Genomic DNA, 53976 nt, shown 5'->3' on the forward strand with positions numbered 1-53976 from the left:
CCCCTGGCGGCTGGGCTTCGCCTCTGTGGGTCCGGGTGCACTTGGGTTTGGGCCGCGCGCTGCGCAGATTTTTCCAGCTCATCCTGTGCCTTAGCCATGGCTTTCTCAAACTCCAGTAGCCGTGCTGCTGTGCGCTCGCGGAATCCGCGCGCGAACTCATCAAAATCATTGTGCGGCATTACCACTGCCCTGCCTTTCGTGCGTGTACAGACGATGTCTCTGAGCTTTCTTGCGGCGCTATGTCTGGTGCGGCCTCAGTTGCGGGAGCTGGCCCTGGCGCTGGCTCGGGTGCGGGTGCTGGCGCAGGGTCCGGTGCTGGCACCGGTGCTTCCGCTGCTTGCATGTGTGCAAGCTTCTCCGGCGGTGCTTCTGGCTCCGGGACATTGTTCAGCTCCGGCGGTGGCGGCGTAACACCATTGTCAGGAGCAGGTTCCGGCGCAGGCAGCGGACAGGGCTCTGGTTCTGGCTGGGGTTCGGGCTCTGGCTCAGGCACCGGCTCCGGTACAGGTTCTGGCTCCGGCAGGTTTTCGATGAAGTCCACAGCCGCCTCGGCCAAGAGGCCCAGCCCCAGGATGGCAACCCCTACGCCGAGGATTCCCAAGCTTCCGCAGCAGGATTCTTCAGGCTTGCACTCACCCGGCTCCGCAACTGGTGGCTGCTCTGGCGCCTCACAGTCTTCACCTTCTACCGGTTCCTCAGGGCACTCCTTCTCCTCAGCCACCGGTTCCATATCCTCCGGGCAGTCAATCACCTCCTGTTGCACGGGTTCGGTGGGAATCTCCACCCCTGCATCAGCTGGCTTCGTTGTTTCTATTTCACGTTGCTGCTCACTGCAACTGCAGGACTGCGCTTCTTTCTCTGCATGGTAGCCGCACGGTGTGTGCTGCGCTTCTGGCGCAGTGGATTCCGGCTTAGGCTGCGCTACCGCCTCAGTTGGTGCGCTTGGAGGCTGGCTCGGTTTCGCAGGCTGTGGCTTCTCTTCATCCGGTGGGCACTCTTTTTCCGGTGCCGCAGCGGGACGAGTCGGCGCCGGCTCCTCCTGTGGCACTACCGGCTGTTCAACCCCCTGCTCAACCGGTTGCTGCGGCGGGGCAGGTGTGGAAGGAGCCGGTGCGGGAGAAGGCTGCGCTGGCGCAACAGGTTCAGTGGACTGGGCTGGCTTCGTCGGTGCACAAGGCACAGGCGCAGGTTGTGGGCACTGCTTCGGTTTGTCCTCGCAGCCACATTCGGGTTCCGGCGGGGTCTCCGGAAGCTCGCGCTCACACACCTCAGAACAGCGCCTCTCAAACTCGCCATAGCAATTCTCGATGGCAGTATCGCGGTCCCGGCAGGTCTGCGTAATAGTGTCATTCGTCTGATCGATCAGGTCCCCACCAATGCTCGAAATCACCGGGACGATGGCCTTCCCCAGAGGGTGCCGCTGCAATAGCATCGTCAGGATATTGAGCAGAGGAATGACCGCGGAGATGAGCTCTGCCACCGCAGAATCGGAAACATCGACCACATCCTCAATGGCCTCCGAGCACTGCTGCGCGGATTCCACTAGGTCATCGGCTTCATCCCTCTCCTTCTCAAAGTCATCCTGCACGCCGCGCAGGTGATCCATGAGCGCTCCCCCGGCCAGCGATAGGACAGTTCCTAAAAGGAAATCCCGTAAACCATTGCCGCCGCGCCGCGGGCGTCGAGCGCCCATCGCCGATGCGGTACTGCTAACCAGGTCATCCGGTTTTATCCCATCGACCGAGCCCACCATGTCTCCCAACAAACCAATAGGTGTGCTGGGTCCGGAGTAGCCCCCTAAGCTAGCGGCCTGGAACTGGGACACCGCCTGTGAATAATCACCCAAAAGTGACTTGACCATCGTGGACATCAGTTCATCCCCGCTTCCTGCTCACCAAGCTGGCCAGAAAGACCACGGTCGATCTCCCCGAAGGCACGCAGCTGTGCGCGTGCAGCATCCGCTGTGGCCGATATGTTGTCCAACCGCCACGCTCCACGCTCATGCAGCTGGCTCAGCAACGCCTGAATCTGCGCCCCATGCCCGCCGAAGTCCCTGCCCGCGGATGACGCGGGAAAGTTCGGTCTGTTCCCACGATGCGCGTCACTTTGGGCGCGGGTTTGGTCCACGACGGCGTCGAGAAGCCGCGTGGCTTCGTCCTCATCAAAAAATACGTCGGGCATGAGCGCCCTCCTTCTCGTCCACAACAAACAGTGATTCCTGCCCTTATTGGACTGAGAAACCTCCCCTCCGGTTCCCCATCACCCACAAAACACGAAACCCCAGGCCACATGGCCCGGGGTTTAGCGTGGGTGCGTAGAACTAGACTGCAGCAACAACCGCAGCGAGCTTGCCCGCCACCTTGCGCGCCTGCTCCTCTTCAGCAGCCTCCACCATGACGCGGAAGAGCTCCTCCGTGCCGGACGGGCGCAACAGAACGCGGCCTGTGTTTCCAAGCTCCGACTCGGCGGCAGCGATAGCTTCCTTGACCTCAGGAGCCTTAAGAATGACAGCCTTATCGGATACCGGCACGTTAATAAGCACCTGCGGCAATACCGTCATCACGGAAGCCAGCTCCTTGATGGACTTCCCGGACTTCGCCATGCGCGCCATGATGGACAGGCCGGTCAGCGTGCCATCACCAGTGGTGCAGTCATCCGGCAACACCACGTGGCCGGACTGCTCGCCGCCCAGGGAATAATCGCCGCGGTTGAGCTCCTCCAGCACGTAGCGGTCACCCACGGCGGTTTCCTTGACCTCGATGCCCTGTTCCTGCATGGCCAGCTTTAGGCCCAGGTTCGACATGACGGTAGCCACCAAGGTGTTGAAGCGGAGATCGTTGTCTTCCTTCATGCCCACGGCGAGGATCGCCATGATCTGGTCGCCGTCAACAACGTTGCCCTCGGCATCCACGGCCAAGCAACGGTCAGCGTCGCCGTCGTGAGCCAAGCCCAGATCGGCGCCGTGCTCGACGACGGCCTCCTGGGTCTTCTCGATGTGCGTCGAACCGCAGTCCTCGTTGATGTTAAAAGCATTGGGCTTGTTGTGAATGGCAATGACCTCAGCACCCGCAGCCTCGTAGGCCTGCGGTGCCACCTTGGAGGCAGCACCATTAGCGGTGTCGACGACCACCTTGATGCCGCTCAGATCCGTGGTGACAACCTCGGCCAAGTGCTTGAGGTAGCGCTCGCGGCCATCGGGAGCCTCCGAAATGATGCGACCAATCTTGGTCGCAGTAGGTCCGTCTTCGGTGAGGCTTCCCATGGCAGCCTGGATACGATCCTCCACCTCATCAGGCAGCTTCTTACCGCCCGCGGAGAAGAACTTGATGCCATTGTCCGGCATCGGGTTATGGGAGGCGGAGATCATCACGCCGAGATCTGCCCCAAAGTCATCGGTGAGGAACGCGATAGCCGGGGTAGGCAGCACGCCAACGCGTACGACGTCGACGCCACGCGATGCTAAGCCCGATGCAATCGCCGCATCCAGCATCTCACCCGACACGCGCGGATCGCGCCCGATAATCGCGAGCGGTCGACGCTCATAGGACTCGCGGTCCGAGGTCAATACCTCCGCCGCCGCCTGTCCCAAGCGCAAGGCCAGGATCGGAGTGAGCTTCTTGTTCGCTAGGCCGCGAACTCCATCGGTTCCAAAAAGTCGAGTCATAGTTGTTCATTATGCCTGCTACCCCATAGCTTCCGCAGATCGGGCCTCCAACGATGTCTGTCTATGACTCGCGGCTTCACGTTGTGCAGGCCCTACACATAGAGAAAGCCGCCGCCTCCGTACAAGGGAAGCAGCGGCTTTCGAAAAATGCAGTGCGCGGAGATTAACGCTTGGAGTACTGCGGGGCACGACGTGCCTTGTGCAGACCAGCCTTCTTGCGCTCCACGGCACGAGCGTCACGGGTGAGCAGGCCGGCCTTCTTGAGGGCCGGGCGGTCAGCCGGGTTGTAGACGTTCAGTGCGCGGGCGATAGCCAGACGCAGAGCGCCGGCCTGGCCGGTCGGGCCACCACCGTTGACGGTGACCTTAATGTCGAACTGGCCATCGCGCTCAAGGATGGTCAGCGGCTGCAGGATGTCCTGCTGGTGCAGCTTGTTCGGGAAGTACTCGTCAAAGGCACGGCCGTTGACGGAGATGTTTCCGGAACCAGCAACGAGGCGAACACGAGCGATGGCGCGCTTACGGCGACCAACGGTCTGGATCGGGCCCTCGTGGATAGCCGGGGCAGCGGTCTCAACCTCAGCCTCGGTATCGGTTGCCAGGGAATCACCGATGGTGTTGGTGAACTCCTCGGTAGCGGCGGTTGCTGCAGCGATGTCGGCAGCGTCGGCTACATTGTTGTCGATGTTCTGCTCGGTCATTACTGTGCCACCTGCTTAAACTCAAAGGTTTCCGGCTTCTGGCCGGCGTACGGGTGCTCCTCGCCCACGAAAACGTGCAGCTTCTTGATGGAGGCGTTGGAAAGCTTGTTGTGCGGCATCATGCCCTTCACAGCTTCCTCGATAACGCGGACCGGGTTGGCGTCCAGGGACTGACCAAGGGTCATGGACTTCAGGCCGCCCGGGTAACCGGAGTGGCGGTAGCGCATCTCGCGCTCGCGCTTGTTGGAAGAAATGTGGATCTTGTCCGCATTCAGGATGATGATGTGGTCGCCGCAATCAACGTTCGGTGCGTACTGGGGCTTGTGCTTGCCGCGCAGCATGTCAGCCACGGTGGAAGCGAGCTTGCCCAGAACCACGTCGGTAGCGTCGATGACGTACCACTTGCGGGTGATGTCACCGCTCTTCGGGTGGAAAGTAGACAAAATGACTCCTTGAAAGTCTGTCTCGGAACTGCCGGCCATCGCTATGTAAGCCTTGACGCGGTACATACAGCGGCCGGTGGAGACCTGCAGCCCGCGCGCACCCACTAACGACGGGGTGCGGACACATAGGTGTTTCACTTTAGTACGCAGCAGTTTGAAAACCCAAAACGCCGATATCGCCCCTCACCAACGCCTCCACCTCAATTCATTCGGGGTGGGGGTAGAGACAGAAACGTTGATGAGAAGCGATACCGGCGCCTTCACTGGGCGGGCGGTGGAAGCTGAGTCAAGGCGGCGCGTCCAGCCCTTCCATTCCCTGCGCCTTCCTTTCCTAGCCTCCGCGCCTTCCTACCTACCGCTCATCACTCATGGTGGTGAATGGTGTTAAAGAAAAAGCTCACCCACCCAGTTCAAGACTCACAGCCGGGTCGGTTTATCCCCAGCTGGCGGCAGCGCGACGGTTGACGTCACTCATGTTGTCGTTGCCCTGGGAGACCGTGGTGGAGATGGTCGCCAGCACCGTGTTGAGCTCGGCGGCCGCCTTATCCCACTTAGCTTGCGCCGCGTTATATGCCGCAGCGGAATCTCCCTCCCAGGTCGATACCATCGGCTGCAGGGTGGCCTTCAGGTCACCGAGGAGTCCATTGATGCGACCGGAGGTGGAGTTGATGTCGGCTGCGGCGCCGGCGATGGCGCCGAACTGATACTTGATTCCAGACATTGCGTGTTCCTTATCTTCTGTGTGCTCGTGTGTAATTCAACGTGTGCTGTAGTCAGTGAAAGCAGCTAGCGCTACAAGGCCAGTCCCGCGCCGCCGACGTTCTCGAAGGACTGGGCGTTATCCGCCTCAACCGTGTCGAAGTTGCGGGCATTATCCCTGATGTTTTCGCTGATGGCGGTCAGCGCTTCACGCAGCTGCTGCGCGGAGGAGTTGTAGCGCTGCATCAGGTTGTCAAAGGAAACCTGCGCGCGGCCTGCCCAGCTGCCGCGAACGGAATCCACAACACCCTGCAGACGGGTGAGCTCACCCTGTACCTCGTCATTGGTGGAGTCGACGCGGCCGGCGGTGGCCACCATTACGTCGGCTTCTGTGCGGAACGTTTGAGTCATGTTCTTCTCTTTCTGTCTTGTTCCCTACCTGGGGTATATCCCTTTTCCAAGGGCTTGGTGTGTGTTTCTTTCCCCCCGAGAAGCACCCTGTGTCCTTCTCACCCTTATTGGACTGAGCTAGTGGCTCATCGGTTCCCGCCGCGTTCAAAAATCTTTTAGCTTCGCGGCGTGCTCCCTCCTACTCCTTTTTGACCAGAGATTCCGCAGCCATCCGGCAGGCGGCTTTCTGCACCACGTTGGGTTCAAACTTGGTGTGGCACCCCACGGACATCTGATGGCCCTTGTCTTCCCACATCATCCACGTCACCTGCGAACCGTCTCCAGGGTCCTCGGTATACGTCAGCCGCCCAGATTCCTCGACCGGATCACGGAGGGCGGGATCGGAGTCGATCTGTCCTTTAATCTCGGCGAAGAGGACGTCGACGGGAACGTTGAAGAGCGGATCGGCTGCCAAAAGGATGCGCAAATTGGGGTCTTCGCCGGCCGCAGTGACAAGCCCGTCCTCCACGCTGGTGCGGAATCCCTGCGGGAGTACCAGGGACATCCCTTCCACCTCGATGGCCTGCTGGCCAGGGCGCAGCTGCGTGCTGCCGGATCCCTCGGACTCCGCCTCCGTTGCGGCACCCCTAGGACGCTCATCCCCACCGGGTGCTGCAGCCGTACCCGGCGCGCCGGCAGCCACAGACGTATTCTCATCCACCTGTTCGGAAGTCGACGCCGCCACGGCCGCATCCTTGCGCCCCACCGCCCACCAGGACACCCCGGCGACGACAACCACCATGACCGCTATCGCGATGTAGAAGGGATCGATGCCTCCCAAAAGCGCCGTCCAACGGGATTGCGCTGCGCGATGGGAGCGCAAACGGCGAGTTGCCCGAGGCCGCTCAGCAGTTATCTCCTTCGCACCGTCATATTCGTACTGTTGCTCCCCCACCGCCGAGTGGGAAGCAGCCTGTGATGCGCTGGCCGCAACCGGTGCCGGCGGCGGCGATGGTTCTGGCTCTAGGACCGTCGCACCGGCACCAGCGAGTTGCCGGCGCAGGATACTCACAGCTTCGACACTGACATCCGTTCCTGATGGATCCGCCACCACCTCAACGGTGACGTCCGGCCATTCCGCCCCGCAGACTTTTTCTGCCTGGTCAAGGACGGCCTCCAGCGCCCACCCCTCGGCGATTCCTGTGCCGGGCAGGTCATAGCGATAAATCGTTTCCGGGCCTTCATAAATCGTGGCGGCATCGAGCACCGTGATAACTAGCGTGGTCTCTGGCGCGGTTGTCGGGGTTCGCAGTGCGTGCGTCGCGGTCATTGGTTGTCTCCTTTGTTGCCTGTGGTCTGTGGTGAGTTGTGTGAACTATCGGCGCTCGGCACATACACCTGCGCCAAGCCCTGAGATATGCCGCGCAGGACCCATTGGCCGCGGCCGGGTGGCAGCGCTGTTGGCTTGATGCCAAAGATGGCGCCTTCGTCGCGGTCGGCGTCGAGAAGCAGCAGTGCCGGCTGCAGGTCCCGCACCGCAGAGAGGAACTGTCCAAACATCGCGCGCCCGATGCCGCCGGCTTTGCGCGCAAGCACCAGGTGCAGCCCCACATCGCGGGCGTGTGGGAGGAGCTCGAGCAGTGGTGCCAGGGCAATGTCGCTGACCAGGTCGAGGTCGTCGATAACCAGGTAGATGTCCGGCCCCTCCCACCAGCTGCGCGCTGCGAGCTGGGCGGGAGTGACCTCGGGGCCGGGAAGGCGCTGTTCCAAGGTGCGCACGGTATCGAGGATGGCTTGGGTGGCCGCGCTTGCCGACGCCCCATACGCCGCCACCATCTCCTCATCCAACGTCCCCAAATGTGCACGGCGCTCATCGATGACCACCAGGCGGGCGGCTTCCCTGCCCAGGTGGCTAATTCCGGCCAGGATTACGCTGAGGAAGTTCGACTTTCCGGAGCCTTGGGAACCAATGCACACCAGGTGCGGCTGCGCGACCGGATCCCAACTAAGGACTTCGAGGTCCGGCCCACCGATTCCCCAGGCCACCCCGTCCGGTGGCGAGCCGTCTTCTGGCTCGGGCAACTCGGTGAGAAGGGCGGGCAGCATCTTCAGCGGTGGAACCGGTTCGACACCAGCATGCACACCGCAGATGTGGGCGATGTCTTGCGGGGACGTTGCGGCAAAAAGCAGGTTCTCCCCTGCCAGTGTGATTCCCCGTCCGGGCGTTGCCGGGAGCTTCTGCTGCGACTTGCGGTCGATGAGGGAATCCATGGCTTCGCCCAGCCGCAGCTCGATACGGGCCGCGATGAGATCCCGAATAGACGGCCGCAGGCTCGTCCACCGCGCTGCAGCAATCAAGACGTGGACGCGGGCGGAGGCGCCGTCGGCAACCAGCTGGGTAATCGGCTCAGCCAAGTCCTCAAAATCCGCGCCGGAGGTGCCGATGTGGTGCCAGCCGTCCACGATTAAGAAGGTGTGGCGGGGCTCCGGGCGGCGCACAAGGCCGGCGACTTCATCAACGATGCGACGGATTTTCTCCGGCTCCTCACGGCCGGCCACCCCGGCCACGTGGGGCAGCCGGTCCAGGACCCGCAGCTGCCCGCCGCCCAGGTCAATGACATAGAAACGCACCTGCTCCGGCGAATGCCGCAGCGCCAGACCGGAGGCAATGCTGCGCAGCGCCATCGATTTGCCTGACTGCGGACCGCCGCACAGCGCGAGGTGCCCGCCTCCCGCTTTAAAGTCCACGGTGAGCGGGTCTTGACGCTGGTGGTAGGGGCGGTCAATAAGCCCCACCTCGGCACGCAAACCGCCGCCCGCGCCGGGAGAATCTTCCTGCAAGGAGGTAACGCTGGACAGCTCCACCACGGGCGGCAGGGGCGGTAGCCAGATTCTTCGCGCCGACTGGCCACGCCGAGCAGCCTCATCCCGGGCGGCGGCCACAACGGTGTCCAGGAGCGTGCTCGAGGAATCTACGAGCTCTGCAAAGCCGAGCTCTTCTTCCACCGCGCGCTGCCCTGTGAAAAGCTCCACGCGCGCGGCGTGCCGCGCATTCATTTCAGAATCATCAGGCGCTACCCGGCGCGTGACCGGGCCAGACACATAGGAGGCGTGGAAGCGAGTGGGGGCATCGGCATCCGTCTTGAGGTAGCCGGCTCCCGGCTGGGCGGGGAGGTGATAGGCATCGACCACTCCGAGAACTTGGCGGGACTCCCCCGCGGAGAAGGTCTTCAACCCGATGCGATAAGACAGGTGCGAATCCAATCCCCGCAAGCGCCCTTCCTCCAAGCGCTGGGAGGCCAGCAGCAGGTGCACATGGAGCGAGCGGCCAAGCCTTCCCACCGCGACGAAGAGCTCGGCGAAGTCCGGGTGCTGGCCTAAGAGCTCCGAGAACTCATCCACCACGATGACCAACGCCGGCAGCGGTCCGTGCTCGGCCACCGCAGCAGCCGAGGCGTTGAATTCGCCCACGTTCGCAAAATTGCCTGCCTTGCGCAGCAGCTCCTGGCGGCGGTTCATCTCGCCGGAGATGGCATCATACATGCGCTCCACCAGGGTCGATTCTTCCTCCAGGTTGGTAATCACGGCGGAGGTATGCGGCAGCTCCTCACACCCTAGGAAGGTTGCGCCACCCTTGAAATCAACGAGCACGAGGTTGAGCTCCTCCGGGCTATGGGTGGCGGCCAGCGCTACGACAAGCGTTCGAAGTAATTCCGACTTTCCGCTGCCAGTAGCACCAATGCACAAACCGTGCGGCCCCATCCCGCCCTGCGCGGACTCCTTCACATCAAGCATCAGCGCGTGCCCGGACTCGTCCACGCCGATGGGCACACGTAGCCGCTCAGCCGGGCTACGTCCCTGCCACATGCCGGAGGCCTCGAGCGCATCCACGTCCCGGAAGCCCAGCAAGGTCGGCAGGTCCGCATCGCGACCGTGCCGGGGCGCTGCCGCAGCATCACTGCCAAAGGGGCGGTGATAGGGCGCAAGCGTACGGGCGCGCAGGAGGGCCGTGGAATCGTCGACAAGCGCACAGCGTCCCAGCTCCTCCTCCCCCGCGGCAGTAACCACGGAGAGCGCGCCCTCCGCCCGCAGATAGATGCCTTCTTCCTCAGCGCGGCGCCCGAGCGGCGAATGAGGCGTAACGCCCACGGCGATGGTGGTTGTGGGGGTATCCTCCAGCGCGTCACTGCGCGGCACGGCAACGCCGCTTGCCTGGTCCTCCTCAACAACGCGGATGCGGAACTGGGCTTGGCCCGGATCCCTAACGTGTGGCAGCCACTTCAGCCAGTTCCACTCCTCACCGTGGTACTCAATGCCCACTGTTTCCGGACCGTGCAGCACGGCCAGGTGTAGCAGCAGCGCGCGGGCAACCCCGGCCGCATCCTCGCCGGCCAGGCCAACGATGGGAAAGGCTTGCAGTTGGATGACCACCGGCATGTCCGCCAGCGTTCCCACCGCGCGCACGGTCTGGCGCAAGCTCACCGCGCACACCGGATCGAGGTCCTCCGCCGCGCCCGAATCCGGCACGTTAATGGGCGTGCACAGGGCCATCGGCCCCGTCCCCACCCGCACCTCCAAGGCGTCCGGGGCATCCGCATCCCGTTCCCACAGGCGCGTTGTCGGAATCAACGCGCCAAGCTGCTCAGGGTCAGGGTTGCGGTGTTCTTCATGCGCGCGTTGCGCCGCCCCGCGCTCCAGCGCTTCCTCCCGCAGCGCCTTGAGGTGGCGCAGGTAAGTCCGGCGGGTCTCATCCGGATCCTGCCCGCCTCCCTGCGGGTTAAACATCATGGCCATACTGGCCAGCATCATGAGCGGAAACATGAGGCTCATGGGGCTCATCCGGCGGGCGTCCCCCGCCCCGAGAACCATGAGCGCCACCATGCCCAGCATGGCCGCGATCATGACCAGCGGCATAAGTAGGCGAACCAGTGGCACGGGTTGAGCGCGAGCCGCCTCCGGCACGGCCTCGGCGTTAATGCTGCCCTGCGGCAACGGCGGTGCCGGCTCCCGATAGGCCGGCTGCCCAGTGTCCACGACGCGTGTGGGTACGCGCATGTCAAAGTCCTTCCCCCCGAAGTACTCCACCGCCTCCTGAAGCGGTGGACAGCGTGCCACCAGTAAGCCACAATGTGAGGCAATGGGCAAGGGGTTGCCCAGAAATTTTTCTCGGGGGAGGTACATTCCATGACTCGCGCACTCGCGCATTCTGTCCACGTCACCGTCCGTATCCACGCAGGTCATACCCGCAAAGAGGCGGACATATCCTTGCCGCTTTCTTCCAGCCTCGGGGAGGTGCTGGGGGAACTGCTCGTGCTTGTCGACGTCCCACCGGCCCCCATCCTGTGGCGCGCTACTACCGCGGCGGGCAAGACCATATCGATGACCACGCCGCTGGATCGCACCAGCGTGGAAGACGGTTCCGTCCTCGTGCTCAGCCCCGATGAGCCATCGCCGGCGCCGATTGTGCGCGATGCCGCGGAGGCGCTCGCTGCCGATGTCTCTGCAGCGCAGTTTTCCGGCCTGGCCGGGTTCTGGGGCGCAGCGGGGCTCATCGCCGTCGGCGCGTTGCTCGCCGCCGCGCTGTCTCCCGCGGTTGGCTGCACCGCCGCTGCGATAATCGGCCTCGTGCTCGCGGCGTGGACCCGGCGCGGCTCCCTGCTCGCGGCCTCCCACGTGGCTGCCGGGCTGGCGGGGGCGCTGGCCACTGGGGTGCCCTTCTTTGCTGGCCCATCCGGAACCGCGATTCCGGCCGCGCCACTCGTGGCTGCGGCGGCGGCCGTGGGTACCGTGGCGGTGCTCTCCCATCTGGTGCGCATCGGCGGAATACGTGCTCGGGCAAGTGCCGCGACGTGGTGCCTGCTCGTGCTCATCGGCCTGCTTGGCCCCGCCCCGCTGCTTGCCGCCACCGTGGCCCTACTCGCAGGCGCTCCCCTGTTCACCACGCGGCTCGCTGGCCTCCGGGTGCCACAACTTCCCACCGCCGGACAAGACCTGAGCATCTCCGATGAGGACCCTACGGATAACTCGCTCAAAGCCCGGCGCGCCGGGCAGGCCTACGAGGGAATCGCAGTGGGCTGCGCGCTGGCGGGCGTTCCTTCCCTTCTCCTCGTCGCGCTCAACGCTCACGAGGGCGCAACCGTCATTGTTTCCCAAGCCCTGTGCCTGAGTGTCGCGGGCGGTGTCATCGTGCATGCGGCACGCCACGCCCGGCCCGTCGCTGCGTGGGCGCTGGGAATCTATGGCCTTGCTGCTGCGTGTGCCGCGGTGGCCGTACCTCTACGCGAGTGGCAGCTGCTTTCCGCCCCAACGACGGGAACGTGGGTTCTTAGCATCGTTGCGGGTCTGGTCATCGCGGCCATGCTGTCCGTGCCGGTGTGGGCAGGCAAGCTACGGCAGATTGAGCCGACCACTATCGTGTGGTTCGAGCGCGCCGAGGCTCTCGCCCTGGCCGCGTGCCTGCCGCTGGCCGCGCACGTGGCGGGGCTCTTCGAGCTCATTCGGGGGTTGGGATCATGAAAAGGCTGACCCGAATAGGCGCTGTCGGCGCTGCGCTTGGTGTTTTCCTGGCTTGGGGTACCAGTGCTCTGTGTGCGCCGGTAGCCGTCGCCCGCGAACCGGATACTGCCTGCGCGAAGGCCACGCTCGCCACGGCAGGGCCACAGCCTTCCGCGCAGTACTCGGAGTACCGGGCGCGGCTGCATTCTTTTGCCACGGGTGCTGGGGTGAAAGTCGCGGTCATCGATACCGGGGTGGCCGCCCACCCACAGCTGCGGGTGACGCCTGGAGCAGACTTCGTGACCCCGGAGGAGCCCGACCCGCTGCGGGACTGCGACCTGCACGGGACGGTGGTGGCCGGCGTCATCGCTGGCAAGGAACTCGGCGTGGCCCCGGATGCGGAAATCTATTCCATCCGGCAAACCAGCTCGCACTACCGGACCCCAGCGCCGGACAACGATGAGGCGGACCGCGCCGGGGCCGGCACGCTGGCCAGCCTGGCTGCCGCCATCGAAGACGCCGTCAGCGCGGGGGTTCAGGTCATCAACGTCTCCGTGGTGTCGTGCGTTCCGCCGGAAGCCGCCACGCGGGTCGATCGTTCCGCCTTGGACGCGGCGCTGCAGCGCGCGGAAGGGGCTGGGGCGGTGGTTGTGGCGGCGTCGGGAAACGCGACGGCCGGCGGCTGTGAAAAGGATGACGTGGTCTTTCCCGCGGAAGCCGAAACCGTCCTCGCGGTTGGTGCTCTGGCCACGCCGCACGACCTCGCGGAGTATTCCATCACGGCACCGCTCAGCGCGGAAGGCAGCGTTCTCCTCGCGCTGGAGCCCGGCGGCGGATGGGCCACGGGAAAGGAGGACACCGTCTTTCAGGGAACGTCCTTTGCAGCTCCCCTGGTCAGTGGCACGATCGCCTTGTTGGCGCAGCGCTACCCTGGGGACTCCCCAGCACAGCTGCGCCAGCGCATCATTGACTCAGCAGAGCCCGGGCATGGGGTGGTTGATCCTCTCACAGCAGTGACCTATCGGCCCGCGAGCGAATCCCGTGAGGAGCGTGCCGTCGCGGTGAGGCCGCAGGCGGCGCCACCCGCCAAGGGCTGGCCAATTGTTCGCCTTCTCCTCGGCGCCGTGGCCTTCCTCGCCCTCGTAGCCACCCTCAGTGCTCAGACCCTAAGGCCTCCGCGCGGCTCAAAGCAGAGCCTTCCGGCAGCAGCCGCAGGATCTCCCACGGCACCCGCTCCGGTTCCCCCACCCCCAGTGCTTTAAGCTCTGCCGCGCTAGCCAGCTCGTGGCGCCTGCCGGTGGCGGAGACCACGTGGTAGCCGTGCCCGCTGTCCACGCCCACGCCAGCCTGGAGGCCGGCGAAACGCTGCGCGGCCGAGTCCCCCGGCAAGTCCACCGTGGCCGCCACCGGCCGCATGGTTCCGGCGCCTTGTTCGTGAGTTGCGCACAACCAGCCTTGCTCAGGAGACAGGAAGTCCACGCGGGTGGTGGGGAGGTTGAAGGACGGTGGGACGTCGCCCAGCGCGGCCACCTCCTGCGCCTGCGCAGGCAAACGCTGTGCGCCTAGGCCGACCAGCATCTCCGCCTGTGTGGGAGTGATGGAGAAAACACCCTGTTCCGTGCGCGCCCAGAGCTGCTCACCAGTATCCAGAATCTCCGGCGGGGCGGCCGGAAAGCTCAGCGGCTCCAGTTCGGCAAATGTGTTGAGCAGCTCCGCGGGCATGGCCCACACGGCGGTCTCCGCGGTCATCCCCAGCGCGCGCCGCAGAACCCGGCCTTGTGTGCTCGTAGCCTCGGGCAGCACGACGCGCCCCTGGCCGGTGAGCAGCCACTGCGTGCCATCGGATTCCACTACGGCGGCGTGCTCTTCATCGAATACGGGAACAGCGCGGTGCGCCACCACGGTCACGGTGCCAACGCGGCTGCTGGATTGCCAGTTCGCGCCCTGTGTTGATTCTTCCAAGCAGGCTGACCATCCTGGTTCCTGCCCAGTTGCGCTTGCAAGAAGGTTAGGGGCGTCTGCAATCCCCAGCGGGGTGCCCAGGCTCATCTGTTCCAAAAAGCTGTCCCCTGCCACATGCGGTTCGACCGGCTCGTTGGCGATGAGTCTGGCCGAAGCCAGGTTGGCCACGGGATGATAAGTGCCGTTGACCAGCGCTAGGAGCTGCCCTTCGGAAGAACGCACGACGGGCGCATCTCCGGGTTGCGGGTCCGGCTGCATCCACGCGATGAGCCCCGAGCCAAGACTCAAGAAGGCTACTGCGGCTACCCCGCCAAGCAAAGCGCGCTGGCGCCTTTTCAATGGATCATGAATCATGCGGATGTCCCCGAACACGAGTCCGTGCTCGAGGCGGCGCAAAAGGAACTTGTGGCCCGACACCTGGGCCTTGGTCGTTGGCAACGCGCGTGCCATGAGAATCCTCCCCCGAATCTGAGCGCCACCCTCCCACGGCGCAGTGGGTTCTAGATTAACCCAACTCGGTGTCCTCCGCAGCGCGACGACCACGGGTCATCTCCGCCCGCGCGGCCAACTGGTCCGCATCGGGGTAATCCACGCCCACCAGGCTCAAACCTTGGGCGTCGGCAAGCGGGATCTCGGAGGACCGGCTTTCTTCCCGCAGCATATGGGCGGCGAAGTCAACTCCGCGCGAGCCCTCCCCCACCCGCAAACAGCAGCCCACCAACGAGCGCACCATGGACCAGCAAAAGGCATCCGCGGTTACGTGCGCCTCGTAGAGCTGCGGCTCCGCGGGCGTCGACACGTCCTTCCACTCAAAGGCAAGGAGCTCGCGAATGGTCGTGGCGTGCGGCTTCGCCTTGCAGAAAGCCACGAAGTCATTGAGCCCCACCAGCTGATCGGCCGCGGCCTGCATTAGCTCCAGGTCCACTGGCTTGAACCACGTCGCGGTATCGCGTGCGCGAGTCGGAAGTGCACCGCGCGGATGGGTGGTGATGCGGTAGACGTAGCGGCGGCGTAAGGCAGAAAAGCGCGCGTCGAAATCTGCGGGAACTTCGGTGCAGGCGTGGACGCGGACGTCGGCAGGCAGCAACTTGGCCAAGCGTTTCACCAGCTTGGTGGGATCGCCGTCAATGCTGCGCTGTCCCAGCGCCGCCCATGTGGTATCTAAGTGCGCCACCTGACCGCTGGCATGCACTCCGGCATCGGTGCGCCCAGCCACGGTGAGCTCTACGTCGTGGCGCAGGATCATTGAGAGATTGTCCTCGAGAACTCCTTGGACTGTACGCAAATCCCCCTTCTGGCGAGCCCACCCGTGGAAGTCGGTGCCGTCGTAGGCCAGGTCTAGGCGAAGGCGAACGTTAGTCATGGATGCTGATTCTACCTAGTCGTTGGCATTCCACTCGCGATTGAGTTCCCAATCCTGGGCCGCGTGCTGGCGCTTCGCGCTCTTGCTCACGCCCAGCTTGCTCAAAGCGGCATAGCCAGCCCACTTGGGGCGCTTTAGATTTTTCTTGGCCTGGCCAGCTTTGCGCTTGGCCTTGCGGGCGCCATCCCGAACAATGCGGGCAGACAAGCGCAGGCGCGGGTCCATGGGTTGTTCGGCTCCCCGGTATTCAAACACCGGCAGCGACCATCCGAAGTAAATCGCGGCCACGCGCAGCGCCAGCGCCAGGCATACCGTCACGACGCCAGCGACCTCGGCGCTGAGCCCCAGCTCCATCAAGCCCGCATAAGAAAAGGCTGCAAGAACAGAAATGGAGGCGTACAGCTCCGCGGACAAGACCAGCGGGATACGGTCGGACAACAAGTCACGCAAAATACCGCCAAAGACACCGGTCAGCACCGCAGCCACGGCAGCGATAACCAACCCATGGCCATGTTCCAAGGCCTTCTGAGCGCCAAGGACGCTGAATACCGCAAGGCCCAGGGCGTCGAGAGCCAAGAATACATGCCGGAAATAGTGCATGAGGAAGGACATGTAAACCGTGGCGACGGCGGCGGCCACCACGGCCAAGAGGAACCGCGGTTCCGCCACCCACGTCAACGGGTAGGCGCCCAGCACCATGTCGCGGATCGTGCCGCCGCCCAATGCGGTGACTGCGCCCAACATGATGACGCCAAACAGATCCATCTTTTGCCGGCCAGCGGACAGCGCAGCGGTCATCGCCTCGGAGACGATGCCGATTACGTACAGCACAGTAAACAGCGGGGTCATAGAGTATACGTTCTGGTCGGGGTTATATAGCCCAGAAAGCATAACAAAAGGCCGCAGCCCCACCTAAGGTGGTACTGCGGCCTAGTTAAGGCGAGAGAAGTTTACTTCTCCTCGGACTCCTCAGCAGCGGTCTCCTCGACCTCTGCCTCGGTTGCCTCTGCCTTTGCTTCCTCAGCGGATTCAGCCTCAGCCTCTTCAGCCTTAGCTTCCTCGGCCTGCTTGGAAGCAGCAGCGCGGGTAGCGCGGTTAGCCTCGGAGGTCACGGTCTCCTCAAGAACGAGGGAGATCTGGGACATCGGGGCGTTGTCGCCGGAGCGGTTGTCCAGCTTGATGATGCGGGTGTAGCCACCCTCACGGTTCTCGAACTTCGGTGCCAGCTCGTCGAAGAGGTAGGCAACGACATCCTTGTGCGGGATGAGCTTGAGAACTGCGCGACGGTCAGCAACGGTGCCGGCCTTCGCCTTGGTGATGATCTTCTCGGCGTAAGGACGAAGCAGCTTCGCCTTAGCGTCGGTGGTCTTGATTGCGCCGTGCTCGAACAGGCTCGCTGCCAGGTTGCTCAGCAGGTGCTTCTGCTGGCTGGCGGAGCCGCCGAGACGCGGACCCTTCTTGGGGGTAGGCATTGTGTACTCCTCGTGTGCGGATTAAGTGAGCGCGCGACGGGGCGCACAAGTCGCGCCGTCACGATTCAGTGGAATTCTTTACTCGGAATTGTCGGAAGCCGGGTCCTTGAAGTCGCCGGTTTCTGCGTCGTAGCCTTCGAGCTGGGTCGGGTCGAAGTCCTCAGGGGTGTCCTTGAGAGCCAGGCCCAGGTTAGCCAGCTTGATCTTTACCTCATTGATCGACTTCTGACCGAAGTTGCGGATATCCAGCAGGTCCGATTCGGTGCACTCTGCGAGCTCACCAACGGTGTGGATTTCCTGGCGCTTCAGGCAGTTGTAGGAGCGGACGGAGAAGTTCAGATCCTCGATCGGCATGCTGTAGGCGGCGATGTACTCCGTCTCCTGCGGGGACGGGCCAATCTCAATGCCCTCAGCAGCGGTGTTCAACTCGCGGGCCAGGCCGAAGAGCTCGACCAGGGTGCCACCGGCGGAAGCCAGGGCGTCGCGTGCGGAAATCGAGTTCTTGGTCTCGACGTCGATGATCAGCTTGTCAAAGTCGGTGCGCTGCTCAACACGAGTAGCTTCGACCTTGTAGGAGACCTTCAGTACCGGGGAGTAGATCTGGTCGACCGGAATGCGGCCGATTTCCCCGGAAGTGGAGGCAGCCGGGACGTAGCCACGGCCGCGCTCGACGACGAGTTCCATCTCCAGCTTGGCGGAATCATTCAGCGATGCGATGTGCAGATCCGAGTTGTGGATCTCCACGCCAGCCGGCGGCTGGATATCGCCTGCAGTTACCTCACCCGGGCCTTCCTTGCTCAGGTACATAACCACCGGCTCGTCAGAGTCGGAGGACAGAACCAGACCCTTGATGTTCAGGATGATTTCGGAAACGTCTTCCTTCACGCCGTTGATGGTGGTGAACTCGTGGAGCACACCATCAATCTTGATGGAGGTTACTGCCGCGCCCGGGATGGACGAGAGCAGCGTGCGACGAAGCGAGTTACCGAGGGTGTAACCAAAGCCCGGCTCGAGCGGTTCGATGACGAACTTGGAGCGAGACGAGTCAATGAATTCCTCGGTGAGCTGAGGACGCTGGGAAATAAGCATGGAGTTTCTCCTTGTCGGCGCCCGCTATATGACGCCGGTAGAAGGGGTAAAGATGAAAATGTCGAAGGATTACTTCGAGTAAAGCTCAACGATGAGCTGCTCCTGCAGCGGAACGTCGATCTGAGCGCGCTCGGGCAGCTGGTGCACGAGGATGCGCAGGGTGTCCGGAACGACCTGCAGCCACGCCGGAACGTTGGCGTCTACCAGGCGGTCCTGAGCCTCTTCGAACCATTCCATCTTCTGGGAACGCTCACGAACATCGATGATGTCGTACTGCGTAACGCGGAAGGACGGAACGTTGATCTTCTTGCCGTTCACGGTGAAGTGACCGTGGGAGACAAGCTGGCGAGCCTGGCGGCGGGTGTTGGCCAGACCAGCGCGGTAGATCACGTTGTCGAGACGGGACTCGAGCAGAACGACGAGGTTGTCACCGGTCTTGCCCGGGAGACGGTTAGCCTCGGCGTAGTAGCGGCGGAACTGACGCTCCAGCACGCCGTAGGTGTACTTTGCCTTCTGCTTCTCCTGGAGCTGCAGCAGGTACTCAGATTCCTTGATGCGGTTGCGGCCAGCCTGTCCCGGTGGGTACGGGCGGCGCTCAAATGCCATGTCGCCGCCGACCAGGTCGACGCGCAGACGGCGGGATACGCGGGTAGCGGGGCCAGTATAACGAGCCATTTTCTTACCTCTTCCTTTCCCTTAAACCTTGCGGCGCTTGGTCGGACGGCAGCCGTTGTGCGGCTGTGGGGTGGCATCCGTGATCGAGGAAACCTCGAGGCCTGCAGCCTGCAGGGAACGGATGGCGGTCTCGCGGCCGGAGCCCGGACCCTTGACGAAAACGTCAACCTTCTTCATACCGTGGTCCATGGCCTTGCGGGCCGCGTTCTCAGCAGCCATCTGCGCTGCGAACGGGGTGGACTTACGGGAACCCTTGAAGCCAACGTGGCCGGAGGATGCCCAGGAGATGACAGCACCGTGCGGGTCCGTGATGGACACGATGGTGTTGTTGAAGGTGGACTTGATGTATGCGTGGCCAGCGGCCACGTTCTTCTTTACGACGCGACGACCACCACGGCGCGCGCCGGAACGAGTCTTAGGTGGCATGTGTTACTTCTTCTTTCCTGCGATCGTCTTCTTCGGACCCTTGCGCGTACGAGCGTTGGTCTTGGTGCGCTGACCACGAACAGGCAGTCCACGACGGTGGCGGATGCCCTGGTAGCAACCGATTTCAATCTTGCGACGGATGTCAGCCTGAACCTGGCGGCGGAGGTCACCCTCGACCTTCCAGGTAGCTTCGATAACGTCACGCAGCGCCGACAGCTGATCGTCGTCGAGGTTGTCGGTGCGCAGGTCAGGAGAAATGCCGGTCTTTTCCAGCAGCTCCTTGGCACGGGCAGGCCCGATGCCGTAGATGTAGGTGAGAGCAACCTCCATGCGCTTGTTGCGCGGGAGGTCAACACCAGCTAGACGTGCCATATGGCTAGTCCTTTCGGGTTGTTACGATGGTTTTCTCCACATCCGTCCCCCGCCACGCATACGCTTCGCCCCGGGCCGTGCCGGGGAACTGTGGGCATGCTTAGCAGCGTGGGCTCAGGCCATCGCAGCCTGAGGTAGAAAGGGACGCATCAAGTGCGTCCCGTGGGTGAGGAGGCTTACTGTCTTTACTTGTAGCGGTAGACGATGCGTCCGCGGGTTAGGTCATAAGGAGACAGCTCCACGACAACGCGATCCTCCGGGAGGATGCGGATGTAGTGCTGACGCATCTTGCCCGAAATGTGGGCAAGTACCTTATGCCCGTTGTCGAGCTCGACGCGGAACATTGCGTTGGGCAGGGGTTCGACGATGCGACCCTCAACCTCGATTGCGCCTTCCTTAGCCATAACCTCTACTTTTCTGGTGGAGTTCTTCGCGCCGCGCTTGGCGACGCCCCCACCTGCATGTTTGGTGTCTACTGCCTGGTGTCCTCCACAACCACTTTGGCTGCGTACAGACACCAGCTCTAAAGCATACGCTGCGGATACGTGTTTTCCAAATATAAAACCTCCCATCGTCCGAAGGCGCGGGAGGTATGCGAGACAGTCGGCTATCTTGCCGCTGCGGTTCTAGTAGATGAAGACCTTGGAACCCATCGGCACATCGTTCCAGTAGCGGACGGCGTCCTGGTGGGTCAGGCGTACGCAGCCATTGGACTCATAAGCCGGGGAGCCCTCGTGGAAGGCGTGGCCATTGTTGGTGAAGTACATGGCGTAGGGCATCGGCGCGTTTCCGAACTCCCAGGAGATCTCGTCCTTGATCTTGCGGTTGATATAGAACGTACCGGCCGGGGTCTCCTCACCTGGCTTACCGGTAGACATACCCTGAGCAACGTAGGTCACGTTGCCGTTGCCGTCCTGCAGCCACGAGCGGCGACCGGCGCGATCCACGCAGATGCGGGCGTCAGCCGGGCACGGCCCAACGTCGAAGCGCTGAGCCTGACGCTCAGCCTCAGCCTTGCGGGCAGCCTCTTCAGCAGCTGCCTTTTCGCGTGCAACCTGCTCAGCATGGGCACGCTCAGCTGCTTCGCGAGCCGCACGAATCTCGGCGTTCTTCTGCTCAATGAGGCCCGGGAAGACCAGTTCAATGGCACCGTCGATGACGGGGCGCAGGGCATCAGCAGCCTGCGGGTTAACGTTGTGCAGCGTCTCCAGCATCTGGTTGCGGCTGTTCCACGCGTTCTCACGGGTCTGGCCGGCGAACTCATCAATCTGAGATTGGACGTCGGAGGACAGGGAATCAATCGAAGGGACCGTCTGTGCGTTTGCGGCGGGGGCAACCGAGAGAGTGGCGGCTACCAGGCCAATTGCGGTGGCACGGCGTAGGGAACGAGCGCCAACAAAGGAGCGAATCTTAGACATGTGGAGAAGTATAAACCTTCCTCCACGGTTTTCCTACCTGAATGTTGCGTTTTAGTAACGCTGTGTCAGAATTCGAGGACCATTCTCCGTTGCCGCCACGGTGTGTTCCCAGTGGGCAGCCAGCGATCCGTCGAGGGTGACAACGGTCCAGTCGTCGTCAAGCACGGCGTTGTCCTCAGTGCCCAGCGCCAGCATAGGTTCAATGGCCAGGACGGAGCCTTCCTGGATGATAGGACCGCGCCCTGCCTTGCCTTCATTGGCCAGGTAGGGGTCTTCGTGCATTTCGTGGCCGATACCGTGGCCGCCGTAGCCGTCAACAATAAACAGGTCAACGCCAAACTTATCCTCGGCGCGGTAGGTGGCCTGCTCGAGGGCGGCGGAGACGTCGGTAAGCCGGTTGCCGGGGACCATGGCCTTAAGCCCTTCGTGGAGGACCCATTCGGTGGCATCAGACAGCGCCTGCGCCTCAGAGCTGAGCTTGCCGACGCCAAACGTCCACGCGCTATCCCCCACCCAGCCGTCGAGCGTAGCGCCACAGTCGATGGAGACAAGGTCCCCTTCAGCGAGGACAATCTCCTTGCTGGGTATGCCATGGACAATGACGTCGTTGACTGACGCACAGATGGACCCCGGAAAACCGCCGTAACCCTTGAAGGTGGGCACGGCACCGGCATCTCGAATGGTCTGCTCGGCTACGTGGTCGAGCTCGAGCGTGCTCACGCCAACTGCAGCGGCGGCACGCACCGCCTGCAGGGCGCGGCCGACGATTTCGCCAGCCGCCTGCATGGCATCAAGCTCGCCGGGAGTGCGGGCCGGAATCGTTTTAGTGCGTCGACGAAAAGCCATGACAAAAAGACGGGCTACTTGCCCATTGCCTTCAGGGTACGCTCGTTGATTTCCTCAACGGTTCCTTCAGCCTTGATGGAGATGATGGTATCGCCATAGTGCTCGATGAGCGGGAAGGTCTCCTCGCGGTAGACGCCTAGGCGTGTGCGGATGGTCTCCTCGGTGTCGTCCGCGCGGCCGCGGGCGAGCATGCGCTCGACCACGACGTCCTCGGATACCTCAAAGTTCAGCACGCCGTCGAGCTTCAGGCCCTTGTCGGAGAGGAGCTTCTCAAGAATATCGGCCTGCTCCACGGTGCGGGGGAAGCCGTCGAGAAGGAAGCCATCCTTGGCGTCATCCTGGTTGAGGCGGTCCTCCACCATGCGGGCGGTGACATCAGTCGGCACCAGCTTGCCGGCGTCGATGTAGGACTTAGCCTCGACGCCGAGCGGGGTGCCCTCACCAATGTTGGCGCGGAAGAGGTCACCGGTGGAGATGTGCGGAACGCCGAGCTTTTCGCTGAGGAGGGCGGCTTGGGTGCCCTTGCCGGCACCGGGAGGGCCAAGGAGTACGTAACGCATTACTTAAGCAGTCCTTCGTAGTTGGATTGTAGGAGCTGGGACTCGATTTGCTTGACCGTGGTCAGGGCCACCGAGACCATAATGAGGATGGCGGTACCGCCGAAGGCGGAAGTGCCGCTGGCACCTGCGCGGCCCACGCCGAGGTCCAGAAGGATATTCGGCAGAACAGCGATGAGCGCCAGGTAGATCGAACCGACGAACAGAAGGCGGTTCATGACGAATCCCAGGTATTCGGCGGTCGGCCGACCCGGGCGGATACCCGGGATAAATCCACCATACTTCTTCATGTTCTCCGCCTGTTCAGCAGGGTCATACTGAACCGAGACATAGAAGTAGGAGAAGAAGATGGTGAGGACGAAGTAAAGGACGATGTACTGCCAGGAGCTCGGTGCCTGCAGGTGCGCAATCACGTTGCGCTGCCACCAGTTATCGGACACGCCCGGGGAGCCGGAGTTGACGATCTGGGTGATAAGCACCGGCATGTAGATCAGCGAGGAAGCGAAGATAACCGGGATAACGCCGGCCTGGTTGACCTTGAGCGGCAGGTAGGTCGACGAACCACCGTACTGGCGACGGCCAACCATACGCTTTGCGTACTGCACCGGAATGCGGCGCTGCCCCTGCTCGATGAAGGTGATGCCCACGACGAGGACGATGAGGCCGGCGACCACCATGGCGAAGACGAGGCCACCGTTGTTCTGCATGATGCTGACGCCATCGGTGGGAAGGCGGGTAGCGATACCGGCGAAAATCATCAGCGACATACCGTTACCAATGCCCTTCTCCGTAATCAGCTCACCCATCCACATCACGAGGATGGCGCCGGAGGTCATGGTGATAACGAGCACGACGAGGGTGAAGAAGTTACGGTCCTCCGCCAGGACGCGTACGCCTTGCCCCAAGAGTTGCTCGCGGTCCGCCAGGGCCACAATGCCCGAAGACTGCAGAAGCGCCAGCGCCAGGGTGAGGTAGCGCGTGTACTGCGTCATCTTGGCCTGACCGGACTGCCCCTCCTTCTTCAACTGCTCGAAGTGAGGAATCACCACGGTGAGCAGCTGCACGATAATCGACGCCGTAATGTACGGCATGATGCCGATGGCGAAGATCGACAGCTGCAGCAGCGCGCCACCGGAGAACAGGTTGATCACCGAGTAGAGGTTGCCGGATTCCTCCGTGAGGTCACGAAGGCGGCCGGCGATGGTGGCGTAATCAACGCCCGGCGACGGGATCTGCGCGCCAACGCGGTAGAGGATAATCAACACGAGCGTGAAGATGATCTTCTTACGCAGGTCGGCATCTTTAAAAGCCTGCAAAATGGCGGACACTACTTAATCCTCCTGGCCTACCGCGCTTGTTGTGCGGTTCGAATTCGCCGCGCACGGGGGTGGATCTCATCTGTTCCCAAAAGCTAAGAGCCCTCTTAAGGCATCTCATAGGAACGGTTGAACACTTTTGACCCCATTACCCTACCAGCCTTGGCCACTTTCGCCACATTAACCCCGCACATGGCCGCCCGGAGGTCCCCTTTTTAGTTTCTCCCTTAGCGCTATCCCCGGATTAGGCCTACCATTGCCTGTGTTGTCTGAAGGCAATGTCCTTACAAGATTTCTACGTCTTTTCGACCTCCCCCGCGACGCCCGGGGCGTCTCGGAGTATGGCCGTTCTTTTTCTGCCAGCCAATGAACCGAAAGAAGTATGTAGTTTTATGAGTAAGCGATTCTCTCCAATGACCGTGGCCGAGATTATCGATGCATTCGTCCCCAGCCCCAACCCCTTCCGCTGGGAGGCTTTCGATGGTTCCGCCACCGGCCCAGCCGATGCGCAGTTTACCGTCAAGATCAACAACCTCCAGGGCTTGGCCTATATCGCTACTCACCCAGGGGATGTAGGGTTTGCCCGCGCTTATGTCACCGACGGCATCACTGTCGAGGGCGAGCACCCGGCGCACCCCTACGGCATCTTCGATGCGCTGCACGCCATGTATGACAAGTTCACCCGCCCGGACGCGAAGACCTTGGCCAGGGTGGCGCGCTCCCTGGCCTCGATGGGAGCTTTCCAGATCCAGCCGGTCCCGGAAGTAGAACGCGCCTCGTGGCTGCGCCGCAAGCTGCACGAAGGATTGTCCAAGCACTCCAAGGAGCGCGACGCAGAAGTCATCTCCGATCACTACGACGTAGGCAATGACTTCTACGAGCTCTTCCTCGGTGACTCGATGACGTATACCTGCGCTTACTATCCCTCCCCTGACGCCACGCTCGATGAGGCCCAGGAAAACAAGTATCGCCTCATCTTTGACAAGTTGCGCCTCAAGAAGGGCGACCGCCACCTCGACGTCGGCTGCGGCTGGGGCGGCATGGTGCGCTACGCCGCCAAGCGCGGCGTGAAGTCCCTCGGCGTGACCCTTTCCAAGGAACAGGCTGAGTGGGGCCAGGCCAAGATCAAGGAGGAGGGTCTCGAGGACCTCGCGGAAATCCGCTTCATGGACTATCGCGACGTCACCGAGGAAGGCTTCGACGCTATCTCCGCCATCGGGCTACTCGAGCACATCGGCGTCAAGAACTACCCGGACTTCTTCCGTTTCCTCAACGGCAAGCTCAAGCCGGGTGGATTGATGCTCAACCACTGCATTACCTACCCGGATAATCACAAGACTCCGAAGGGCGGCTTCATTGACCGCTATATCTTCCCCGACGGTGAGCTCTCCGGCTCCGGCACCATCACGAAGTGCATGCAGGATGCCGGCTTCGAAGTTGTCCACACGGAATCCCTGCGCTTCGACTACATGCGCACTCTGCACGATTGGTGCGAGAACCTCAAGGAGACGTGGGAGGAGGCCTGCTCTCTGGTGGGCCTGCCCACCGCGCGCCTGTGGGCCATCTATATGGCCGGCTCCGAGTGGGGCTTCGAGCACAACATCATCAACCTGTACCACTTCTTGGGCGTCAAGCTGGGTGAGGCAGGTTCTCGTTCCGGCGTGCCCGAGCGCCGCTGGTGGGAAGATTCGCGCTTCTAAAGATTTAAAGGAATTCTATGTTGACTGATCTCATTCGCAATCACCGCAGCGTCGATGCCGTGGAGATCCCGCCGGTGGGCTGGAAGGCACACAGGCAAGGCGTCGATAAGCTCCTGCGTAGCTTCCGCGCGGTGCCCAAGGACAAGCGCGTACGTCTAGCGAAGAAAACCTCGAATCTTTTCCGCGGGCGCAGCGGCGAGCAGGTGGGGCTCGACGTGTCCGGTCTGAGTGGGGTCATTGAGGTCGATCCGATTGCGCAGACTGCCGAGGTTCAGGGCATGTGCACCTACGAAGACCTTGTGGACGCCACCTTGCCGCACGGTCTTATGCCCTTCGTGGTGCCGCAGCTCAAGACCATTACGCTCGGCGGTGCGGTGACGGGCATGGGCGTGGAATCCACGAGCTTCCGCGATGGATTGCCGCACGAATCCGTGCTGGAGATGGACATCCTCACCGGCTCTGGGGAGATTCTCACGTGCTCGCGCGAGGAGAATGTCGATCTCTTCCGTCTCTTCCCCAACTCCTATGGCTCCTTGGGCTATGCGGTGCGCCTCAAGATTGAGCTGCGCGCGGTGAAGCCTTACGTGGAGCTGCGGGAGGTGCGCTTCCACGACTTTGAGTCCTTGGCACGCACGCTTGACGACGTCTCCCGCTCCCACTCCTATGACGGCGTCGATGTCCACGGCCTCGATGGCGTGGTCTTCTCCCCGGAGGAATCCTACCTGGTTATGGCCCGTTTTACGGAGGAGGAGGGGCCGACCTCCGACTACACGCGGGAGAAGATTTTCTACCGCAGCCTCCAGCACGCCCGGGGTATTCGCCGCGACCGCCTCGCGGTACGCGATTACATCTGGCGCTGGGATACTGACTGGTTCTGGTGCTCGCGAGCCTTCGGCGCGCAGAACCCGCGCGTCCGAAAGGTCTGGCCACGGCAGCTGCGGCGCAGCTCTTTCTACTGGAAGCTCGTGCGCCTGGACCGGAAATACGAGCTGGAGTACAACTTCATCAAGAAGCCAAAGGGCCTGCCGCGGGGTGAGCGCGTGGTGCAGGACATCGAGGTCATCCCGGAGAATCTGCCGGAGTTCTTGGACTGGTTCTTTACCGCCTCCGATATCCAACCGGTGTGGCTGTGCCCGATTCGGCTTCGCGAAGGCGTCGAAGAGCTCGTCGGCACTGGCTCTCTCGCGGCTGACTCCCCCGCCCCGTGGCCGCTGTATCCGCTGCGCCCGGACCAAACCTGGGTCAACGTGGGGTTCTGGTCAGGCGTGGAGGGCAATCACGTCGACCCCTCCGCCCCGGGCAACGGCGCCTTCAACCGCGTCATCGAAGCTAAAGTCAGCGAGCTTGGCGGGCATAAGTCGCTGTACTCAGAAGCCTTCTACTCCCCCGAAGAATTTGCCGAGCTCTACGGCGGTGACCTGCCGGAGCGCATTAAAGCGCTCACCGACCCGGACAGCCGCTTCCCCGGCCTCTATGAAAAGACGGTCAACGACGCCTAACGCGCTGCCTTCCTAGGCAACTGCATCGACGCGATCAAAACCGTTGGTGGCTAGGGCCTTCATAACGCGGTCCACGGCTGCTTGGTCGGTATCCGGGTTGTAGGTTTCCAGGAAGACGATGTGCGCGGTGTCGTTGCCTTCAAAGCGGATGGTCATGAAGTCGTGCCCGAGCTCCTGGGTGGCAAGGGCCAGCTCGCGCTGCACCGCCAGCTCGCCGCTGGGCAGGTTTTCCGTGCTGGTGGCGGACTCTGGCTGGGAGAGCATCTCCTGTGCATCGACGGGGCCAGTAACGCCAGCCAGGGGCAGAAGTGCGGCGATGGCGGTTGCCACGATGGAAGATACGGACGACATAACAATCTCCTTAACGCTTACTAAGATTTAACCAAGGGTCATACTACTCTTCTTAGCTGCGCGCGCACAATAGGCATGAAAAATCCCCCTGCCCCGCACGAATGCGGTGGACAGGGGGAAGAAATCTACTGAGTAGAGACTTACTTGGTGGTGGCGGTGCCGCCAGCAGCCTCGATCTTCTCAACAGCAGACTTGGAGAACTTGTCAGCGGTGACGTTCAACTTAACGTTGATGTCGCCGTTGCCCAGAACCTTGACCGGCTGGTTCTTGCGAACCAGGCCAGCAGCGACGATGTCCGCTACGGTGACGTCGCCACCCTGAGCGAAAGCCTCTGCGAGGTCAGCAACGTTGACTACCTGGTACTCAACGTGGTTCGGGTTCTTGAAGCCCTTGAGCTTCGGCAGACGCATGTGGATCGGCATCTGGCCACCCTCGAAAGCAGCGGAAACCTGCTTGCGAGCACCGGTGCCCTTGGTACCGCGACCAGCGGTCTTACCCTTGGATGCCTCACCGCGGCCGACGCGGGTCTTGGGCTTATTGGAGCCTGCGGACGGGCGCAGGTCGTGGAGCTTGATGATATCAGCCATGGTTTACTCCCCTGCCACTTCTTCGACGGTGACCAGGTGACGCACCTTGTGAACCATGCCGCGAATAATCGGGGTGTCCTGCTTTACAACAGAGTGTCCGATGCGCTTGAGGCCAAGAGCCTCAATGTTGGCGCGGTGGTTCGGCTTGGTGCCCACAAGGCCCTTTACCTGAGTAATCTTCAGAGCCATTGCTTATGCCTCCTGACCTGCGCGCTTGCGCAGCATCTGGGCCGGTGCGACCTCCTCGAGGGACTTGCCGCGACGTGCAGCAACTTCCTCCGGGCGAACCAGCTGCTTGAGGCCGTCCACGGTAGCGCGGACGACGTTGAGAGCGTTGTCGGAGCCCAGGGACTTCGACAAAATGTCCTGCACACCGGCGCACTCAAGCACCGGACGAGCAGCACCACCGGCGATGACACCGGTACCCGGAGCGGCCGGCTTCATCATGACGATGCCAGCTGCGTCGCGACCCTCAACCGGGTGGGTAATGGTGCCGGCAATCATCGGGACGCGGAAGAAGTTTTTGCGAGCCTCTTCTGCACCCTTCTGGATTGCGGCCGGGACTTCCTTGGCCTTGCCGTAACCGACGCCAACCATGCCCTGGCCGTCGCCAACGACGACGAGAGCGGTGAAGGACATGTTGCGGCCACCCTTAACGGTCTTGGAGACGCGGTTGATGGTCACAACGCGCTCGATGTACTTATCGCGCTCGTTGTCCTGGTGGTTGCGGCGGTCGTTACGACGGCCGTTGTTGCGACCCTTGCGGTCGTTGTTGTTCTCGGCGGAGCGTCCGCCGTCACGCTGTTCACGGTCCGACATTAGGCGTTCCTTCCGTTGATGTTTCCGTATGCCTTAATCATTAGAACTGCAGACCACCTTCACGAGCAGCTTCGGCCAGCGCAGCAACGCGGCCGTGGTACTTGTAGCCTGCACGGTCGAAGACGACCTTCTCGATGCCAGCGGCCTTGGCGCGCTCAGCGATGAGCTGGCCTACCTTGGCAGCCTTGGCCTTCTTATCGCCCTCGAGTGCACGCACGTCGGCTTCCATGGAGGAAGCAGCAGCCAGGGTGTGGCCGGCCAGGTCGTCGATGACCTGAACGTGCATGTGGCGGGAGGAGCGGTGAACGACCAGACGCGGTGCCTCAGGGGTGCCGCGGAGGGTCTTACGGATGCGGAAGTGGCGGCGCGCGCGTGCTTCACGACGACGCGAGGAAATGTCCTTGCCAACCGGGGTGCGCTTTGCGTTTTCAGTGTTAGCCATTGCTTACTTACCCGTCTTTCCGACCTTGCGGCGGATCTGCTCGCCGTCGTAGCGAATACCCTTGCCCTTGTAAGGATCGTCCTTACGCAGGCGGCGGATGTACGCGGCGACCTGTCCAACCAGTTGCTTGTCAATACCAGATACGGAGAGCTTGGTTGCGCCATCCACAGCGAAGGTGATGCCCTCCGGAGCCTTGATGAGGATCGGGTGGGAGTAGCCCAGAGAGAACTCCAGGTCCTTACCCTTCTGCTGAACGCGGTAACCAACACCGAAGATTTCCATCTTCTTGGTGTAGCCCTCGGTCACGCCAACGACGGCGTTGTTGACCAGGGAGCGGGCCAGACCGTGCAGTGCGCGGTTCTTGCGGTCGTCGTCCGGACGGGAGACCTTGATCTCATCGTCCTCGACGGCTGCGGTGATCGGCTCCGGCAGCTCAACCTCGAGGGAGCCCTTGGACCCCTTCACGTTGACAACCTGGCCATTGATGGTGATGTCGACGCCCTTCGGGACGGCGATAGGTGCTAGACCGATACGAGACATGTGTCAATCCTCCCTTACCAGACGTAGGCGAGAACTTCTCCGCCTACACCCTTCTCCTGAGCCTGACGGTCGGTAAGCAGACCCTGAGACGTGGAAATGATGGCCACGCCCAGGCCGCCCAGAACCTGCGGCAGTTCGGTGGACTTTGCGTACACACGCAGACCCGGCTTAGACACGCGACGCAGACCCGAGAGGGAACGCTCACGATTGTTGTACTTAAGCTCGAGGGACAGCTCGCGGCCCTCGACGGAGTAGTCAGCGATGTAGCCTTCCTGCTTCAAGATCTCGGCGATGTTCGCCTTGAGCTTGGAGGTCGGCATCGACACGGAATCGTGGTGCGCATTGGATGCATTGCGCACGCGCGACAACATGTCGGCAATAGGATCAGTCATAGTCATATGAGTGACCTGTAACCTTTCTCGTTGCGGTTCCCTTAAAGCTCACCAAAGCGTTTTCCGTGTGATTTCGGGCTACTCACGCTCCCCGCGGTCAATACCGCGAGGCGCTCGCCACCCTTTGATACAGACAACGGTCCGCTGTCTACGGCGAGGGGCCTACAACAAAGTAGATGTGTTCAATTCTTCCGGCTTGGCACATTTGCGCACCTCCAGCGCCATTTTTGCGGCGCGGAGGAGGAAAAATGCAAGTCCGTCGGCTTACTTTACCCGCTGACATGCTGTTTTCCAAAACGCGTTAGCATGGGAAGTCATGAGTGAAGAACAAGACCCCATCCGCACGGCACACCAGTGGCTTGAGGAGGCTGCCGAGCTTGTCGGCGTCTCCCCGGCCGACGCCACCGCCTTGGTTAGAGAACTCCTCGATCTGACCAAGGACGTCGCGCATACCCAATCGCGCCCCGCTGCCCCGCTGACGGCGTACCTGGTCGGTTTGGCCTCGAAGGACGTCGACGAGGCCCGCACCCACATCGCCACGCTCAAGGAGGCCCTCAACCGATGAGCGGGCGCGTCAACGCCACCTTCGCCGTGACCAAGGTGCGCCTCGATGAGCACGGAGAGGTCATCCAGGTCGATACCCGCGGCGATACCGTCGCCGGCGAAGAGCCTTTGGAGATCCGCGTGGGCGGACAAACGCTGACCACGACGATGCGCACGCCCGGCCACGATGTCGAGCTGGCCCACGGTTTTCTTCATTCCGAGGGCCACATCGAGAAGGCCAGCGATGTCGCCGAGGCGCGCTACTGCGCCGGTGCCTCAGTGGACGGGCGCAACCCCTATAACCTGCTCGACGTTGAGCTAGCCAATCCCCACGCGATCAGCCTCGCCGATCTCCGCCTGACGACAACCACGTCTGCGTGCGGAGTATGCGGCACCTCCTCTATCGAGGCGCTAATGAAGCAGTCGCGATACCCAATCCCACAGGTGCCGGTGGATCCGGGGGTCGTCGCCAAGCTGCCCGGCGCCTTGAAAGCGGAGCAGAAGCAGTTCCGCAAAACCGGCGGCATCCACGCCGCGGGCGCCTTCACGCTCGAGGGAGAACCCGTCGTTGTACGCGAGGACGTCGGCAGGCACAACGCCGCCGACAAGGTTATCGGGCACCTACTGATGGAAGGAAGGCTCCCCGCCAGCAACCTCATCCTGGTGATGAGCTCGCGCGCCAGCTTCGAGCTGGTCAACAAGGCTGCTATGGCCGGCTTCGGCATGCTCGTTGCGGTCTCCGCTGCCTCCTCGCTGGCGGTTGAGACCGCCCGGGAAACCGGCATGGCGCTCGTGGGCTTTGCCCGCGGCGACCGCTTCAACCTCTACTCGGGCGAACTTAGTCGCGGTACGCCTCCGGGCCAGAGTTAAGCCAGGCGTACACGCCGCCAATAAGGAAGCCGCCGCCGATGAGGTTTCCCACCCACACAATGGACCAGTTGGCCAACACCGCGCCGAGGGTAAAGCCCTCCGGCAGCGGGCTGGCGCAGAAGAAGGTCAGGGTCATCAGGCAGAAGTTGGCGATAACGTGCTCCAGGCCCAGGCCCACGAAGCAGGCGATGATCGGCACGATGACGAAGAACTTGGACACCACGTCCTTAGCAAAGACCGCGCCGACGATAGCCATGTTGACCACGAAGTTGGCCAGCATGGCCTCCACCAGCAGCCCGCCTGGACCCTTGGTCAGCTTGCCCATCGAGAGGTTGGCAATGAGATGGTTGGGGTCGATTCCGCCCAGCTTGGCCGACATTCCCATGGCTGCAGCAAAGAGGGCAGCACCAACCAGGTTAAACAGCGTCGTGACCACCAGCAGCCACAGGCCCTTGCCCCAGCCCACCTGCTTAGTCACGGCGCCATAGACCATGTACATCATGTTGCCGGTGGCCAGCTCCGCGCCGAGAAGGACGATGGCAAACAGGCCCAAGCCGAACAGGCAGGCAAACACCAGCGAGCCCATGCCTTCCACATGCTTCTCGACGCCCATCCCCATCACCGCAGCAAACGCCGTACCGATGGCGAGGTACACACCCGCCAGGGTGGAGCGCACGGCAAACCGGCCAAAGGACTCGTCGAGCAACGCAACCTTTTTCTTGACCGCGGCTGCCGAAGCATCATTCAGGGACATTTCTTACCTCACTGGGGGACGCAGACTTCTCAGACGCTCGTAGTGTACTCCCCCGCGCTCAGGGTGACGAAACTCACCAGTGGCGCAGACACAAAAATTCCCCCGGAGCTCCTTCACGGAGCGCCGGGGGAATGATTCAAGCGCTACTTTACTTGAACGGGAAGCCGAGCTCGCGCAGGAGCTTGCGGCCCTCCTCGTCGTTGGTAGCGGTGGTCACGACGGTGATGTCCATACCGCGCGGACGGTCCACCTTGTCGATGTCGATCTCGTAGAACATGGTCTGCTCGGTAAGACCGAAGGTGTAGTTGCCGTGGCCGTCGAACTGCTGGTCGGAGAGACCGCGGAAGTCGCGAATACGCGGCAGCGCGATGGTCAGCAGGCGGTCCAGGAACTCCCACATGCGGTCGCCGCGCAGGGTAACGCGTGCGCCGATGGGCATGCCCTCACGGAGCTTGAAGTTAGCGATGGACTTCTTAGCGCGACGCACCTGCGGCTTCTGGCCGGTGATAGCGGTAAGGTCCTCGAGAGCGCCGTTGATCATCTTGGAGTCGCGGGCAGCGTCGCCCACACCCATATTGACAACGACCTTGGTGACGCCCGGAATCTGCATCACGTTGTCGTACTTGAACTCGTCGTTCAGAGTCTTCTTGATTTCCTCGCGGTAGCGGGTCTTCAGACGCGGAGTGTAGTTCTCGCTCATGTTAGATGTCCTTCCCGTTGCTACGTGCGATGCGGACCTTCTTGCCGTTTTCGTCGAAACGGTAGCCCACGCGGGTCGGGTTGCCCTCGGAGTCAACGATCGCAACGTTGGACACGTGGATCGGAGCTTCCTGGGTAACGATTCCGCCGGACTCGGCGCCACGCTCGGTAGCGGAGTTAGCAACGTGCTTCTTGACGCGGTTGACGCCCTCAACGAGGACCTTGTCGCGCTTCGGGTATGCCTCGATGACCTTGCCCTTCGCGCCCTTGTCCGGGCCCGAAATGACGATCACCATATCGCCCTTATGAATCTTCATAAGATTAGATCACCTCCGGTGCGAGAGAAACGATCTTCATGAAGCGCTTATCACGAAGTTCGCGAGCAACCGGGCCGAAGATGCGGGTACCGCGCGGCTCATTGTCGCCCTTGAGAATAACTGCGGCGTTTTCATCGAATGCGATGTAGGAGCCGTCCGGGCGACGGGTCTCCTTCTTGGCACGGACGATGACGGCCTTGACGACATCGCCTTCCTTCACGTTGCCACCCGGGGTGGCTTCCTTGACAGTGGCAACGACAACGTCACCAATGCCAGCGAAACGTCGAACGGAGCCGCCGAGAACGCGGATGACGAGGAGCTCTCGTGCACCGGAGTTGTCGGCGACGCGCAGACGCGATTCTTGCTGAATCACTATGGGTCTCCTGACCTGGATTAACGTGCGTCAAGATTTCCGTCCTTGACACACCTGGTCTACTTGCTTGCGTGGCATAGGCTGTGCGACGAACTCGCTGTTCACAGCGGTCGAAGGGTCTCGGTGTGGCGATTCGGAAACGCATCGCGCTGCACCGACCGACCATATGCAACCCATACATTCAAGCATGTCCCCCACTGTTTCCCCAAATCGCGCACCCCACTGTTTCCCCGCCCCCACAGAACTTCCCATCCTCCCAAACCCAAATGTGCAGACCCGGAAGTGCAGAGGCGCTGGTGGACGTCGTCAAGCGCACGCGCAGTGCTTGGCGACGACCGTGCTGTACTTCCAGGTCTGCACTTATGGAATCGGCGGACGGAAGCTCTAGGCCTTCTCCGCTGAAGCGGCGGTGGCTGCAGCAGCGGGTTCCGGCTTGGGGTCGACGGTGAGCAGTGCATCGCCGAAGGTGATTTCCGCACCGGTGGCATAGGCTGGGAGGACTGGGCCCGTCTTCTTCGAGTTGGATATCACCACGGGGGTTGTCACCGGGTAGTCCGCCGCCTTGATGGCGGCGATATCGAACTCGCAGAGGAGGTCACCGGCCTTGACCTCATCGCCCTTGGAGACGTGCGAGGTAAAGTGCTCGCCCTTCAGGTTCACGGTGTCGAAACCGATGTGCATGAGGATGTCAACGTTGTTGCCGTCGGCATCTTTTCCACGCACGGCATAGGCGTGCTTGGAGGGGAAGGTGACGGTGATCTTGCCATCAATCGGGGAGACGAGGCGCCCCTCGCTCGGCTCGATGGCCGCGCCCGCGCCCAGCTTGCCGGCGGCAAACATCGGGTCGGAGACCGATTCCAAAGCGATGGCCTTTCCGGCCAGCGGGGAGGCCACGCGGTAGGCATTCGGATCAGCGGTGGCGGCAGGAACCGCCCCGCCCACGTCGGCGCTGGCGGTACCGACCTCATCAGGATCGATGGAGCCGTTCTTGGAGATGAGGTAGCGGCCATATACAAAGGCCACGCCGAAGGAGAGGATGAGGGAGACGAAGGCGCAGATGAAGAACTGCGTGTAATCCTCCGGGCGCATGGAGACGAAGCCGATGAAGCCGGCGGCGCCGAGGGCGGTAGCTTTGACGTCGAGAAGCGCGATGAGCGTCGAGGCCACTGCGGACGCGCCCATGCCGATGTAGAACGGCCAGCGCAGGCGAAGGTTCACACCGAAGATGGCGGGCTCGGTAATGCCGAAGAGCGCGGAAACACCCGAGGCGCCCGACAAGCCCTTGAGCTTCTCCGACTTGGCCAGGAAGTAGACCGCCAAGGCCACGCCACCCTGAGCAATGTTGGCCATGGAGGCCACCGCGAAGATGAAGGAACCGCCCTCATTCCACAGCATCGTCTCAATCGGCGGGAAGGACTGGTGCAGGCCGGTAATGACGATCGGCGAGTAGAACAAACCGAAGATGAAGCCGCCCACCGGGCCGGCGAAGGTGTAAAGGTCGTTGAGCCCAGCACCAAGCATGTCGCCCGCCGTGCGCAGAATAGGACCAACCGCGATGAAGGTGATAAAGCCCGTCACCAGCAACGTGAGCAGCGGGGTGAGCATGAAGTCCACGGTGCCCTTGAGGTGCTTGTGCAGGAATTTCTCAATCGTGGCCAGAATCCACGCGATGACCAGGATCGGCAGGATGGAACCCTGGTAGCCCGCCTGAGCAACATCGAGGCCGAAGATGTTCCAATAGGACATCTCCCCCGCCTCGATGGTCGCGGCCACCTGATAGCCGTTCACCAGGTCCGGCATCACCATGGCCATGGCCATGCCCGCGCCGAGGAACTCGTTGCCGCCGAAGCGCTTGGTGGCGGTGAAGCCCACCAGGATGGGCAGGAAGGCGAACGGCGCGGAAGCCAGGAGGTTGATGAGCCCGGCGACATCCGCCATGGCTGGGAACATCTCGATGACGGATTGCTCGCCGAACAGCCCGTTGGCGGTCAGCACATTGTTGAGCGCCATGAGCAGACCGCCGCCAACCAGAATCGGGATGAGCGGCACGAAGATATCCGCGAGGACCTTCACCGCCCGGGAGAACCAATTGCCGGAGTCGGCGGCGATGTCCTTGAGCTTGTCAGTAGAAACCGCGATATCCTTCGAGGTCATCGCGTTGATCTGGTCGAAGACGATGTTGACATCGCCCGGGCCGACGATGACCTGGAACATGCCCCCGGCCTCAAAGATGCCCTTGAGGTCCGGATCGTTTTCCAGTGCGGCCGTATCGACTTTTTTGCTGTCTTTCAGCACCATGCGCAGGCGGGTGGCGCAGTGCGCGAGCGCCACAATGTTGTCTTCGCCGCCGATTGCTTTGAGTGTTCGCGCCGCGACCTGTTTGTGATCCATACCGGCGTGCCTCCTCGGAGAGTGAGATGAATTAAATAGCTTCACCTCCCATTAGACACGTTACCCAACATAAAGCCAACCATTCGGGCGCAAATATAGGAAAATTCACACCCTACCGGACTTCCCAGCCGCGCCAGGGAGCGTCACCGGCGCCAAAGACTGCCGACGCCCCCGCAATCCGTCCATCGCCCGCAAAGACCTCCACCGCGCAGCCATCAGCGATAAGCTCCAGTGTTCCTGCCGGACACGGCACAACGCGCTCATCCTCGCCAGAGGAGAGTCGCAGCTCTCCCCCGCCGTAAGCTACGAGGAAGGCGGTGGCACCGGAGGCGTCGACAAGCGCATAAGTGCCCTCCCCAGCCTGCAGCGTGGCCACCGAACCGAACCCCTCTCGCGCCGGTCCCGCCGGCACGGACCACAGCGGTGCCTGGCGCAACCAGCCATCCTCCAGCCAGACGCGCCGCGGAAGCGTCAGCGTGTGCACCCAGCCCTGGGCGACAGTCGGGGTGTCATCCTGCGCGGGCAGCCCCATCCAGCCCAGCATGATGGCCTCGCCGTCCCTCTCCACCAGCTGCGGCGCATAGAACTGGTGGCCATAGTCCAGCTCGCTGAAGCCGCGCTCCACGTGGAAAACCGTGCCCTCAAGACGGCCCACGAGGTAGCCGCACTGGTCGGAGGAGGCGTAGTGCGTGGCGCTACCGCGCACGGGATCTAAACCTTGTGGGCAGATGACCAGGACGTCCTTGTCCTCCCCCGTGGCGCGGTCCCGCAGCGTGAGCAGATTCGGGCATTCCCACATGTAGCCGCCCGGCACCAGGTCGGGGCTCAGGCCCGGCTCAGCGCCCGAGGTGTCAAAGGTGAGCGCACCGTCAAAGGACCACTGCGCCAAGTCCGTGGAGCGATAGAGCACCACGTGCCCGGTTTCATCCTCCGCCTGGGCGCCGAGCACCATGCGCCAGCCGTGCTTGTCGCGGGTGATCTGGGGATCGCGGTAATGCCCGGTGAAACCTGGGGCGGGCCCGTCGATGAGCGGGTTCGCTGCGTCGTGCTCGTAGAAGCCGCCTTCTGGGCCGCCGGCATCGACCGCGCGGACGCGGTTCTGCGAGGGAATCCGCACGCCATCGCGCTTGAGGTTGCCGGTATAAAACAGCCAGACATCCTCGCCGTCGAGCACCGCGCCACCGGAATAGCAACCGTGGGCGTCGTGCTCACGGATGGGATAGAGCGCGTCCGGGAAGTGTCGCCAGGGCTTCGGCTCGCTCAGGGAAATCACGGCGTGCCCCCAGCCCGTCTGCTTCGGCGCGTGTGGGAAGCAGGGGTCATGCTGATAGTAAACGTGCAGGTTATCGCCATCAAGGAAGACCCCATTTGGATCGTTAAGGCGACCAGACGGCGGGGAGAGATGGAAGTGCGGACGGTAGTTCATGCTCCCGATAGTATGGGCTCTATGGACATTATGGTGTGTGGCGAAGGCCTCGTTGACCTCGTTCCGCGCGGACGCGGGGGGCTGGCAGATCTCACCCCGGCGTTGGGCGGCGGCCCCTTCAATGTGGCGGTCGCGGCGGGTCGTTTGGGCGCAAGCGTGGGTTTTCAATCGCGGCTTTCGCGGGATGCATTCGGGCAGGCGCTCGTGGAGCGCCTACATAAAGAAGGAGTGGATACCTCGCTCGTGCAGCGCGGTGACGAGCCCACAACGCTGGCGGTCTGCAACATCGGGGAGGACGGCTCGGCCACCTACTCCTTCTATACGGAGGGCACGGCGGACCGGCTGGTGGAGCCTGTGCTTGCTGACGTCCCCTGGGCCTGCTTCGGCACCGTCTCCCTCGCCCTGGAGCCGGGCGCATCCCGCTATGCCGAGCTGCTCCAGGAGCTTGCGGCGCAGGGCACGAAGGTGGCGCTGGATCCGAACATCCGTCCCTTCTTCGCCACCCCGGCGCACCGCGAGTTTTTGTTGTCCTTGCTGCCACACGTCACGCTGTTGAAGCTGAGCGAGGAGGAGGTTGAATTCCTCGGTGAGGACGCACTTTCGCAGGTGCCCGTGGTCGTGACCACGCGTGGCGCCGAAGGTCTGAGCGTGCGCACGGACTCGGTGTCGCTGCAGGTCCCGCCGGTTACGGTGGAGGTGGCGGACACCATCGGCGCGGGCGACACGGTGATGGCCGCGCTCTTAAGACAGTTGGTGGAGCGGGACATTAGCGCTTTGAGCGTCGAGGAGTGGCAGGAGATCCTGCACTTTGCGGCGACGGCCGCAGCCATTACTGTTTCCCGCACGGGCGCGCAGCCGCCCACGCTTTCTGAGGTGGAGGAACTACTATGAGCTATCCCCTGCGCACGACCGGGCTCCACGGCCTGCTCTTCCTCGTGGTGACGGTGTCCTTCATTTTGCCCGTCGTCTTCGGCACGGGCGCGCTTCTGCCGGTGCCAGCTGCGGTGGTGCTGTCGGTGCTGTTGGGTGGCGCCGCGCTTGTCGACGCCTCCTACCACGCCTTCTCCCCCGCCCAGCGCCCCACCCGCGGGCTGCGCGCTATCTCCGCGCTGGGCGCGGTTGCGCTCATCGCGGGCTGGCTGGTGTGGCTCAAGGTCTTTCGCACCGTCGACCTGGCCAGCGCCGCGCCCTACCGCGTCGGCACGTTTCTTCTCGCGGTGGGCGCGGTACTTAGCGTCTTTAGCATCGCTATCGCGCTCACGCACCGGCGGGTGCGCTAAAGAATGTCTGCCGGTATGTAGGGCATGCGCAGCGTGCCCATCGGGACACTCACATCGCTTTGCCAGAATCCGCTCGTGGCATCGATCGGCAAGGTGACCTTCATGCCTTCGTAGCCGTCCCACAAATCCCCACTGCCGACTATTCCGATGCATTCCTGGTTTGCACGAACCTCCACCTCACCCGGCCTGCCGCTCATGCTGCCGCTCAACGTGGTGGGTGCGTCCAAGACCAGGACCCACACCTCTTCCGAGGCATACTCGGGCAAGACGATGCCGGGCTCTCCACCGTCGAGGTCGCCTGCTTTTGCCTTGTGTACGGTACCCGACACGGTAGACGGGACATCGGCAGGATTGCCCTCGCTGCGGACGCGGTCCTTCCGGTACACGCACTTCTCAATGCCGCTGGCGGCGGAGGTGCCCGCGCCGCCTTTATCTACGTCCTGTGCGTTGGACGTCTTCGCGCCTTCAGCCGCGCCAGAATCAGCGGCGCCAGGTGTATAGCCGGCTGGCAGCGTCGGGTTCGGGCCGGCCGCTTCGATGCTCGGTTGTGGCTGCCCGTCCGAATCCGGCTCGGCCTGCGTCGTTGAAACGTCGCCAGTGGATTCCACCGCCGGAGCATCGGCAGCAACAGGAGCAGGCTCCTCCGCGGTGCAACCGACGAGGGCTGCAACAGAGGAAGCGCAGACAAGGGTAAACAGAGAGCGAGAGAACGCGGACATAGAGAGTTTGGCCTTTCAGGAGATGAACGGCCTTACCCTAACACGTTTTCGCAGCTTAATACCCATAACTGGAGACCGTTCCCCTGGCAGGCTGTTGTCTCTGGCGTGCCGGACGCGGAAGCCAAGGGCGCATAAAAATGGCCCCCACGTTCACCGTGGGGGCCACTGATATCGAGGAGGGCTAGATTTTACTTAGCCTTCTCCACGATCTCGACGAGACGGAAGTGCTTGTCCTTGGACAGCGGGCGAGTCTCGGCGATGAGAACGCGGTCGCCGATGCCGGCGGTCTCGTTCTCGTCGTGCGCCTTAACCTTCTTGTTAGTGCGCATAATCTTGCCGTAGAGGGCGTGCTGCTTGCGGTCCTCGAGCTCGACAACGATGGTCTTATCCATCTTGTCAGAGACAACGATGCCGGTGCGGGTCTTGCGAGCGCCCTTTTCCTTCTTAGTGTTCACGTTTGCCTCACTCATGATTAAGCCTCAGCTCCCGGAGCAACGGACAGGCCCAGCTCGCGCTCGCGCAGAACGGTGTAGATGCGGGCGATGTCGCGCTTAACCGTGCCGATGCGGCGGTTGTTGGTCAGCTGGCCAGTGGCCTTCTGGAAACGAAGGTTGAAGAGCTCTTCCTTCGCATCCTTCAGGCGGGTCTCCAGCTCAGCGTTGTCGAGCTCACGGAACTCGTGGGCGGGGGTACCGGTAGCCATTAGAACTGGTCCTCCTTCTTGATGATGCGGACCTTGCACGGAAGCTTCTGGCCAGCGCGGCGCAGAGCCTCGATGGCAACTTCGTCGTTCGGGTAGGTCATCTCGAAGAGGATGCGGCCCGGCTTAACGTTGGCAACCCACTTCTCGACGGGACCCTTACCGGAACCCATACGCACGCCGAGCGGCTTCTGGGTCAGGGGGCGGTCCGGGAAGATGTTGATCCACACCTTGCCACCGCGCTTAACGTGGCGGTTGATGGCAATACGTGCGGCCTCAATCTGGCGGTTGGTGATGTACGCCGGCTCAAGAGCCTGGATGGCGTAGTCACCGAAGTTGATGCGGTTACCGCCCTTGGACACACCCGAGCGGGTCGGGCGGTGCTGGCGACGGTACTTGACGCGCTTAGGAATCAGCATGGATTAGCCCTCCTGCTTCTGCTGTGCGCGCTGACGACGCTGGCCGCCACGGCGCGAGCGACCGTTACGGTCACCGCGGCCACGGCCCTGCGCCGGAGCGTTCAGTTCGGACTCGCGCACGCCACCGACAACGTCACCCTTGTAGATCCACACCTTGATGCCGATGCGGCCGAAGGTGGTGTGGGCCTCTGCGGTGCCGTAGTCGATTTCGGCGCGAAGAGTGTGCAGCGGAACGCGACCCTCGTGGTAGCGCTCAACGCGAGACATTTCTGCACCGCCCAGGCGGCCGGACAGCAGAATCTTGATGCCCTTGACCTGCGGCTGGCGCATAGCGGACTGGATAGCCTTGCGCATTGCACGACGGAATGCGACACGGTTAACCAGCTGCTCCGCGATGGACTGCGCAACCAGGGTTGCGTTGGCGTCGACCTGCTTGACCTCGAGAATGTTGAGGGCAACCATCTTGCCGGTGAGCTTCTCCAGCTCGCGGCGGATGCGGTCAGCCTCAGCGCCGCGGCGGCCAATCACGATGCCCGGGCGGGCGGTGTGAATGTCCACGCGGACGCGGTCGCGGGTGCGCTCGATGACGACGTCGGCAATGCCGGCGCGGTCGAGGCCCTTCTCCAAATACTCGCGGATCTTGATGTCTTCGGCTACGTAGTTTGCGTAGTCCTTATCGGCGTACCAGTGGGTCTTCCAGTCGGAAGTGATGCCCAAACGTAGGCCGTGAGGATGGATCTTCTGGCCCATTACTTGGCCCCTTCCTTCTGGCTCTCGACAACCACGGTGATGTGGCTGGTGCGCTTACGAATCATGAATGCGCGGCCCTGTGCGCGCGGCTGGAAACGACGCATGGTCGGACCCTCGTTGGCGTATGCCTCGGAGATGACCAGGGTGCGCGGATCCAGGCCAAAGTTGTTCTCAGCGTTGGCAGCTGCGGATGCAACGACCTTGGCGACCGGCTCAGCGGCGCCCTGCGGAGCGTACTTCAGGATTGCAAGTGCCTCGGCTACGGACTTACCGCGGACCAAGTCGATGACGCGGCGTGCCTTCATCGGGGTAACGCGGACGTAGCGAGCCGTTGCGGATGCGGAGGTGATGGTGTCACTCATCGCTTATCGACGTCCCTTCTTGTCGTCCTTGACGTGACCCTTAAAGGTCTTGGTGGGTGCGAACTCACCGAGCTTGTGACCAACCATGGAGTCCTCGACGAACACCGGCACATGCTTGCGGCCGTCGTGGACGGCGAAGGTGTGACCGATGAAATCGGGCAGGATGGTGGAGCGGCGAGACCAGGTCTTGATGACCTGCTTGGTGCCGGCCTCGTTCTGAGCATCAACCTTGTTGAGGAGGTGCTCATCGACGAACGGGCCCTTCTTAAGGCTGCGTGGCATTGTTTACCTCCTCTTAGCGCTTCTTGTTCGGGCGACGACGGCGCACGATCATATTGTTCGAGTAACGGTTCGGGTTGCGGGTGCGGCCTTCCTTGTGGCCCCACGGCGACACCGGGTGGCGACCACCCGAGGTCTTACCCTCACCACCACCGTGCGGGTGGTCGACCGGGTTCATAACGACACCGCGGACGGTCGGGCGGACGCCCTTCCAGCGCATACGGCCGGCCTTGCCCCAGCGGATGTTCATCTGGTCAGCGTTGCCAACCTCACCGACGGTGGCGCGGCAACGGATGTCGACGCGACGGATCTCAGAGGACGGCATACGCAGGATGGCGTACTTGCCCTCCTTACCCAGCAGCTGGATGGAGGCACCAGCGGAGCGAGCCAGCTTAGCGCCAGCGCCCGGCTTGAGCTCCACAGCGTGGATGGTGGTACCGGTCGGGATGTTGCGCAGCGGCAGGTTGTTGCCAACCTTGATATCTGCGTTCGCACCAGCCTCAACGATGGCGCCCTGCTTCAGGCCCTTCGGGGCGATGATGTAGCGCTTCTCGCCGTCTGCGTAGTGCAGGAGGGCGATGTTAGCGGTACGGTTCGGGTCGTACTCAATGTGAGCGACCTTTGCAGGGATGCCGTCCTTGTCGGTACGACGGAAGTCGATGAGACGGTAACGGCGCTTGTGGCCACCGCCGATGTGGCGGGTGGTGATGCGGCCGTAGTTGTTACGACCACCAGTCTTGCTCAGCGGGCGCAGCAGGGACTTCTCCGGGGTCGAGCGAGTGATTTCCTCGAACTCGGACACGGAGGATGCGCGGCGACCCGGAGTTGTCGGCTTGTACTTACGAATAGCCATAATTCTTCCTTTTCCTTTCGGCTCTTCGGTGGGGCTTAAGCGCCTGCGCCGAAGACGTCGATGGAGTCGCTGCCTTCACGGAGCGTCACGTAGGCGCGCTTGGTGGACTTACGCTGACCGAAACCGGTGCGGGTGCGCTTGCGCTTACCTGCACGGTTCACGGTGTTCACGGAAGCAACCTGCACGCCGAAGATCTGCTCGACGGCATCTTTAATCTGGGTCTTGTTGGAGTCCGTGGAGACGTAGAACGTGTACACGTTCTGCTCCATGAGGCCGTAGGACTTCTCGGACACAACCGGTGCGATGATGACGTCGCGCGGGTTAGCGAGCTTAGCCATTACTTCTCCTCCTTAGCTTCCTCGGCAGCGCCGGTAGCGCGCTCGACGAAGGTGTGCAGAGCCTCAACGGAGAACACAACGTCGTCCGAGTAGAGGACGTCGTAGGTGTTCAGCTGACCGGCGTCCAGGATCTGGACGTTCGGCAGGTTGTTGGCGCTGCGGCGAGCATTGATGTCCTCGCGGCCGATGACCAGAAGAACGTTCTTGCGGTCGGTGAGGCGCTCGATGAAGGCCTTGGCCTGCTTGGTGGACGGGGTCTGGCCCGGGACGAGCTCCTCAATGACGTGGATGCGCTCGTTACGTGCACGGTCAGACAGTGCGCCGTAGAGAGCAGCCTTGATCATGCGCTTCGGGGTGCGCTGGGAGTAGTCACGCGGGACCGGGCCATGCACGGTGCCGCCGCCGGTGTAGTGCGGAGCACGGATGGAACCCTGGCGGGCGCGGCCGGTGCCCTTCTGGCGGAACGGCTTGCGACCACCACCGCGGACCTCGCCGCGGGTCTTGGTCTTGTGGGTACCCTGACGAGCGGCAGCGAGCTGTGCGTTGACAACCTGGTGCATCAGAGCAATGGATGCCTCGGTGTCAAAGAGCTCGGCCGGCAACTCAACGGTGCCGTTGGTCTTACCGTCAGCGGTCTGGACGTCTAGCTTGAGGTTGCTCATGCGTGTGCACCGCCCTTCACTGCGGTCTTAACGGTGACGAGGCCACCGCGCGCACCCGGGATAGCACCCTTGATGAGCAGCAGGTTGGACTCGGCATCAATCTTCTGAATCTTCAGGTTCTGGGTGGTCACGCGGTCCTGGCCCATGCGGCCAGCCATGCGCTTACCCTTGAAGACGCGGCCCGGGAACGAAGCGCCACCGATGCCACCAACGCGGCGGTGAGCAGCCTGGTTACCGTGAGCAGCGCCCTGGCCTGCGAAGCCGTGGCGCTTCATGGCGCCAGCGTAGCCGTGACCCTTGGTGGTGCCGGTGACGTCAACGAAGGTCACGCCCTCGAAGATGTCCACCTTGACCTCCTGGCCGACCTCGTATGCGGAGGTATCGTCCATGCGGATCTCAGCGACGTAGCGGCGCGGGGTCACGCCAGCCTTCTTGAAGTGACCAGCGGCCGGCTTGTTGGCCTTGCGCGGGTCCTTCTCGCCGAAGGCAATCTGGATGGCGTTGTAGCCATCGGTTTCCTTGGTACGGATCTGGGTAACCACGCACGGGCCAGCCTCGACGACGGTCACCGGCACAACGCGGTTCTCCTCGTCGAAGACCTGGGTCATGCCGAGCTTGGTGCCCAGAATTCCCTTGATCTCGTTTTCACTCATTGTTTGTTCTCCACCAAATACGTTGTGTCGATCGCTTACTGAATATTCACGTCGACGCTTGCCGGAAGGTCGATGCGCATCAGGGCGTCAACGGTCTTCGGGGTCGGGTCGAGAATGTCGATGAGGCGCTTGTGAGTGCGCATCTCGAAGTGCTCGCGAGAGTCCTTGTACTTGTGCGGAGAACGAATAACGGCGTATACGTTCTTCTCGGTTGGGAGCGGCACCGGGCCGACAACACGAGCACCCGTACGGGTAACGGTCTCGACGATCTTCTTAGCAGAAGCGTCGATGGCCTCGTGGTCGTAGGCCTTCAGCCGAATGCGGATTTTTTGTCCCGCCACGCTTATCCTCTTCCTCGCTTCCCCACTTTCACATACCCGGCCTATCCGGGGCGTGAAGCGGTGGGAAATTGCTTCTCGATTTCTCTATAACGTTGTCCGGGCTGGAAGCCATGGCTCAACGCCAGTTGTCTGACTGTCATGACGACCACGAGAGTGACTTAAGGCAAAGCCCAGAGTGCAGTGCTCGTGACGGGGTACAAGACCCGTAGTCAAAGTAAATAGGAAGAAGACTGGGGCGTTAGATCTCAACGATCCGCAACCAAAGTCTTATTCATATACTGCCGCTGTTTATTTGCCATGCCCCTTCTCCGGTCCATCTTCTCGGGTTGTCTCTGCTCAAGCGCGGACCTAGCCCGATCGGATGACCTTCGCGTGCAGCTCTGGAATGAACTCCACAACAAAGGTGTCATGTTCGCCTTACCAGCAACAACGCCCTACAAGCTTGCGCCTGCGGCTACGTTGCTGTGTTAAAGCAACCCCTGTATTTAAGCACGTAACCTCGCGTTTTCCAAACTCCTGCCGAAACAGTGGGTAACATCACGTTTTGGGCAAGGATTGCCTCCCCGCCGCCCCACGTTATGCGTTCGGCGATAAGCTCGTGACGTAGGTACCAACTACACAATGAAAAGGATTGAGCATGGCTGAGAACACCACCCCCAAGGACGTTGCCGAGCAGAACACTCAGGCTGGCGACGCCACCCCGGCACCCGCACCGGAGCGCAACAAGAACCTGGAGACCGACTTCGGCACCACCCGCATCGATGACGTCGTCGTGTCCAAGATCGCCGGAATCGCCGCCCGCGAGGTCTCCGGTGTCGCTGCCCTCGGTGGCGGCGGCGCCCGCATGATGGGTTCTATCCGCGAATCCTTCGGTGCTTCCGAGGACGTGCGCCAGGGCGTCACCGTCGAGGTGAACAACGGCACCGCTTCCATTGATATCGCCATCATCGCCGAGTACGGCGTGGCCATCCACGAGCTCGCCGAGGCCATCCGCCGCAACATCATGAATGCGGTCGAGCGCATGACCGGCCTGAGCGTGGACCGCGTTGACGTCGTCGTCCACGACGTCAAGCTGCCGAAGGAAGAGCAGGATTCCACCGAGTCAGCCCCGGCGGTTACCCAGGGCCAGGCATAACGTGGCCCCTGCCGAGCTGACCCCCTCCATCGCGCAGTCCATAGTGGCGGCGGTGACGGATCTGAGGGGCGTCGCCAAGCTCTCGCCCGGCCGGTTCGGGGAGGTCGCGCTCCTGTTTCCCGGTGAGCGCATACGCGGCATCCGCCGCCCCACCCCGCAGGATGACACGCACCTGGAGCTGCACGTCGTCGTTGATGTCAGCGCCGGCGTTCCGCTCGCCGAGCTTGGTGCCGCCACCCGCACCACCGTCCGCAACACCTGGCCCGCGGCGCGCCGCGTGGACGTTGTCTTCGACGACGCGGTGTAGAGGAACCGACACACAGAACTAAAGGAAAACCATGAAGAACTACACCTCCCTCGGCGTGATTGCCGGCTTGGTTCTGGCCTTTTTCATCTACCTCGGCGTGTGGTACGTCGCGCTGGCGGTGCTGCTCGCCGCGGTCGGCGGCGTCATCGGCGCGCATTTCGACGGCCGCATTGACCTCACCGCGGTGTGGAAGGGCGTGGTCGGCCAGGATAGAGGCCGAGGCTAGTGAGCACCGATTCCACCGGGGTCGCCCTCGCCGGGCGGACCCGCTTTTCCCTGCGTGCGATGGAAAAGGTCATTAACTCCGCCATTGCGAGCGTGCCGGGAACCGCGGCTGTCGACGCTAAGTTAGCCGGCCTCGCCGGCCGCGCCTTTCCGCGCGTGATGGCGCAGATGGACCCGGATACACAGATGGTGGCGGTCGACGTCGACATCGCTGTGTACTGGCCCTCCCCCGTCACCGCAGTGGCGAAGGCCGTCCGCACGGCGATTCGGGAAGCCGTCCGCGATTTCACGGGTTTTCGTACCACCCGCGTCAACGTGACGGTCGCCGGCGCGGTCGCGGGCGAGCGCACGACCGCACTGGCGGTCGACACCCGCGCGCCGCTAACCCCGCAGATTCCCGCGATTGTTCCGGAACGTGCCCTGAAGCCTGTTGAGGTCTCACCGCACGCAAAGGTTCACCAGGTTGCGGTCCCCTCACCGGTGTCGGTGCGTGCGGTGGCGGTGCCGGAGGCGGTAAAAGTGAGGGGCGTCGGCAAGCAGGCGGACGTTGAAGTACGCACGGAAGGTTTCGGCCCTGGCGAGCACCGCTACGACGAGCTGCGCCCCGTTCGCACAGCCCCGCCGCAGCCGCTGCGCGCTGTCGCCGCCCCCGCGCCCGTGGACGTCCGTTCCGTACCGGCTCCGCGGGGATTCGCGCTGCGCCGCGTTGAGGCTCCCCGCCCCGTCCAGCCGCGGCGGGTTCAGGTCCCGCAGGCTGCTCCCCTGCGCACCCCGCACGCCGAGCCGCTCCAGCTACGCCCCATTGAGATTCGGCCTTCCGCCGTGTTCACACGCCGGGTCGACATTCCACGGCCGATGCCGCTGCGTGCCATCACTATCCGCGAAGGAGTCCATCATGAGTGAGAGCGCCCTTCCCGTTGGCTTTGGCCAGCGCCCAAAGGCATCCCCGCCGGCGCGCGGGTGGACCATCATCGTCGGCATCCTGCTGCTCGCCGCGGCCGTCGTCGCGGGGCACGAAGCCTGGGTCGTGGGTGCCAAGGAGGGCGGTGTCTCGTGGCTACAGCCATTCATCGACGTGATGTCCACGCCGACTGTCGCCACCTGGATGCTGGTCGCCGGGGGCGTCGCCATCGTCGTCGGGTTGATTCTGCTGTGGGCGGCGTGCGCGCCGCGGAAGGCAATGCACGTGCAAATTGGGTCTGAGGACGCGTCGATGTGGCTGCGCGCGGTGGATATTGCCCGCCTGGCGTCGGCGACGGCGCGGCGGGTGCCGGGAACTGTGGCGGCGCGGAGTCGGGCGAAGATTTCACAAGGCCGCTCTCAGATCACGGTGACCGCGACGGGCGATACTGACGACGCCCAGCTCAAGGCCCGCGTCACTGAAGCCGTAACGGCGGCGCTTGCGGCGATTACCCCACCCCCAGACATCACCGTGGTGATTGAAAATGATGAGGAGGTTGCCAATGTCTAAGACGCTCGCAGGTATAGACCGCACGATTCTCGCTGTCTTGGGGCTCCTGCTCATTGCGTTGGGCGCGTGGCCGATTCTTATACACTTCGAGGTCCCCTTCGCCACATATTTGGCGTCCTGGGTGGACCACGATACGTGGGCTGGCTTGCCGGAACAGACCTGGTGGCCGTATGCGCTGTGCTTGGCGACGATCATCTGCAGCCTCGCCGGCCTGTGGCTCGTCATTAGCAACCTGCGGCACCATCGGTTTAACTCGGTACCCTCTGATGCCTCCGATGAGGAAGGCGCGATTAAAACGGAGATGTCTGCGATTGCGGGTGCGGTGGCGGATACCCTCGCGGCGGTAGAGGGCGTTGAGAAGGTTTCGCGGCTCGTGGCCTACGACCGCTCGCGGCCGACGCTGCAGTATGAAGTGTTGGCGGATCCTGATACGCCCTTGCTGCGTATCAAGGACGCCATCGAGGTCAATGACAGTGACTTCCGCGCAGCATTTCCGGGCATGGATGTTGATACGCGGTACAAGGTCCACTTCACGAAGGTGCAGTCCGCCTCAGCGTAGCGCGCGCGTTGAGCATTCAAGCCCCTCACCCGAGGGGCTTTTCTCGTACCAGCCCCATTACCCCTCACAAGGAATTTTGTCCCTCCGGTTGCGGGGCCCACGGTGCTGTTTTAGTCTTTGTGCCCATGGGGGATATCGAAACCTACATCCGCCTACGCAACTCGGGGATTGCGCTGGTGGAACACATACCTGGCTCACCCGATGAGCTTCGCGCGCTCGGCGCTTCTGCTTCCGATGCCGCTGAGCTTGCAAACCTTAACCAGGTTTATTTCGGGCCCACCCGATTTAGCGGCAAACAACGCAAAGCCCGCCACGCAGCACTTCAACAACGCCACAGCCTCGGCACCCTGGCACTGATTGAAACCTACACCGCAAAAGTCAAGAAAACCCTCGACGCCTGGAACCTCAGAATCAAACTCGCCGCCACACCCGCACACCGCATCCCCACCGTCGCCGCCACACGACTGAAAGAACTCCGCTCCAAACGCATAGCCAAACCAGGCGTGCGCATCACCTACCGGGAACAAGGCCCCAACACACTCTCCATAACCGACGATGCCACCACGATCGCCAACATGCGCGGCGTACTCGAATCCACCAACACCGACCTGCTTCAAGCCGCCAACGACATCTTCTTCAAAGAAAGCACCGGTTCCAAACCAGCGGTGCGCACCCAAGTCATCGTCACGTTGAACGAGCTCGACCAGATCATTAACGGCGACGGGGACGAAATAGAGCTCAACCTGACCAACGGCGGGCGCATGACCGGGGCAGAATTCCTCACCCACAAATTCGCCGAAATAGGCTATGCCACCATCGTGCACCCCATTGAAGGACCCATCGACACCTTCCGGCTAGAGCGTGGAGCAAACTTCAAACAGCGCCTTACCCTGCACGCTGAATTCCACACCTGTTCTAGACCAGGCTGCAATAAGCCGGCAGACTACTGCCAAGTCCATCACCTCATCCCCTGGCAGGCAGGCGGCTACACCAACATTAAAAACCTGACCTTCCTATGCGCCTACCACAACGGCATTAACGACGATGACCCACAAAGGCCTACCGGGCGCGGCTACATGTACCGGCTCAACACCGGGGTCAGCTTCATCCCACCCTGGGGCACACCAATCACCGCAATGCCCGAATACCAAGAAGCACTAGCCAGACTCAACGCCGAACAAGCAGGACAACCACCAGACCCACCACCCGACAGCAGCTAACAACCACAGCCACCACACGCAGCAACGGCAGAAAGGAAACAGCTAACCACCAGTGACAACACTGCCACCCGCGGACCACATCAAGGCACGCGGGCAAATCGGCGATCCTTGAGCACGATTCACGTGCTGCCCGCTGAGGGTTAAGCCCTTAAAGAACGAAACCCGCCAACCGGATGAAGGTTGACGGGCACGTCGGTGATCCCTAGTCGCGGTCCACGTAAAGACAGGGCTACTCGGAGGAGCTCCACGGCTCAGACTCCGCGAGGATGAGTTCCTTTATGGTGCCGAACGCGTGCATGGTGCCGCGTGAGAGGTGGACACGGAAAGGTTTTCCGACTTCGCCCTCCTCGATGCGGTGCCAGGAGAAGTCGGTTCGGACAAGCTCTCGATTCTTGCGCTCGATGATGTGCAGGCCGTGGTCGAGGAGGATTGTTTCCGCGTCGGTGCGGATGAACCACACGCGGTCCCCCACGCTTCGGCGCTTGAGGCCTGACAGGGCTCGATGGTCCTCGCGCAGGCGGGTGACGGACTCGACAACACCGAAGCGGTGCTCAAATCCCTCGGCATCAGCTATGACGAGCAGCCGGCCTGGACCGACAGGCCGCAGCGCAGAAACTCGCCAAGCCACCGGCTGCCCGAGCTGGCCATCCTTAGACACGGGGCGTACAACCGCCACACAATCGGACGGAGAAGTGGGCTCGATGTTCGCCCGGTGTTGAGTCGGGGCTGGTGCGGTGGACGGCTGCGTCGAGGTGGATGCGGTGGGCACCTGAGGAACCAACGTCACCCGGTGCGTGGGTGTGATGACGAGCCAGAGGCCTTCGGAGACGAGGTTGGTGCGAGAGGCACGAGCGGTGGGTGGACGGCAGCCATGGACTCCAAGCGGGCCGTAAGTTCGGCGTCAGGCACGCCCCAGCCGTACCCTTCAGCCGCCAGCATGCCGAACAGGGTTCCCAAAGGAAGATCCGGCTGACCTTCCCACGCAGCGCGCAAGGCAGCGAGGGTGCGGTCAATGCGGGTTGGGTCAAACATGATACTTAAGCCTAGTAGGCCCGCGATCACCAAAGCCGCCCAACCCCAACAGGGATTGAGCGGCTTTCAGACCTGCTAATCAGGAAAGGCCTTTAGCCTTAGCGAGAATTAGTCGAGGATCTTGGTAACGCGGCCAGCGCCGACGGTGCGGGAGCCCTCGCGGATAGCGAAGCGCAGGCCCTCGTCCATAGCGACCGGCTGGATGAGCTCTACGGACATCTCAACGTTGTCGCCCGGCATAACCATCTCGGTGCCCTCAGGCAGCTTGATGACGCCGGTAACGTCGGTGGTGCGGAAGTAGAACTGCGGACGGTAGTTGTCCATGAACGGGGTGTGGCGGCCGCCCTCTTCCTTCTTCAGGACGTAGACGGAACCCTCGAACTTGGTGTGCGGGGTGTAAGCGCCCGGCTTGATGACAACCTGGCCACGCTCGACGTCCTCACGCTTGGTACCACGCAGAAGCAGACCACAGTTGTCGCCAGCCTCGGTGTAGTCCATCATCTTGCGGAACATCTCGATACCGGTAACGGTGGTGGAGGTAGCCTTGTCGCGGATACCGATGATCTCAACGTCCTCGTTGACGTTCAGGGAACCACGCTCAACACGGCCGGTAACAACGGTACCGCGGCCGGTAATGGTGAAGATGTCCTCGATCGGCATCAGGAACGGCTTGTCCAGCTCGCGCTCCGGATCCGGGATGGAGTCATCGCAAGCCTGCATCAGGTCAACGATGGACTGTGCCCACTTCTCGTCACCCTCGAGAGCCTTGAGAGCGGAGATGTGAACGATCGGAGCTTCCTCGTCGTAGTCCTGCTCGGCGAGCAGCTCGCGGATCTCCATCTCGACGAGCTCGATGATTTCCTCATCGTCAACCATGTCGCACTTGTTCAGTGCAACGAGGATGTACGGAACGCCAACCTGGCGAGCGAGGAGCACGTGCTCACGGGTCTGCGGCATCGGGCCATCGGTTGCAGCAACAACCAGGATGGCACCGTCCATCTGAGCAGCGCCGGTAATCATGTTCTTGATGTAGTCGGCGTGGCCCGGGGCGTCCACGTGTGCGTAGTGGCGCTTCGGGGTGGAGTACTCAACGTGGGAGATGTTGATGGTAATACCGCGCTCCTTCTCCTCAGGAGCCTTGTCGATCATGTCGAAGGCGAAAGCGGTGTTCTCCTCCGGGTAAGCGTCAGCCAGAACCTTGGTGATCGCTGCGGTGGTGGTGGTCTTGCCGTGGTCGACGTGTCCGATGGTGCCGATGTTCACATGCGGCTTCGTACGCTCGAACTTCTCCTTTGCCACTGTTTGTCCTCCTGGACTCTATGGCGGCTACGTATTTCGCAGCCACGTGGTTTGTATTGCCATTGGCACTTCGAGCCGAAGCTCATAAGCGCTAATGACGCTTTCTTACGTGCCAGTTACACGATCCTAGATTTATGCCGCAGTTTTTTCAAACTGCCCAAATAGGAGGTAACCCCGCCCATCAGGTGCGGACGTTGACCCTCGACAAGAATCAATTTAAAGGATCCTGGGAGGGTAACGGCCGGCTCAACGCGCAAAATGTTTACGCACTCAGCGGACCGCTACCTCCCCAGCGCTGGGGCTGGTGCCTACTGGCGAAGACTACCAGCCCCACAAGGTAGAGAGTCCATCGGACCCCCTTAAACCTTAGGCCTTGGCGCCGGTGCGCTCCTCGATGATGGCCTGTGCCACGGAGGACGGAACCTCAGCGTAGGAATCGAAGACCATGGTGAAGTTTGCACGGCCTGCGGTGGAAGAACGCAGGTCGCCGATGTAGCCGAACATCTCGGACAGCGGAACCTTAGCCTTAACCACCTTCGCGCCGGAGCGATCCTCCATGGCGAAGACCTGGCCACGACGGGAGGAGATGTCACCGTTGACGGTGCCCATGTACTCCTCCGGGGTCACGACCTCAACGGCCATGATCGGCTCGAGCAGAACCGGCTTTGCCTTGGCGACGGCCTCCTTAAGGACCTGAGAACCGGCCAGCTTGAAGGCCATCTCAGAGGAGTCGACGTCGTGGTAAGCGCCGTCCTCAAGGGTGGCCTTGATGTTCACCAGCGGGAAGCCAGCGACGAAGCCGTACTGCATAGCATCCTGGATACCAGCGTCGACGGACGGGATGTACTCCTTCGGAACGCGGCCACCGGTGACGGCGTTCTCGAACTTGTAGGTTGCGGACTCGCCCTCTTCCAGCTCTTCCGGATCCGGGTTGTACGGCTCGATGGTGACGATGACCTTTGCGAACTGACCGGAACCACCAGTCTGCTTCTTGTGGGTATAGTCCAGGGACTCGACCTTCTTGCGGATGGTCTCGCGGTAGGCAACCTGCGGGTTACCGATGTTTGCCTCAACCTTGAACTCGCGCTTCATGCGGTCCACCAGGACGTCGAGGTGGAGCTCGCCCATACCGCCGATAACGGTCTGGCCGGTCTCTTCGTCGAGCTCGACGGTGAAGGTCGGGTCCTCGGCAGCCAGCTTCTGAATAGCGGTACCCAGCTTCTCCTGGTCGGCCTTGGTCTTCGGCTCGATGGAGACCTTGATAACCGGGTCCGGGAAGTCCATGGACTCCAGGATGATCTGGTTGTCCTTGTCACACAGGGTGTCACCGGTGGTGGTTTCCTTCAGACCAATGACGGCGTAGATGTTGCCGGCATCCGCCTGCTCCACCGGATTCTCCTTGTTGGCGTGCATCTGGAACAGCTTGCCGATGCGCTCCTTCTTACCCTTGGTGGAGTTCATAACCTCGGTGCCCGGCAGAACCTGGCCGGAGTACACGCGGGTGAAGGTCAGCTGACCGAAGAACGGGTGAGCAGCAATCTTGAAGGCCAGTGCGGAGAACGGGGACTCCACGGACGGCTTACGGGTGATGACCTCATCCTCGTTGCCCACAGCGTGGCCGGTGATCTCACCGACGTCGAGCGGGTTCGGGAGGTATGCCACGACGGCGTCGAGAAGCGGCTGGATGCCCTTGTTGCGGTAAGCGGTACCACACAGGACCGGGTAAATCTCAGAGGCGACGGTCATCTTGCGGATGGCACCCTGGATTTCTTCCTTGGTCAG

66 protein-coding genes (1 of these 66 only partly in view) are annotated in these 53976 nt (G+C 62.3%); 15 read left to right on the forward strand and 51 right to left on the reverse strand.

Going from position 1 to position 53976, the window contains the following annotated elements:
- Positions 1-178: 178 nt before the first annotated feature.
- From M5J06_RS10045 to eccCa, 9 genes are all read right to left on the reverse strand, one after another.
- A complete protein-coding gene (locus M5J06_RS10045; RefSeq protein ID WP_250224580.1) occupies positions 179-1870 on the reverse strand; it encodes a prolipoprotein diacylglyceryl transferase in 1692 nt (563 codons plus the stop codon).
- Entirely contained in the window at positions 1870-2181 is a 312-nt protein-coding gene (locus M5J06_RS10050) for a hypothetical protein (protein ID WP_250224581.1), read from the reverse strand. Before M5J06_RS10050 ends, M5J06_RS10045 begins: the two co-directional genes overlap by 1 nt.
- A gap of 139 nt (positions 2182-2320) precedes the next feature.
- A complete protein-coding gene (glmM, locus tag M5J06_RS10055) occupies positions 2321-3664 on the reverse strand; it encodes a phosphoglucosamine mutase (protein WP_070530775.1) in 1344 nt (447 codons plus the stop codon).
- Positions 3665-3827: 163 nt separating this feature from the next.
- Complete coding sequence (rpsI, locus tag M5J06_RS10060; protein ID WP_070521636.1) at positions 3828-4364, reverse strand: 30S ribosomal protein S9; 537 nt, start codon at positions 4362-4364, stop codon at positions 3828-3830.
- Positions 4364-4807, reverse strand: a complete 444-nt coding sequence (gene rplM / locus M5J06_RS10065; protein ID WP_010189505.1) for a 50S ribosomal protein L13 — start codon at positions 4805-4807, stop codon at positions 4364-4366. The genes rpsI and rplM overlap by 1 nt, the downstream gene beginning before the upstream one ends.
- 433 nt (positions 4808-5240) lie before the next feature.
- On the reverse strand, positions 5241-5528 hold the full coding sequence (locus M5J06_RS10070) for a WXG100 family type VII secretion target (protein ID WP_070521638.1): 288 nt from the start codon (positions 5526-5528) through the stop codon (positions 5241-5243).
- Positions 5529-5599: 71 nt separating this feature from the next.
- Positions 5600-5917, reverse strand: a complete 318-nt coding sequence (locus M5J06_RS10075) for a WXG100 family type VII secretion target (RefSeq protein ID WP_070521640.1) — start codon at positions 5915-5917, stop codon at positions 5600-5602.
- Between the two features lie 178 nt (positions 5918-6095).
- Positions 6096-7226, reverse strand: a complete 1131-nt coding sequence (locus M5J06_RS10080; RefSeq protein WP_250224582.1) for a type VII secretion-associated protein — start codon at positions 7224-7226, stop codon at positions 6096-6098.
- Positions 7223-10951, reverse strand: a complete 3729-nt coding sequence (eccCa, locus tag M5J06_RS10085; RefSeq protein WP_250224583.1) for a type VII secretion protein EccCa — start codon at positions 10949-10951, stop codon at positions 7223-7225. The genes M5J06_RS10080 and eccCa overlap by 4 nt, the downstream gene beginning before the upstream one ends.
- Before the next feature lie 129 nt (positions 10952-11080).
- Here eccCa and eccD point away from each other — a divergent pair, with 129 nt between their 5' ends.
- Entirely contained in the window at positions 11081-12412 is a 1332-nt protein-coding gene (gene eccD / locus M5J06_RS10090) for a type VII secretion integral membrane protein EccD (RefSeq protein ID WP_070521649.1), read from the forward strand.
- Positions 12409-13653, forward strand: a complete 1245-nt coding sequence (locus M5J06_RS10095; protein WP_250224584.1) for a S8 family serine peptidase — start codon at positions 12409-12411, stop codon at positions 13651-13653. Before eccD ends, M5J06_RS10095 begins: the two co-directional genes overlap by 4 nt.
- On the opposite strand, the gene eccB is transcribed toward M5J06_RS10095, so the two are convergent.
- From eccB to secY, 13 genes are all read right to left on the reverse strand, one after another.
- Entirely contained in the window at positions 13544-14803 is a 1260-nt protein-coding gene (gene eccB / locus M5J06_RS10100; RefSeq protein ID WP_250224585.1) for a type VII secretion protein EccB, read from the reverse strand. The genes M5J06_RS10095 and eccB overlap by 110 nt on opposite strands.
- Positions 14804-14858: 55 nt before the next feature.
- Entirely contained in the window at positions 14859-15716 is an 858-nt protein-coding gene (gene truA / locus M5J06_RS10105; protein ID WP_250224586.1) for a tRNA pseudouridine(38-40) synthase TruA, read from the reverse strand.
- Positions 15717-15731: 15 nt separating this feature from the next.
- Entirely contained in the window at positions 15732-16565 is an 834-nt protein-coding gene (locus M5J06_RS10110) for a trimeric intracellular cation channel family protein (RefSeq protein WP_250224587.1), read from the reverse strand.
- Positions 16566-16666: 101 nt separating this feature from the next.
- Positions 16667-17188: a 50S ribosomal protein L17 gene (gene rplQ, locus M5J06_RS10115; RefSeq protein WP_070521664.1), complete on the reverse strand. Its 522-nt coding sequence runs from the start codon at positions 17186-17188 to the stop codon at positions 16667-16669.
- A gap of 78 nt (positions 17189-17266) precedes the next feature.
- A complete protein-coding gene (locus M5J06_RS10120) occupies positions 17267-18277 on the reverse strand; it encodes a DNA-directed RNA polymerase subunit alpha (RefSeq protein WP_250224588.1) in 1011 nt (336 codons plus the stop codon).
- Positions 18278-18346: 69 nt separating this feature from the next.
- Entirely contained in the window at positions 18347-18952 is a 606-nt protein-coding gene (gene rpsD / locus M5J06_RS10125) for a 30S ribosomal protein S4 (protein ID WP_010189536.1), read from the reverse strand.
- Between the two features lie 21 nt (positions 18953-18973).
- Positions 18974-19378, reverse strand: a complete 405-nt coding sequence (rpsK, locus tag M5J06_RS10130; protein WP_010189540.1) for a 30S ribosomal protein S11 — start codon at positions 19376-19378, stop codon at positions 18974-18976.
- A gap of 3 nt (positions 19379-19381) precedes the next feature.
- Positions 19382-19750 (reverse strand): 30S ribosomal protein S13, encoded by a 369-nt coding sequence (gene rpsM / locus M5J06_RS10135; protein ID WP_010189542.1) that lies wholly within the window; start codon positions 19748-19750, stop codon positions 19382-19384.
- A 185-nt stretch (positions 19751-19935) separates the two neighbouring features.
- Positions 19936-20154, reverse strand: a complete 219-nt coding sequence (gene infA, locus M5J06_RS10140; protein ID WP_003854422.1) for a translation initiation factor IF-1 — start codon at positions 20152-20154, stop codon at positions 19936-19938.
- A gap of 222 nt (positions 20155-20376) precedes the next feature.
- On the reverse strand, positions 20377-21168 hold the full coding sequence (locus tag M5J06_RS10145) for a L,D-transpeptidase (RefSeq protein WP_250224589.1): 792 nt from the start codon (positions 21166-21168) through the stop codon (positions 20377-20379).
- Positions 21169-21219: 51 nt separating this feature from the next.
- Positions 21220-22014 carry a type I methionyl aminopeptidase gene (gene map, locus M5J06_RS10150; protein ID WP_070530789.1) on the reverse strand — a complete coding sequence of 265 codons (795 nt, stop codon included), beginning with the start codon at positions 22012-22014 and terminating at the stop codon, positions 21220-21222.
- Positions 22015-22028: 14 nt separating this feature from the next.
- On the reverse strand, positions 22029-22574 hold the full coding sequence (locus tag M5J06_RS10155) for an adenylate kinase (RefSeq protein WP_250224590.1): 546 nt from the start codon (positions 22572-22574) through the stop codon (positions 22029-22031).
- Complete coding sequence (gene secY / locus M5J06_RS10160; protein WP_070521679.1) at positions 22574-23899, reverse strand: preprotein translocase subunit SecY; 1326 nt, start codon at positions 23897-23899, stop codon at positions 22574-22576. The genes M5J06_RS10155 and secY overlap by 1 nt, the downstream gene beginning before the upstream one ends.
- A gap of 380 nt (positions 23900-24279) precedes the next feature.
- On the opposite strand from secY, the gene M5J06_RS10165 reads away from it, so the two are divergent.
- Both M5J06_RS10165 and M5J06_RS10170 read left to right on the forward strand, forming a co-directional pair.
- Positions 24280-25587, forward strand: a complete 1308-nt coding sequence (locus M5J06_RS10165; protein ID WP_250224591.1) for a class I SAM-dependent methyltransferase — start codon at positions 24280-24282, stop codon at positions 25585-25587.
- Positions 25588-25604: 17 nt separating this feature from the next.
- The gene (locus tag M5J06_RS10170) at positions 25605-27086 is read left to right on the forward strand and encodes an FAD-binding oxidoreductase (protein WP_250224592.1); all 1482 of its coding nucleotides are present in this window, start codon (positions 25605-25607) and stop codon (positions 27084-27086) included.
- Positions 27087-27098: 12 nt separating this feature from the next.
- Here M5J06_RS10170 and M5J06_RS10175 read toward each other — a convergent pair whose 3' ends face one another.
- The 7 genes from M5J06_RS10175 to rpsH all read right to left on the reverse strand — a co-directional run bounded on the left by M5J06_RS10175 (position 27099) and on the right by rpsH (position 30223).
- Entirely contained in the window at positions 27099-27437 is a 339-nt protein-coding gene (locus tag M5J06_RS10175) for a hypothetical protein (protein WP_070563546.1), read from the reverse strand.
- A 140-nt stretch (positions 27438-27577) separates the two neighbouring features.
- Positions 27578-28024, reverse strand: a complete 447-nt coding sequence (gene rplO, locus M5J06_RS10180; protein WP_070521691.1) for a 50S ribosomal protein L15 — start codon at positions 28022-28024, stop codon at positions 27578-27580.
- Positions 28025-28027: 3 nt separating this feature from the next.
- On the reverse strand, positions 28028-28213 hold the full coding sequence (rpmD, locus tag M5J06_RS10185) for a 50S ribosomal protein L30 (protein ID WP_039673747.1): 186 nt from the start codon (positions 28211-28213) through the stop codon (positions 28028-28030).
- A gap of 3 nt (positions 28214-28216) precedes the next feature.
- Entirely contained in the window at positions 28217-28843 is a 627-nt protein-coding gene (rpsE, locus tag M5J06_RS10190) for a 30S ribosomal protein S5 (protein ID WP_070521694.1), read from the reverse strand.
- Between the two features lie 40 nt (positions 28844-28883).
- Positions 28884-29285 carry a 50S ribosomal protein L18 gene (rplR, locus tag M5J06_RS10195; protein WP_070521697.1) on the reverse strand — a complete coding sequence of 134 codons (402 nt, stop codon included), beginning with the start codon at positions 29283-29285 and terminating at the stop codon, positions 28884-28886.
- 3 nt (positions 29286-29288) lie between these two features.
- On the reverse strand, positions 29289-29825 hold the full coding sequence (gene rplF / locus M5J06_RS10200; RefSeq protein WP_070521700.1) for a 50S ribosomal protein L6: 537 nt from the start codon (positions 29823-29825) through the stop codon (positions 29289-29291).
- Positions 29826-29839: 14 nt separating this feature from the next.
- Complete coding sequence (gene rpsH, locus M5J06_RS10205; RefSeq protein ID WP_070521703.1) at positions 29840-30223, reverse strand: 30S ribosomal protein S8; 384 nt, start codon at positions 30221-30223, stop codon at positions 29840-29842.
- Positions 30224-30533: 310 nt separating this feature from the next.
- Here rpsH and M5J06_RS10210 point away from each other — a divergent pair, with 310 nt between their 5' ends.
- On the forward strand, positions 30534-30782 hold the full coding sequence (locus M5J06_RS10210) for a DUF6457 domain-containing protein (protein ID WP_070563549.1): 249 nt from the start codon (positions 30534-30536) through the stop codon (positions 30780-30782).
- Positions 30779-31630, forward strand: a complete 852-nt coding sequence (gene fdhD / locus M5J06_RS10215; RefSeq protein ID WP_250224593.1) for a formate dehydrogenase accessory sulfurtransferase FdhD — start codon at positions 30779-30781, stop codon at positions 31628-31630. Before M5J06_RS10210 ends, fdhD begins: the two co-directional genes overlap by 4 nt.
- Here fdhD and M5J06_RS10220 read toward each other — a convergent pair.
- From M5J06_RS10220 to M5J06_RS10245, 6 genes are all read right to left on the reverse strand, one after another.
- On the reverse strand, positions 31599-32384 hold the full coding sequence (locus M5J06_RS10220; RefSeq protein ID WP_070530801.1) for a formate/nitrite transporter family protein: 786 nt from the start codon (positions 32382-32384) through the stop codon (positions 31599-31601). The genes fdhD and M5J06_RS10220 overlap by 32 nt on opposite strands.
- A 148-nt stretch (positions 32385-32532) precedes the next feature.
- The gene (rplE, locus tag M5J06_RS10225) at positions 32533-33084 is read right to left on the reverse strand and encodes a 50S ribosomal protein L5 (protein WP_070521728.1); all 552 of its coding nucleotides are present in this window, start codon (positions 33082-33084) and stop codon (positions 32533-32535) included.
- A 1-nt stretch (position 33085) separates the two neighbouring features.
- Positions 33086-33400, reverse strand: coding sequence for a 50S ribosomal protein L24 (gene rplX / locus M5J06_RS10230; RefSeq protein WP_005527724.1), 315 nt, complete (start codon positions 33398-33400; stop codon positions 33086-33088).
- Between the two features lie 4 nt (positions 33401-33404).
- Positions 33405-33773 (reverse strand): 50S ribosomal protein L14, encoded by a 369-nt coding sequence (rplN, locus tag M5J06_RS10235; RefSeq protein ID WP_070521731.1) that lies wholly within the window; start codon positions 33771-33773, stop codon positions 33405-33407.
- Between the two features lie 384 nt (positions 33774-34157).
- Entirely contained in the window at positions 34158-36164 is a 2007-nt protein-coding gene (locus M5J06_RS10240; RefSeq protein ID WP_250224594.1) for a sucrose-specific PTS transporter subunit IIBC, read from the reverse strand.
- A 112-nt stretch (positions 36165-36276) separates the two neighbouring features.
- The gene (locus M5J06_RS10245; RefSeq protein ID WP_250224595.1) at positions 36277-37590 is read right to left on the reverse strand and encodes a glycoside hydrolase family 32 protein; all 1314 of its coding nucleotides are present in this window, start codon (positions 37588-37590) and stop codon (positions 36277-36279) included.
- 21 nt (positions 37591-37611) lie between these two features.
- Here M5J06_RS10245 and M5J06_RS10250 point away from each other — a divergent pair, with 21 nt between their 5' ends.
- Positions 37612-38481 (forward strand): carbohydrate kinase family protein, encoded by an 870-nt coding sequence (locus M5J06_RS10250; RefSeq protein WP_070521802.1) that lies wholly within the window; start codon positions 37612-37614, stop codon positions 38479-38481.
- On the forward strand, positions 38478-38870 hold the full coding sequence (locus M5J06_RS10255) for a hypothetical protein (protein WP_250224596.1): 393 nt from the start codon (positions 38478-38480) through the stop codon (positions 38868-38870). The genes M5J06_RS10250 and M5J06_RS10255 overlap by 4 nt, the downstream gene beginning before the upstream one ends.
- Here M5J06_RS10255 and M5J06_RS10260 read toward each other — a convergent pair.
- From M5J06_RS10260 to rpsJ, 12 genes are all read right to left on the reverse strand, one after another.
- The gene (locus M5J06_RS10260; protein ID WP_250224597.1) at positions 38867-39589 is read right to left on the reverse strand and encodes a hypothetical protein; all 723 of its coding nucleotides are present in this window, start codon (positions 39587-39589) and stop codon (positions 38867-38869) included. The two genes, M5J06_RS10255 and M5J06_RS10260, sit on opposite strands and share 4 nt — an antisense overlap.
- 188 nt (positions 39590-39777) lie before the next feature.
- Positions 39778-40059, reverse strand: a complete 282-nt coding sequence (rpsQ, locus tag M5J06_RS10265) for a 30S ribosomal protein S17 (RefSeq protein WP_070521746.1) — start codon at positions 40057-40059, stop codon at positions 39778-39780.
- A gap of 2 nt (positions 40060-40061) precedes the next feature.
- Entirely contained in the window at positions 40062-40292 is a 231-nt protein-coding gene (gene rpmC / locus M5J06_RS10270) for a 50S ribosomal protein L29 (protein WP_005276944.1), read from the reverse strand.
- The gene (gene rplP, locus M5J06_RS10275) at positions 40292-40708 is read right to left on the reverse strand and encodes a 50S ribosomal protein L16 (protein WP_070521748.1); all 417 of its coding nucleotides are present in this window, start codon (positions 40706-40708) and stop codon (positions 40292-40294) included. Before rplP ends, rpmC begins: the two co-directional genes overlap by 1 nt.
- Before the next feature lie 3 nt (positions 40709-40711).
- Complete coding sequence (gene rpsC, locus M5J06_RS10280; RefSeq protein WP_070446580.1) at positions 40712-41458, reverse strand: 30S ribosomal protein S3; 747 nt, start codon at positions 41456-41458, stop codon at positions 40712-40714.
- On the reverse strand, positions 41458-41820 hold the full coding sequence (gene rplV, locus M5J06_RS10285) for a 50S ribosomal protein L22 (RefSeq protein WP_010189645.1): 363 nt from the start codon (positions 41818-41820) through the stop codon (positions 41458-41460). Before rplV ends, rpsC begins: the two co-directional genes overlap by 1 nt.
- A 3-nt stretch (positions 41821-41823) precedes the next feature.
- Positions 41824-42102, reverse strand: coding sequence for a 30S ribosomal protein S19 (gene rpsS, locus M5J06_RS10290; RefSeq protein ID WP_010189646.1), 279 nt, complete (start codon positions 42100-42102; stop codon positions 41824-41826).
- A 13-nt stretch (positions 42103-42115) separates the two neighbouring features.
- The gene (gene rplB, locus M5J06_RS10295; RefSeq protein WP_070563577.1) at positions 42116-42952 is read right to left on the reverse strand and encodes a 50S ribosomal protein L2; all 837 of its coding nucleotides are present in this window, start codon (positions 42950-42952) and stop codon (positions 42116-42118) included.
- A gap of 35 nt (positions 42953-42987) precedes the next feature.
- A complete protein-coding gene (gene rplW / locus M5J06_RS10300; protein ID WP_070521753.1) occupies positions 42988-43290 on the reverse strand; it encodes a 50S ribosomal protein L23 in 303 nt (100 codons plus the stop codon).
- Positions 43290-43952 carry a 50S ribosomal protein L4 gene (gene rplD / locus M5J06_RS10305; RefSeq protein ID WP_010189650.1) on the reverse strand — a complete coding sequence of 221 codons (663 nt, stop codon included), beginning with the start codon at positions 43950-43952 and terminating at the stop codon, positions 43290-43292. The genes rplW and rplD overlap by 1 nt, the downstream gene beginning before the upstream one ends.
- Positions 43949-44605, reverse strand: a complete 657-nt coding sequence (gene rplC / locus M5J06_RS10310) for a 50S ribosomal protein L3 (protein WP_070521756.1) — start codon at positions 44603-44605, stop codon at positions 43949-43951. The genes rplD and rplC overlap by 4 nt, the downstream gene beginning before the upstream one ends.
- A gap of 35 nt (positions 44606-44640) precedes the next feature.
- Entirely contained in the window at positions 44641-44946 is a 306-nt protein-coding gene (gene rpsJ / locus M5J06_RS10315) for a 30S ribosomal protein S10 (protein WP_003848085.1), read from the reverse strand.
- A 637-nt stretch (positions 44947-45583) separates the two neighbouring features.
- Here rpsJ and M5J06_RS10320 point away from each other — a divergent pair.
- The 7 genes from M5J06_RS10320 to M5J06_RS10350 all read left to right on the forward strand — a co-directional run bounded on the left by M5J06_RS10320 (position 45584) and on the right by M5J06_RS10350 (position 49863).
- Positions 45584-46081 carry an Asp23/Gls24 family envelope stress response protein gene (locus M5J06_RS10320; RefSeq protein WP_070521759.1) on the forward strand — a complete coding sequence of 166 codons (498 nt, stop codon included), beginning with the start codon at positions 45584-45586 and terminating at the stop codon, positions 46079-46081.
- 52 nt (positions 46082-46133) lie between these two features.
- Entirely contained in the window at positions 46134-46388 is a 255-nt protein-coding gene (locus M5J06_RS10325) for a hypothetical protein (RefSeq protein WP_232748445.1), read from the forward strand.
- Between the two features lie 31 nt (positions 46389-46419).
- Positions 46420-46614 (forward strand): hypothetical protein, encoded by a 195-nt coding sequence (locus tag M5J06_RS10330; RefSeq protein ID WP_010189668.1) that lies wholly within the window; start codon positions 46420-46422, stop codon positions 46612-46614.
- Positions 46614-47516: an Asp23/Gls24 family envelope stress response protein gene (locus tag M5J06_RS10335; protein ID WP_250224598.1), complete on the forward strand. Its 903-nt coding sequence runs from the start codon at positions 46614-46616 to the stop codon at positions 47514-47516. The genes M5J06_RS10330 and M5J06_RS10335 overlap by 1 nt, the downstream gene beginning before the upstream one ends.
- Entirely contained in the window at positions 47509-48084 is a 576-nt protein-coding gene (locus M5J06_RS10340) for a DUF6286 domain-containing protein (protein ID WP_250224599.1), read from the forward strand. The genes M5J06_RS10335 and M5J06_RS10340 overlap by 8 nt, the downstream gene beginning before the upstream one ends.
- The gene (locus M5J06_RS10345) at positions 48077-48643 is read left to right on the forward strand and encodes an alkaline shock response membrane anchor protein AmaP (RefSeq protein ID WP_250224600.1); all 567 of its coding nucleotides are present in this window, start codon (positions 48077-48079) and stop codon (positions 48641-48643) included. Before M5J06_RS10340 ends, M5J06_RS10345 begins: the two co-directional genes overlap by 8 nt.
- A 125-nt stretch (positions 48644-48768) precedes the next feature.
- On the forward strand, positions 48769-49863 hold the full coding sequence (locus M5J06_RS10350; RefSeq protein WP_250224601.1) for an HNH endonuclease signature motif containing protein: 1095 nt from the start codon (positions 48769-48771) through the stop codon (positions 49861-49863).
- Between the two features lie 229 nt (positions 49864-50092).
- Here M5J06_RS10350 and M5J06_RS10355 read toward each other — a convergent pair whose 3' ends face one another.
- The 4 genes from M5J06_RS10355 to fusA all read right to left on the reverse strand — a co-directional run.
- Positions 50093-50650, reverse strand: coding sequence for a hypothetical protein (locus tag M5J06_RS10355; protein ID WP_250224602.1), 558 nt, complete (start codon positions 50648-50650; stop codon positions 50093-50095).
- Entirely contained in the window at positions 50647-50895 is a 249-nt protein-coding gene (locus M5J06_RS10360) for a hypothetical protein (RefSeq protein ID WP_250224610.1), read from the reverse strand. Before M5J06_RS10360 ends, M5J06_RS10355 begins: the two co-directional genes overlap by 4 nt.
- Positions 50896-51003: 108 nt before the next feature.
- Complete coding sequence (gene tuf, locus M5J06_RS10365; RefSeq protein ID WP_070521778.1) at positions 51004-52194, reverse strand: elongation factor Tu; 1191 nt, start codon at positions 52192-52194, stop codon at positions 51004-51006.
- A 366-nt stretch (positions 52195-52560) separates the two neighbouring features.
- A protein-coding gene (gene fusA, locus M5J06_RS10370) for an elongation factor G (RefSeq protein ID WP_070521781.1) crosses the window boundary here: on the reverse strand, positions 52561-53976 show its 3' portion. It continues 714 nt past the right edge of the window; only the last 1416 of its 2130 coding nucleotides appear in the window; its start codon lies off the right edge, out of view; the stop codon is at positions 52561-52563.

Origin of the sequence: Corynebacterium intestinale, from assembly GCF_023574125.1 — a bacterium.
Taxonomy (GTDB): Bacteria; Actinomycetota; Actinomycetes; order Mycobacteriales; family Mycobacteriaceae; genus Corynebacterium; species Corynebacterium hesseae.

Bases quoted from the DNA above. Each gene is read 5' to 3' on its own strand.
- M5J06_RS10045 (WP_250224580.1), bottom strand. From the start codon at position 1,870: ATGTCCACGATGGTCAAGTCACTTTTGGGTGATTATTCACAGGCGGTG.
- M5J06_RS10050 (WP_250224581.1), bottom strand. From the start codon at position 2,181: ATGCCCGACGTATTTTTTGATGAGGACGAAGCCACGCGGCTTCTCGAC.
- glmM (WP_070530775.1), bottom strand. From the start codon at position 3,664: ATGACTCGACTTTTTGGAACCGATGGAGTTCGCGGCCTAGCGAACAAG.
- rpsI (WP_070521636.1), bottom strand. From the start codon at position 4,364: ATGACCGAGCAGAACATCGACAACAATGTAGCCGACGCTGCCGACATC.
- M5J06_RS10070 (WP_070521638.1), bottom strand. From the start codon at position 5,528: ATGTCTGGAATCAAGTATCAGTTCGGCGCCATCGCCGGCGCCGCAGCC.
- M5J06_RS10075 (WP_070521640.1), bottom strand. From the start codon at position 5,917: ATGACTCAAACGTTCCGCACAGAAGCCGACGTAATGGTGGCCACCGCC.
- M5J06_RS10080 (WP_250224582.1), bottom strand. From the start codon at position 7,226: ATGACCGCGACGCACGCACTGCGAACCCCGACAACCGCGCCAGAGACC.
- eccCa (WP_250224583.1), bottom strand. From the start codon at position 10,951: ATGCGCGTACCCACACGCGTCGTGGACACTGGGCAGCCGGCCTATCGG.
- eccD (WP_070521649.1), top strand. From the start codon at position 11,081: ATGACTCGCGCACTCGCGCATTCTGTCCACGTCACCGTCCGTATCCAC.
- M5J06_RS10095 (WP_250224584.1), top strand. From the start codon at position 12,409: ATGAAAAGGCTGACCCGAATAGGCGCTGTCGGCGCTGCGCTTGGTGTT.
- eccB (WP_250224585.1), bottom strand. From the start codon at position 14,803: ATGGCACGCGCGTTGCCAACGACCAAGGCCCAGGTGTCGGGCCACAAG.
- truA (WP_250224586.1), bottom strand. From the start codon at position 15,716: ATGACTAACGTTCGCCTTCGCCTAGACCTGGCCTACGACGGCACCGAC.
- M5J06_RS10110 (WP_250224587.1), bottom strand. From the start codon at position 16,565: ATGACCCCGCTGTTTACTGTGCTGTACGTAATCGGCATCGTCTCCGAG.
- rplQ (WP_070521664.1), bottom strand. From the start codon at position 17,188: ATGCCTACCCCCAAGAAGGGTCCGCGTCTCGGCGGCTCCGCCAGCCAG.
- M5J06_RS10120 (WP_250224588.1), bottom strand. From the start codon at position 18,277: ATGCTTATTTCCCAGCGTCCTCAGCTCACCGAGGAATTCATTGACTCG.
- rpsD (WP_010189536.1), bottom strand. From the start codon at position 18,952: ATGGCTCGTTATACTGGCCCCGCTACCCGCGTATCCCGCCGTCTGCGC.
- rpsK (WP_010189540.1), bottom strand. From the start codon at position 19,378: ATGCCACCTAAGACTCGTTCCGGCGCGCGCCGTGGTGGTCGTCGCGTC.
- rpsM (WP_010189542.1), bottom strand. From the start codon at position 19,750: ATGGCACGTCTAGCTGGTGTTGACCTCCCGCGCAACAAGCGCATGGAG.
- infA (WP_003854422.1), bottom strand. From the start codon at position 20,154: ATGGCTAAGGAAGGCGCAATCGAGGTTGAGGGTCGCATCGTCGAACCC.
- M5J06_RS10145 (WP_250224589.1), bottom strand. From the start codon at position 21,168: ATGTCTAAGATTCGCTCCTTTGTTGGCGCTCGTTCCCTACGCCGTGCC.
- map (WP_070530789.1), bottom strand. From the start codon at position 22,014: ATGGCTTTTCGTCGACGCACTAAAACGATTCCGGCCCGCACTCCCGGC.
- M5J06_RS10155 (WP_250224590.1), bottom strand. From the start codon at position 22,574: ATGCGTTACGTACTCCTTGGCCCTCCCGGTGCCGGCAAGGGCACCCAA.
- M5J06_RS10165 (WP_250224591.1), top strand. From the start codon at position 24,280: ATGAGTAAGCGATTCTCTCCAATGACCGTGGCCGAGATTATCGATGCA.
- M5J06_RS10170 (WP_250224592.1), top strand. From the start codon at position 25,605: ATGTTGACTGATCTCATTCGCAATCACCGCAGCGTCGATGCCGTGGAG.
- M5J06_RS10175 (WP_070563546.1), bottom strand. From the start codon at position 27,437: ATGTCGTCCGTATCTTCCATCGTGGCAACCGCCATCGCCGCACTTCTG.
- rplO (WP_070521691.1), bottom strand. From the start codon at position 28,024: ATGGCTGATATCATCAAGCTCCACGACCTGCGCCCGTCCGCAGGCTCC.
- rpmD (WP_039673747.1), bottom strand. From the start codon at position 28,213: ATGGCTCTGAAGATTACTCAGGTAAAGGGCCTTGTGGGCACCAAGCCG.
- rpsE (WP_070521694.1), bottom strand. From the start codon at position 28,843: ATGTCGGACCGTGAACAGCGTGACGGCGGACGCTCCGCCGAGAACAAC.
- rplR (WP_070521697.1), bottom strand. From the start codon at position 29,285: ATGGCTAACACTGAAAACGCAAAGCGCACCCCGGTTGGCAAGGACATT.
- rplF (WP_070521700.1), bottom strand. From the start codon at position 29,825: ATGTCTCGTATCGGTCTAGCACCTATCGCCGTCCCGAAGGGCGTCGAC.
- rpsH (WP_070521703.1), bottom strand. From the start codon at position 30,223: ATGACTATGACTGATCCTATTGCCGACATGTTGTCGCGCGTGCGCAAT.
- M5J06_RS10210 (WP_070563549.1), top strand. From the start codon at position 30,534: ATGAGTGAAGAACAAGACCCCATCCGCACGGCACACCAGTGGCTTGAG.
- fdhD (WP_250224593.1), top strand. From the start codon at position 30,779: ATGAGCGGGCGCGTCAACGCCACCTTCGCCGTGACCAAGGTGCGCCTC.
- M5J06_RS10220 (WP_070530801.1), bottom strand. From the start codon at position 32,384: ATGTCCCTGAATGATGCTTCGGCAGCCGCGGTCAAGAAAAAGGTTGCG.
- rplE (WP_070521728.1), bottom strand. From the start codon at position 33,084: ATGAGCGAGAACTACACTCCGCGTCTGAAGACCCGCTACCGCGAGGAA.
- rplX (WP_005527724.1), bottom strand. From the start codon at position 33,400: ATGAAGATTCATAAGGGCGATATGGTGATCGTCATTTCGGGCCCGGAC.
- M5J06_RS10240 (WP_250224594.1), bottom strand. From the start codon at position 36,164: ATGGATCACAAACAGGTCGCGGCGCGAACACTCAAAGCAATCGGCGGC.
- M5J06_RS10245 (WP_250224595.1), bottom strand. From the start codon at position 37,590: ATGAACTACCGTCCGCACTTCCATCTCTCCCCGCCGTCTGGTCGCCTT.
- M5J06_RS10250 (WP_070521802.1), top strand. From the start codon at position 37,612: ATGGACATTATGGTGTGTGGCGAAGGCCTCGTTGACCTCGTTCCGCGC.
- M5J06_RS10255 (WP_250224596.1), top strand. From the start codon at position 38,478: ATGAGCTATCCCCTGCGCACGACCGGGCTCCACGGCCTGCTCTTCCTC.
- M5J06_RS10260 (WP_250224597.1), bottom strand. From the start codon at position 39,589: ATGTCCGCGTTCTCTCGCTCTCTGTTTACCCTTGTCTGCGCTTCCTCT.
- rpsQ (WP_070521746.1), bottom strand. From the start codon at position 40,059: ATGAGTGAGGCAAACGTGAACACTAAGAAGGAAAAGGGCGCTCGCAAG.
- rpmC (WP_005276944.1), bottom strand. From the start codon at position 40,292: ATGGCTACCGGTACCCCCGCCCACGAGTTCCGTGAGCTCGACAACGCT.
- rplP (WP_070521748.1), bottom strand. From the start codon at position 40,708: ATGCTGATTCCTAAGCGCGTCAAGTACCGTCGCCAGCACCGCCCGACC.
- rpsC (WP_070446580.1), bottom strand. From the start codon at position 41,458: ATGGGCCAGAAGATCCATCCTCACGGCCTACGTTTGGGCATCACTTCC.
- rplV (WP_010189645.1), bottom strand. From the start codon at position 41,820: ATGAGTGACACCATCACCTCCGCATCCGCAACGGCTCGCTACGTCCGC.
- rpsS (WP_010189646.1), bottom strand. From the start codon at position 42,102: ATGCCACGCAGCCTTAAGAAGGGCCCGTTCGTCGATGAGCACCTCCTC.
- rplB (WP_070563577.1), bottom strand. From the start codon at position 42,952: ATGGCTATTCGTAAGTACAAGCCGACAACTCCGGGTCGCCGCGCATCC.
- rplW (WP_070521753.1), bottom strand. From the start codon at position 43,290: ATGGCTAAGCTCGCTAACCCGCGCGACGTCATCATCGCACCGGTTGTG.
- rplD (WP_010189650.1), bottom strand. From the start codon at position 43,952: ATGAGCAACCTCAAGCTAGACGTCCAGACCGCTGACGGTAAGACCAAC.
- rplC (WP_070521756.1), bottom strand. From the start codon at position 44,605: ATGAGTGAAAACGAGATCAAGGGAATTCTGGGCACCAAGCTCGGCATG.
- M5J06_RS10320 (WP_070521759.1), top strand. From the start codon at position 45,584: ATGGCTGAGAACACCACCCCCAAGGACGTTGCCGAGCAGAACACTCAG.
- M5J06_RS10330 (WP_010189668.1), top strand. From the start codon at position 46,420: ATGAAGAACTACACCTCCCTCGGCGTGATTGCCGGCTTGGTTCTGGCC.
- M5J06_RS10340 (WP_250224599.1), top strand. From the start codon at position 47,509: ATGAGTGAGAGCGCCCTTCCCGTTGGCTTTGGCCAGCGCCCAAAGGCA.
- M5J06_RS10345 (WP_250224600.1), top strand. From the start codon at position 48,077: ATGTCTAAGACGCTCGCAGGTATAGACCGCACGATTCTCGCTGTCTTG.
- M5J06_RS10350 (WP_250224601.1), top strand. From the start codon at position 48,769: ATGGGGGATATCGAAACCTACATCCGCCTACGCAACTCGGGGATTGCG.
- M5J06_RS10360 (WP_250224610.1), bottom strand. From the start codon at position 50,895: ATGTTTGACCCAACCCGCATTGACCGCACCCTCGCTGCCTTGCGCGCT.